A 56,937-nucleotide genomic window follows, 5' to 3' on the forward strand; every position below is an offset into this window, starting at 1 on the left:
CGCGGTGGGCGGCGGCGGAGGCGGCGGCGGCGGCGGAGGCGGCGGCGGCGGCGGAGGCGGCGGCGGAGGCGGCGGCCTACCGCCGCATCGCGGAGAAGCTGTTCGCTCTCATCGACGTCGAGCTTGGCTGAAGCCGCGCAGAGGATCGGCGGGCGATGCCCGCCGATCAAGCGTCCTCCTATCGCCGGAAACCGTATCCCATGCTGCACCGTCAGCCTGTCCGGATCGTCCGGACCCGCAAGGCCCATAACTTCACCCCGGAAGGCGCGCGCTATGTCGGGCGGCCTACGCTCTGGGCGAATGCGTTCGAGCGGCGTGGCATCGGCCATGCGCGCAGCGTCATCCTCTATGACAACTGGCTTCAGGGCCATCTCAGCCCCTACATCCTGCGCTGCGCCGGTTTCAACGAAGACGAGATCCTCGCGCTGGAACGCTGGCGGCGCCGGCTCATGCCGCAACTCATCCGGCTGCGCGGCTTCGATCTGCAGCACTGGTGCCCGCTGTCGTCGCCATGGTGCCATGCCGACACGCAGCTGCGCCTGGTCAACGGACCGATCTCGGTCCTTGAAAGGCTGGCGGCATGAAGCGCAGATACACCGGTCTGAATGGTCGCATAGTCGCGCTCGACTTGTCCAAAGTCGAAGCCGTGCTGGACGAGGGCGACGGCGAAGTTCACCTTTTCACCTCGGGCGACTGGTACAAAATCCGCGAGCCGATCGACGACGTGTTGCGCGATTGGGAAGCGTCATGACAGCCGCCATCCCCCGCATCGTGCGCCAGCACGACTATCCCTATTGCGCCGCGGCGACCCGCCATCTGCTGCGCGAGCGTGAGGACAAATATCCTGCGCTCGTCACGGCCGGCAAGCTGACCGCCTCCGCTGCGGCCGAAGGCCTAGAACGCCTGCGCTGCATCGTCGCGCAGTGGAAATGGGTCATCGATCCGGCATGCCCGCCAGCGCCGCCGTTCGATCCCGACACGGGCGATTTCGGCGCGCACAATTATCTGCTCGCGGCCGAGATGCGGCGCATCGCTACCGCCACGCGCCGCCGCGCCGATCACTATCCCGACAGTTTCGAGGTCTGCGAACTGGCTGACCTGTGCGAGGCGCTGGCCTGGTATCAGGCCGATCTTGTCCCAGGCCTCGCGCGCATCGTCGCGCACGTCGCCAGCTGCCGCGCCCGCACCGAACGCCCACAGGAAAGGCTCGCGGCATGAACGCGATGACGAAGCTCCGCTATCCCTCGACACCGGAGATCAAACGCATCGTCAACGCCGCCAAGGCGTGCGGTCTTGACGTGGGCGGGATCGAGGTGTGTCCTGACGGCATGATCAGGATCCTTGAAGCACGGGCGACTCAGCAGGGGCAGACCCTGTTCGACCGGTTGCGCGACCAGCTGTGAGCGTCCAGTTCATCAAATCCGCCCGGCCGGGCAAGCCCGTCACCTGGTATGTGTACGCCTGGCGGGGCGGCCCGCTGATCCTGAAGCATGTCGGCAAGCGCAAGCCTAGCCTTGGTGCCGCCGAACACGCCGCCATAGCCGGCGCCGTCGCATCCGATCGCAGGATCAATCCGATATTGCTGCTCGCCACCATCCGCGATTGGTGCCCGGCCGATCCACGCGAACCGGGAAGCCCGGAATGGTCGGCCCTCGCCGACAGCACGAAGAAGGTGTGGCGCGGCCATGTCGACCGGATCGAAGCGCGCTGGGGGCATCAGCCGATCGTGCTCTGGGACGATCCGCGCATGGTCGAGATGGTGGTCAAGTGGCGCGACGAGCGCGGCGCCACCACGCCGCGCGGCGCCGACATCGGAATCACCGTGTTGCAGGCGTTGCTTGAATTTGCACGCCTGCGCGGCCGGGTGACGATCAATGTCGCCCGCGACATCCCGACCCTCTACAAGGGCGGAGATCGTGCCGACATCGTCTGGACGGCTGAAGACGTCGCCCGATTCGAGGCCACGGCGATGACGCAGGATCCTCCCCGTCCGCAGATCGTCGATGTCCTGCGCCTGGCCGCCGCTACCGGGCTGCGCCGGCAGGATCTGGTGACGCTCACATGGGGCCAGATCGGCGAGTTCGCGATCGTCAAGAAGGCGCTCAAACGCAGCCGAGGCAAGCGCCAGCGCGCGGTCATCCCGCACACGCCCCAGCTGGAGGCGGTACTGGCCGACCTGCGCACCCGCCACCGGCAGGACGGCGTCGATACAGTGCTGGTCAACAGCTTCGGGCGAAGCTGGAGCGGGGACGGTCTGGGCGGCGCTTTCAACGAAGTGCGGGACCTCGCGAACGTCGTGCACGTCGACGATGAGGGACGCTCCAGGCGCAAGCATCTGCACGACGTGCGCGGCACCTTCTGCACCATGCTGCTCACCGAATGGGACCTTACCGACGACGAAGCGGGCGACATCATGGGCTGGGCGCCGGGCCGCGTGGCACAAATCCGCAAGGTATATGTTGACCACAAAAGGGTCATCGTGGCACTGGGCGAACGCATCGCTGCAAAACAGTTTGCAAAACAAGCTGGCAGCGAATGATAAAAGCGTAAGATTATCAGACCCTTGCGGGTGTAGCTCAATGGCAGAGCAGAAGCTTCCCAAGCTTACGACGAGGGTTCGATTCCCTTCACCCGCTCCAATCCGGATCGCCTCCTGACTCAGGCCGGGATGGCCGACGCGACCGAGCCAGGAGAGTCGCTTGCCATGACGACCGCCCCCAGGATCGTGATCATCGGCGGCGGCCATGCCGGCGGCAATGCCGTGGCGGCGCTGCGCCAGGCGGGGCATGACGGCGCGATCGTGATGATCTCCGAAGAAGCGGTGCTGCCCTATCATCGGCCGCCGCTGTCCAAGGCCTATCTCAAGGGCGATTCCGGGCTAGAGGCGCTGTATTTGCGCCCGGCGAAATTCTACGACAGCAACGGCGTCGAGATGCTGCTGGGCACGCGGGTGACGGCAATCGACCCGACGCGCAAGGTCGTCACGCTCGGCGACGGGCGGGAGATCGCGTGGGACGTGCTGATCCTCGCGACCGGATCGATCGCGCGCCGGCTGGATTGCCCGGGCGCCGATCTGGGCGGCGTGCATGTGCTGCGCGACATCCGGGACGCCGAGGCGCTGCGCGACGCGATCGGGGCGGGCAAGCGGCTGGCGATCATCGGCGCCGGCTATGTCGGGCTGGAAGTCGCCGCCTCGGCGCGCGAGCAGGGCACAGAAGTGACCATCATCGAGCGCGAGCCGCGCATCCTGGCGCGCGTCGCGTGCGAGGAACTGTCCGGCTTCTTCCGCCGCTTCCACGCAGAGCAAGGCGTCGCGTTCCGCACCGGTGCGTCGGTTGCGGCGCTGCACGGCGAGCAGGGCATGGTGCGATCGATCGAGCTGTCCGACGGCGAGACCATCGCCTGTGACGCCGTACTGGTCGGGATCGGCGGATCGCCGTGCGACAGCCTGGCGATCGCAGCCGGGGTGCTTTGCGACGCTGGGGTGATCGTCGACCTCGGCGGTCGCACCTCGATCGACGGCATCTATGCGATCGGCGACATGACGCGCCGGCCGATGCCGCATTATGGCGGGCGCCTGTTCCGGCTGGAGAGCGTGCCCAACGCCGTCGACCAGGCCAAGGCGGCTGCGGCCGACATCATGGGCAAGCCCCTGCCCGCGCCCGACCTGCCCTGGTTCTGGTCCGACCAATATGAGCTGAAGCTGCAGATCGCCGGCGTGCCGTTCGACGCCGACCGCCAGATCGTGCGGCACACGCCGGACAAGGCGAACAGCTTCTCTATCTTCCACCTGAGCGGCGATCATGTCGTCGCGGTCGAGGCAGTGAACGCGATCGGCGACTTCGTCAGCGGCAAGAAGCTGATCATGAGTGCGCAGCCAGTGGATATCGAGCGGCTGGCCGACTCCGCGATACCGGTGAAGACGCTGCTGGCGACGGCGGGCGACTAGAACGGGATGACTTTAGCTAGACCCGTTCGTTTCGAGCGAAGTCGAGAAACATTGGTGGAGGGCTGCTTGGCGGTTTCTCGACTTCGCTCGAAACGAACGGAGAGGGAAGCCGATTCCACGTGACGTCATCTCGCTCTCTAGAATGGAAGCCAGGCGCCTCGCGAACGCGCCGTTACGCTCAGGCCACCCGCTCGAAGCTGATGGTGCGCTTGTCGGAATCGGCGCCCGTCAGGCGCACCTGAAGCGCGTCGCCCGGCGCGACATGGTCCGTCGCCACGCGCGCGACCACCGGCAGGTCGCATAGCTGAATCCGTGCGCCGCGTTCGTCGAGGTCAGTGACGACCGCGGAGAATAGTTCGCCCACGCGGCCGTGGAGCATCGCTGCCTCGGCCAGGTCGATCACCGCGCGGTCGATCTGGCCGCTCAGCGCGTCGGCACGCGCCATGACCGTGGGCAATTGCGCAAAGGCGGCCGTCACGACCTCCGGAACGGGCTGCCCATTGGCGATCGCCAGCGTGGCGCGCACGACATAGCGATCGGCGAGGCGGCGCAGCGGGGCGGTGGCATGGGCATAGGTCGCGGCCATCGCGGCATGCCAGGGGATCACGCCCTCCCGATATGGCACATAGGAAGCGCCCTGCCCGGCCCGGCGGATCGCGAGCATGAAGGCAGCCTGTTTCGGATCGGCCGGCGACAGGGTGCGGCTGAACTGGTCGAGCGTCGCGCCATCGGGCCAGGCAAGACCGAAAGCGCGGGCAGTGAGGCGCAGGCGCCCGACCGCGCGCTCGTCCGGCTCGGCCATGACGCGGAACAGCCCGGTGTGATGGGCGCGCAGCGCATCGGCGATGGCGAGGTTGGTCGCGAGCGACATGGCGGCGTTGCGCACCTCGGACAGGAGCACCGGGCGGAACAGCAGCTCGAACCGGCCGTCGCCGCGTGCCTCCACTTCCTGCGCCGGCGGATCGACGCGGCCAGCACCGCGCCGGTCCTCGGCCGCCTGGATTCGCTGCGCCAGCGTGACGAAATCGGCGGGCAGATCGCTGTCGCGCACGCTGTCATAAGCGAGCTTGGCGGTGCTGCGGATGATCGCGCGTTCGGCGCCGTCGAGCCGCACCGCGCCGTCCGGCGCCACGCGCACCGTGAAGATCACCGCCGGGCGCGGCCCGCCCGGCAACAGGCTCGCCGCGCCTTCGGCCAGCACGGGCGGATAAAGGCCGGCCTTGCCGTCAGGCAGATATTGAGTCGCGCCGCGCCGCCACGCCTCGGCATCGAGCGCGCCGCCATCGTCGACGAACCAGGCGACATCGGCGATGGCATAATGAAGCAGCAGATCGGCGCCGCTGCGATCGATCGCAAAGGCCTGGTCGAGATCGGTCGAGCTGGCCGGATCGAGCGTGACGAAGGGGGTGGCGGTGCGATCGGCATGCGCCGTCAGTGGGCGCTGCGCGGCTGCGTCGGCGGCGGCGAGCACTTCGGGGGAAAAGCGCGCCGGCACCTGATATTGGGTGCGGATCGCGGCGAGCCCGGCGGCAAGCGCATGGGCGGGATCGGCAAGCGCCTTCATCCCTCCACGCCGTACACGAGGCACGGCGCGGCGGGAAGGCGGGCGCGGCTCACTTCGTGATCCCGATGACCAGATCGAAGCGGATGCGCACCCAGGCACCGATCACCGGCTTGCCGCCGATGCGCGGCGGCAGGACACGGAACTGCCAGGCAGCCAGCCGCAGCCCCCGCGCCAGGCCCGAGCCTTTCGGCGATTCGTCCAGCGCGCGGCAATTCTCGACTCGGTTGCCCGGCACCGTCTGGCAGGCGATCAGCGCCCAGCCGGTCTGCATATTGGCGGGGAGATAGGTGGCGAGCTCCGCACGGGTCGGCTCGCGCTGCCATTCGGCATTGTACAGCGATTCGCCGCCGGGGCCCTCGCCCGGGCCATAGGCCGTGCCGCTGTCCTTGCCGGAACCGGCCCCGTCGCCCGAAGCAACGGCGCCGCGGGACGGGATCTTCGAGATATCCGACGCGGCAAATTCATCCTTGCTGACCAGCCAGGAAGGCGGCGTTTCCGGTCCGGCGGGCGGCTTCGGCGTGGGTGGCGCCGGCCGGGGCGCGCCGCCACTGGGGCGCTTGCGCTCGACCACCACGCGGTCGCGCTCGGCCGGCGTCGGCTTCGGCTCGGGCAATGTCTGGAAGATGGTCGGCCGCTCATCGGCCTTTTTCCGCTCCGGCAGGGCCGGTGCCAGCCACACCAGCGCGATGACGATCAGGATATCGATCGCCAGCGCGAGCAGGAACGCAGTCGCGCGGCGACCCAGCAGGGCGCGCGGACGATCCGACGAAGATTGGTAGGACGCCGGATTCATCGGCTGCGCGCCTAGACCCGGGTGCTCCGGCGGGCAAGCTACGGGTCCATGCATAATGTCTTGCGGCGACCCCGGGCTGGCAGCGATTCGCTCGTCGCTTATCGCCTCCGACATGAACCGGATATAACGGGAAGCTGAAATCGCGCGGCGTTCAGCCGCGGACTCACCGCCTCATCGCTGCCGCCGACAGGTCAGAACAGGCCCGGCACTTCACGCTGCGGGGTATCCGGGCGTGCGGGGGCGAGCAGTTCGCGCGGGCTGCTGGGTGCCGCCCGGGCCGATTGCGCGCTCTGCCCACCGGCGGTGATCCGCGAACAGCTGCGTCCCGCAAGGAAATCCAACGCGGCGCGAGTCGAGGATTCGAGCGGATCGCCGAGCTGGTGCCCGATGTCGTCGGACGCCTGGCAGCTCGCCTCCATGGTGGCGGCGAGGCCGTCGAAATAGGCGCCCTGGCGCGCCGAATTCTCCGTGGCGAAGGCGATCACGCGCAGGCGATCGTCGCACGAGGCGCGATCGAGCGCGATCTGGCCGACCGGCTTGCCATAGGTGTTGGTGCCCACCAGCCCCGCCGAGGCGTGGAGATAGGGCACGAAGGCGTTGATCACGAGCTCGCTGGCGGAAGCCGTGCCGCCGGTGCCGATGAAGGCGATACGGGTCGGCGAGACCGATTCCGGCTTCGGCGCGAACTGGCGGATGGAATTCTCGCTCGACTTCTCCGGGCGGAAGGTGATCCGATCGAACACGTCGGCCGTGGAGCGGTTGCCGCCAAGCAGATCGCCCATCAGCTCCGCGATCGAAACGAGGCCGCCGCCATTGTAGCGCAGATCGACGATCACCTGCGTGATGCCCTGCGCGCGGAACTGAGCGAAGGCCGTCCGCAGCGCCGGATCGGCGGTGCTGATGAAGGTGCGCAGATTGAGGTAACCGACCCTGCGCCCGCCATCGTCGATGACCTTGGCGCCGTAGCGCGACGAAACCGGGGTGAGCGTGAAATCCGTCTTGGCGAGGGTCACGTCGCGCGTGCCGGCAGAATCGGCGACGCGCAGCAGCCGGGTGGTACCGGCCGTGTTGGGGCCGAGCGCGTCCGTGACGCCGGCGGTACCCTCAGCCGCGATGATCGCGCTGACCGTGCGCAGATTGGCCGCGCTGGTGCCGATCGCGAGAATCTCCGTGCCGCGATCGATCCCGGCGGCGAGCGCCGGCGCGCCTTCGAAGGATTCGATCACCGCGATGCGCCGCCCGGTCGTATCCGCGCCGAGGCGGAAGCCGAAGCCGGCGCTGTCGCCCGAGGCGTAATAGGCGTTCTCCTCGGCGATCGAGGTGAGATAGGTGAAATAGCGATCGCGCCGCTGGCTGCGCGCCGTCGCCGTCATCGCGTCGATATAATCGTCGACAGTAGTATAGGCCGCCGGGTTGAGGCTGGTCGGCAGCGTTTCCGGGAAGAGATACCATTCGCGTAGCTGAGCCGCGGCCCAATCCTGCCGATCGCGCAACGAGCAGCCGCTGGTGGTAGGCGACGGAGTCGGGGTTCCGCCCCCACCGCCACCGCCACCGCCGCCCGAGGCAAGCGAGCTGCCGTCACCGCCGCCACATGCCGACAGCATCGCGACCAGACCCAGAATTGCACCGAATTGGCGGCATTTCATTGCACTTCCCCCTACGCCTCAACTGTTTAGCGCGAAGAAATAGTCTTGCCAGTGTTAAGTTCAGATTGACGATCCGATGACCAATACTCGGCCAATGCGGACCGCTGTACGACCGCAGCGGGTCGAGGCCCGAAAGATCAGTCGGTCGGGGCCTAGATCCCGTCGGCCACCACTGGCCAGCCCCCGGCCTCGAGCCGCTCGGTGAGATCGGCGATGCACGCATCGACCAGCGCTGGGCCCGTGGCGCGCACCACGAAATTGGCGCCGGTGCGGCCTTCGCGGAAGAAGGGATAGCTGCCGATCGCGACGCCGGCATAGGCCCGCTCGACCTCGCCCAGCAGGATTGCGACCTCGCTTTCGGCCACCCAGCAGCCGATCGTGCGCGAGACGACCGGCAGGCCGCCCTCGAGCGTGCCGGTCAGTGCATCGAGCATGCCGGCGGTGATGTGCGGCACCCCGGCCATCACATAGATGTTGGCGATATGGATGCCGGGGGCGCCCGACATGCGGTTCTCGATCAGCTCGGCGCCTTCCGGCACGCGCGCCATGCGCTTGCGTGCTTCGGTCAGCCCGCCGCGTGTCGCATAATAATGTTCGAGCACGGCCACCGCCTTGGGATGGTGCACGACGCGCAGATCGAGCGCCGCGGCGATGGCGTCGACCGTGATATCGTCATGCGTGGGCCCGATCCCCCCGGTGGTGAAGAGATAGTCGTTGCGGGCGCGCAGCACGTTCACGGCCTCGACGATCGCGTCCGTCACGTCCGGCACGACGCGCACCTCGGCCAGGCGGATGCCCTGCACGTTGAGCCAGGTCGCCAGTTGCGCGACATTCTTGTCCTGGGTGCGGCCCGACAGGATCTCGTCGCCGATCACCACCAAAGCTGCGGTCCAGATGCGTTCGCTCATGCCCTGCGCATAGACCGGTAACGCTCCCCTCGCAAAGCCCGGCCTTCCGCGCTATATCGCAAAGCATGACAGACTATGTAACCGTCACCCCGGATGCGCCCGCCGGCCGCACCGGCGCGATCAAGCTCCATGGGCGCGCGGCGTTCGATGGCATGCACAAGGCCGGCCGGCTGGCCGCCGAGACGCTCGACATGATCGTGCCGCACATGGTGCCAGGCGTCGCCACCGGCGACCTTGACGACATGATCCGCACCTTCATCGCCGATCGCGGCGGCGTGCCGGCGACGCTGGGCTATCGCGGCTATACCCATTCGAGCTGCATCTCGATCAACCATGTCGTATGCCATGGCATCCCAAGCGAGAAGACGCTGAAATCAGGCGACATCGTCAATGTCGACGTCACCCCGATCCTCGACGGCTGGCATGGCGATTCGAGCCGCATGTATCTGATCGGCGACGTGCCGATCAAAGCGCGGCGGCTGGTCGACGTGACCTATGAATGCCTGATGCTCGGTATCGAGCAGGCCAAGCCCGGCAACCACATGGGCGACGTGGCCAACGCCATCCAGGTCCATGCCGAGAAGCATCGTTACGGCGTGGTGCGCGATTTCTGCGGGCACGGCCTCGGCCAGCTGTTCCACGACGCGCCCGAAGTGGTGCATGTCGGCAAGCCCGGCACCGGCCCGGAGCTGCGGCCGGGCATGATCTTCACGATCGAGCCGATGATCAATATCGGCCGGCCCGACGTGAAGCTGCTCGACGATGGCTGGACCGCCGTGACCCGCGACCGCTCGCTCTCGGCACAGTTCGAGCATTCGATCGGTATCACCGAAGACGGCTGCGAGATCTTCACGACCAGCCCCAAGGGACTGCACCAGCCGCCTTACGCGTGAAGTCGGCGGCCGGCCGCCGGTGGTTCTCAGCCCCCGGTGCGGCCGGTGAACTGCCCCATCAGGTGCCAGTAGACATCGATGTCAGACAGCTCGAGATTGTCCAGGTCGTCGCCACCACCGAGGAACAGCGGCTTGCGATAGCCGACGCACTGGTCATGACGCGGCGCAGAGCCGCCGTTCGATAGCCAGGCCTCGTGGAAGTCGCCCGCAAGGGCGGCATCGGCATAGTCGATCAACTCCTCGTCATGGAACGTCGCGATGCTGCAGGGAATTTCCAGCGCCTCGCCGGTGCCCGGCTCGAACAAGACGACGCCGGGTTCGCCGCCTTCCAGCCGCGCGGCATCCACGGCAAGAGCCCGCCCCAGCCAGTCGAAGCCGAAACAGGTAATCAGGCCCGCAAAGGCGGGAAAGGCATTGGCGACCCGCTCGCTCCACGCGTCGAGATCGGAACCGCGAATCACGCGGTAGAGCCCCTGCCCGAACGAGCCGCCGCCGAACTGATCGATCAGTTCGTTCCAGCCCGCGACCGTGGAACGCGGCGCCACGCCGTCATTATCGGCCGAAAGCGCGTCGTCGCGCGAAAAGGAATTCTGGAAAGCTTCGAACATCATCCCTCCTGTCTGCGTTTTCGAGAGGGCCCTGGGACGGGCCTAAAAAATCGCTCTGACCCCAATTTCTTACATCGTCGCGAAATGCCGACGGATCGTCCACGCCAACAACAGCCATGCCGCAACCAGCAATCCGCTCGCCAGCACGAACGGCGCGCCGGGGAAATAGACGCCCTTCGCGTCGGCGAAATGGCCGAAGACCGAAGTCATCACCAGCGGGCCGATGATCGCGGTCAGCCCGACCGTGCTGGCCACCGCGCCCTGCAATTCGCCTTGAGCATCTTCCTCGATCCGGGTGCTCATCATGCCCTGCATCGCAGGAAAGGCGACGCCGGCCAGCGCGCCGATGACGATGGCGAGATAGATCATCCAGCCCGACCCGGCGATTGCGAGCAGGAGGTAACTGGGCAGGCCGAAGGCGAGGCTGATCAGCGCGCTACGCCGTTCACCGAAGCGCGCGATGGCGTGGCCGGTGACCAGCCCCTGCGCGATCGCGATGGTGACGCCGAAGGTCGCGATCGACAGGCCGATGTCGAGCGGCGACCAGTTCAGCCGGGCGATCAGGAAATAGCCCCAGGTCGAGAGCTGCGATTGCGCCGCGAGTTGCATCAGGAAGATCGTCGCCAGGATGCCGAGCACGAAAGGATAGCGCGTCATACGGATCAGCGTGCCGAACGGATTGGCGCGCGCCATGGTGAAGGGGCGTCGGCGATCGGACGGGAGCGTCTCCGTGAAGATGAAATAACCGATCGCTGCCCCCGTTAGCGCCAGCACGCTCGCCGCGACAAAGGGCAGGCGCAGACCGATCGTGCCGAGGAGCCCGCCGATCGCCGGGCCGAGCACGAAGCCCGAGGCCCCTGCCCCGCCCAGCAGCCCGAACAGCCGCCCGCGTTGCTCGGGTGGATAGATGTCCGCGATGCAGCTGTTCGCCGCGGCCCAGGTCGCGCCCATCACGCCCGAGATCAGCCGCCCGGCGAACAGCCAGGCAAGCGTCGGCGCCCAGGCCATCATCGCATAGTCGACGCCAAGCGCGACAAGCGTACCGAGCAGCACCGGTCGGCGCCCGAACCGGTCGCTAAGGCCGCCAATCACCGGCGCGAACAGGAATTGCATCGCGGCATAAGCGAACAGCAGTTCGCCGCCGATCAAAGCGGCGTGCGCGACGTCGGCATGGCCGAGACTCTCAACCAGGGAGGGCAGGATCGGGATGATCAGCCCGATGCCCGCCATGTCGATGAAGACGATGAACGCGATCAGCGGCAGCCGATTGTCGGTTGTGGCCATCATTACCCCCCGACGCTCGCAAGTAAGCGATGGCCGCGCGCCGCACCAGTCGTTGCGGTGACTCGAAGGCGACGCCTGCCCCTGTCACGGCGCCTACGGGTCTTTCCCAAGGTACAGCCCGATCCCGCGATGCTAGGCCCGCCCGGCGCCGCTATCCCGGGCGCAATGGTACAAGGATGGTCCGCATGTCGAAGCCCGATCGATCCCATATCAAGGCGCATCTCGTCGGCGGCGGCATCGCCTCGCTCGCGGCGGCGGCAATCCTGATCCGGGACGGCGACGTGCCGGGCCACAACATCACCGTCTATGAGGAGCTGGAGCGGATCGGTGGCAGCCTGGACGGTTCGGGCGATCCGGAAAACGGCTATATGGTGCGCGGCGGGCGGATGCTCGAAAGCAAATATCTGTGCACCTACGATCTCTTCTCCTCAGTGCCGACGCTCGACGGCAAGCAGACCGTCACGCAGGAGATATTCGCCTGGAACGAGATCATCAAGACCGGATCCAAATCGCGTCTTGTGCGCGCCGGGCAGCGCATCGATGCGCCCGAATTCGGCCTGTCCGAACGCCATATCCTGACCATCGAAAAGCTGATGATCGAGCCCGAGGCAATGCTCGGCACCAGCCGGATCGACGAACATTTCGACGCGGCGTTCTTCCGGACCAATTTCTGGTTCATGTGGTGCACGACCTTCGCCTTCCAGCCCTGGCACAGCGCGATCGAGCTCAAGCGTTATTTCGTGCGCTTCACGCATATGGTCGACGGCTTCAACGAGCTGCGCGGGATCATGCGCACTTATTACAACCAATATGATTCGCTCGTCCTGCCGCTGCGCAAATGGCTCGACGAGCGCGGCGTGCGGTTCGAGACGAGCACGACCGTGACCGACATCGCCTTTACCGAGCGCGACGGCACGACACTGGTCGAGGCGATCGACTGCCGGCGCGCCGCCGGGCCCGGCCGGATCGCGGTGGCGCCAGACGATCTCGTCATCGCCACGCTTGGATCGATGACCGAGGGCGCATCGATCGGCACGATGGAGCGCGCGCCGCTGCTCAACGACAAGCGCACCGGCGGTGCCTGGGCCCTGTGGGAAAAGATCGCGGCCGGCCGGCCGGCGCTCGGCAATCCGGCGGCCTTCGCCGACCATGTCGACCAGTCGAAATGGGTATCGTTCACCGCGACGATGAAGAACCCGGCGCTGTTCACGCTGGTGCGCGATTTCACCGGCAACGTCCCGGGCGAGGGCGGGCTGATCACCTTCACCGATTCGAGCTGGCTGATGTCGATCGTCCTGCCGCACCAGCCGCATTTCATCGGCCAGCCCGAGGATGTGCAGGTGTTCTGGGGCTATGCGCTGTCCGTCGATCAGCCCGGCGACTTTGTGAAGAAGCCCATGGCGGATTGTACCGGGCGCGAATTGATGACCGAGTTGCTCGGGCATCTCGGCGCGCTCGACCGGGCGGACGAGATACTGGCCGGTGCGATCTGCCTGCCGTGCATGATGCCGTTCATCACCAGCCAGTTCCTGGCCCGCGCCAGCGGCGACCGACCGGCGGTACACCCGAAGGGATTCGCCAATTTCGCGGTGACAGGCCAGTTCTGCGAGCAGCCGGAGGATGTGGTGTTCACCGTGGAATATTCCGTCCGCGCGGCGATGACCGCGGTCTATGAACTGCTCGGCCTGGATCGCAAGCCGCCCGCCGTGTTCAAGGGCCAGCACGATCCGCGCAACCTCTACAAGGCATTCCGCGCGCTGCATGATCTTTAGGCCCGGCTGCCGGAACGCAGGCTGACACCGTGGGACACTGCCGCAAAATAGGGCAGCAGCGGCCCGTGTGCACGGGCGTTAGGCAATAGTTAACCCGCGACTCGGGGCCAGCCCCACGGTGTTCCGCGCTCGCGCAGCTGGCACGCTTGTTGTAAGGGTTGCCGACAGGCAGAGACGTTCCGCTCAGACTGCCAACCACCATATCGGGGGCGTACCGAAGTGAAGAAGATCGAGGCGATCATCAAACCGTTCAAGCTGGACGAGGTGAAGGAGGCGCTCCACGAAGTGGGCGTATCCGGCATCACCGTCACCGAAGCCAAGGGCTTCGGGCGCCAGAAGGGGCATACCGAACTGTATCGCGGCGCCGAATATGTCGTGGATTTCCTCCCCAAGGTGAAGCTCGAGGTCGTCGTCGAGGACGCGCTGGCGGATCGCGTGGTCGAGGCGATCGCAGCGGCCGCGCAGACCGGCCGCATCGGCGACGGCAAGATCTTCGTCATTCCGGTCGAAACCGCGCTCCGCATCCGTACGGGCGAGCGCAACGAAGACGCGATTTGACGCGGCGCAGCATATTGTGACAGCAGGCCCCGGTGGGGCGACAACATGATTCCCGATTCTATCGGGCACACGATATTTCCAGAAAGGGCTAGGGGCATATGGCGAACTCGGCGAACGACGTACTGAAGTTGATCAAGGATCAGGAGATCGAGTGGGTCGACCTGCGATTCACCGACCCCAAGGGCAAGTGGCAGCATCTGACGATGGTTTCCTCCGTCGTCGGCGAGGACGAATTGACGGACGGCTTCATGTTCGACGGTTCGTCGATCGCGGGCTGGAAGGCGATCAACGAATCCGACATGATCCTGAAGCCGGATCTGGATGCGGTATGGACCGATCCCTTCTCGGCGACGCCGATGCTGATCCTGGTGTGCGACATCGTCGAGCCTTCGACCGGCGAGCTCTATTCGCGCGATCCGCGCTCGACCGCCAAGCGGTCCGAGGCCTATCTCAAGACGACCGGCATCGGCGACACGATCTATATCGGCCCGGAAGCCGAATTCTTCATGTTCGACAATGTGCAGTTCGAGAACAGCTACGCGACGAGCTATTACAAGATCGACGATATCGAGCTGCCGACCAACACCGGCACGACCTATGAAGGCGGCAATCTCGGCCATCGTCCGCGTGCCAAGGGCGGTTATTTCCCCGTCGGCCCGGTCGACAGCGCCGTCGACATCCGCGGCGAGATGGTTTCGACCATGCTCGAAATGGGCCTGCCGTGCGACAAGCATCACCACGAAGTCGCAGCAGCGCAGCACGAGCTCGGCCTGACCTTCGGCACGCTGACGCTGACCGCCGACCGCATGCAGATCTATAAGTACGTCTGCCACCAGGTCGCCCAGGCGTACGGCAAGACCGTCACCTTCATGCCGAAGCCGATCAAGGAAGATAACGGTTCGGGCATGCACACCCACCTTTCCATCTGGGAAGGCGGCAAGCCGCTGTTCGCGGGCAATGGCTATGCGGGCCTGAGCGATACCTGCCTGTATTTCATCGGCGGTATCATCAAGCATGCCAAGTCGCTGAACGCCTTCACCAACCCGTCGACCAACAGCTACAAGCGGCTGGTCCCGGGTTACGAGGCACCGGTGCTGCTCGCTTATTCGGCGCGCAACCGTTCGGCATCGTGCCGCATTCCGTACGGCACGGGCGCCAAGGCGAAGCGCGTCGAAGTGCGCTTCCCCGACGCGATGGCCAATCCGTATCTCTGCTATGCAGCGTTGCTGATGGCCGGCCTGGACGGCATCCAGAACCGCATCCACCCGGGCGAGGCAATGGACAAGAACCTGTACGACCTGCCGCCGGCAGAGCTCGCCGAGGTTCCGACCGTCTGCGCATCGCTGCGCGAGGCGCTGGAGAATCTGGCCGCCGATAACGACTATCTGCTCAAGGGCGGCGTGTTCACCCCGGACCAGATCGAATCCTATATCGAGCTGAAGATGGAAGACGTGGCGCGCTGGGAAATGACCCCGAGCCCGGTCGAGTACGACATGTACTATTCCTACTGATCGAACCCGTTTCGAAAGGGAGGGCGTCCGGAGCGATCCGGGCGCCCTTTTTCTTTGCCGGTTTGCTGCGTTTCGCCAACCTGGCGGGCGCCGGATCGCAGACATTGGCATTTGCGAGCGCGGGATTTACGATCCGCGCATGGAAGCACGCCCTGTCCAAAATGTCGGCCTTGGTGGCGATGGCGATGAGATTTCCGCGATCCGCGAAGTGGAAGAGGCGTTCGGCGTCAGGCTCGACTACGCCGACGCCGGTAATTGGTATTGCGCTGGAGATGTTTATGCCGCCCTGCTCAGGGCGCTTCCCGCCGAGGAAGCAGACAAGCCGGACGTCTGGGACCGCTTTGCGGAAGCATTATGCAGGGAAGCGGGCATATCCCCGTCCAGCATCTGTCCAGAAAGTGAGTTGCTGGCCGAATCCGGCATCTGGGTGCACGTAGTGAACGGCTCGGCACTGTTCTGGAAAGCCATGGCGCTTGCCGCCGTCGTCGCCGTCGGGTGGATGTTGCTGTAAAGCCGGCCCCGGTTTCGAGTTGTTGGGCGTATGGCGTTTTTGACGTCTGATTGATCAGCTCAAGACGTTGAGCACGCGATAACCATCTCTCTCGCCGTAACACTGCCGGTTGAGGCCCGCATCGGGCGGAACGATCCGCCCGCAAATTCGTCGTTGCCGCAATGACTATCCGCACCGTCCTCGCCGACCGGCGACTCCATTACGTGGCCGGCGGTGCGGTTGCGCTGATTGCGGTGCTGTTGATCGTGCTGGCGGCGATGCCCTGGGGCCTGTTCCGATCGACCATCGAGTCTCGGCTGAGCGACCGGTTCGGCCGGCCGGTGACGATCGGCGCGGTGGAGCGGCTCGACAGTTTCTCGCTTTCCCCGACGATCGCGATCCGCAACCTGCGCGTGCCGCAGGCGGCCTGGGCCGGGAAAGGCGACCTGATCCGGGTCGACACCGCGCGCCTGTCCTTTCCCGTGCTCCCGCTGCTGCTCGGCAAGTTCCGGCCGGGCACGATCGACGTGACCGGCGCGCATGTCGTGCTGGTCCGCGATGCGCAGCGGCGCGAGAGCTGGAGCAAGCCTGACGCTGGACCGCGCCAGGGCGATAGCGGTGGCCTCTCGCTGAGCAGCCTGCGCATTGCCGACAGCAGCATCTCCTATCGCGATGCCTTGCGGCAACGCAGCTTCGCCGCAAAGATCGCGGCCGATCCGGCGACCGGCGTGACGCTGCGCGGCACCGGCACGGTCCGCGGCGAGCCGGTCACGCTGGCAGCGCATGGCCCGGCGATCGACCGCGCGGCGGGCAGGCCTTGGCCCTTCACCGCGACGATCGCCGGCGCGGCTCTCGACATGGCGGTGACCGGGACGATGGACGCCCCGCTCGACACGCGCCGCATGACACTCGACGTTACCGCGCGCGCCATCGACCTGCGGTTCATCGACTCGATCATCGAGGCCGGGCTTTTCGGCACCCGGCCGGTGCGCCTGACCGCCCATGCCCGGCGCGACGGACCGGTGTGGATGGTCACGGGGCTGAAGGGCACGGTCGGCCGTTCCGACATCGCCGGCCATGTCACCGCGCGCAAGATCGACGGCCGCACCAAGATTGACGGCGCGATCGTCTCCAACGCATTCGATTTCGGCGATCTCACCACGCCGGAGGGGCGCGCGCGCGGACTTGCCAAGCAGCGGGCGCTGGGGCCGCGGCTGGTGCCCGACACGCGGATCAACCTGCGCAAGATCGGGCGAACCGACGGCACCCTGACCTTCACCGCGAAACGCCTGATCAGCGACCCCCCCTCCGCGCTGGCGGCGATGCGCGGCACGGTAACGATCGACCATCAGCTGATGACGGTCGCGCCATTCAGGCTCGACCTGCGACGTGGCAGGATCGAGGGATCCGTGATCGTCGACCAGCGCGGCGGCCCGCCGGTGCCGCTGGTGACGATCGACCTGGCACTGCGCGATTCGAGCATCACCGCGCTCGCCGGGGGCGCCGAGGTGGACGGATATGTCGAGGCCCGCGCGCGGCTGAAGGGCACGGGCAGCACGATCCGCGAAGCTGTCGGCCGCTCCGACGGGACGATCGGCCTCGTCGCGCGGGACGGCACATTGCCCGCCAAGATCGCCTCGCTGCTCGGCTTCGATGCGGTGCGTGGAATCCTGACCGACGAAGCCGAGCGGGCGGGACTGCGCTGCGCGGTGCTGCGCCTCGACGTCCGCCGGGGCGTGGGCCGGGTCGATCCCTTCACGATCGATACGACGCGCAGCCAGACCAACGGCCAGGGCACGATCAGCTTCCCGTCCGAGGCGATCGCCATGCAGCTCACCGGCGCGCCCAAGGCGAAGACGATCCTGCGCTTCCCCGGATCGCTGACCGTCGGCGGATCGATCAAGGAGCCCGATGTGCGCCTGCCGGCCAATGCGAAATCCGCGGGGAATTTCCTCAAGGCGATCGGCCGGTCGATCACCGGCAAGCAGGGCCCGCGCGCGACCAACGCCGATTGCGCCGGGCTGGCGGCGCGGGCGTTACGCTGAAGCAAGCCTGCGCGATGCATGGATAGCTTTCGCGCGTCCCTCGTTTGCTCGTGACAGCCCCCTCGAGGAACCGGATCATGAAGCTCACTGCCATCGCCCTGAACTGCACGCTCAAGGCGGACGCCACACAGAAATCGTCGACCGACGCGATGATCGCGGTGCTGGAAAAGGCGTTCGCCAAGCTGGATGTCGAGATCACCGAAACCGTCCGGGTGGCGGCGCTGGATATCAAGCCGGGCGTGACATCGGACGAGGGCGACGGGGACGCCTGGCCGGCGCTACGCGAGAAGATCCTGGCGCAAGATATCCTGATCTTCGGCGGGCCGATCTGGATGGGTCAGGTCGGCAGCGTCGGAAAGCGCGTGCTCGAGCGGATGGATGCGTTCCTGAGCGAGGCCGACGATAAGGGCCGGATGCCGAGCTATTCGAAGGTCGCGGTCGCGGCGATCGTCGGCAACGAGGACGGGGCGCATTTTTCCTCGGCGCAGATCTTCCAGTCGCTGAACGACACCGGCTGGACGATCCCGGCCGTCGCAGCCTGCTACTGGGTCGGCGAGGCGATGGGCGATGTCGACTTCAAGGATCTGAAGAAGACGCCGGCCAAGGTGACCGAAACGGCCGCGATGGTGGCCGCGAACGCGGCGCATCTGGCGGGGCTGCTTAAGGGCAAGCCCTATCCAGGCTAGGGTTTAGGGTTCGGCCGCGCGTTACGGAATCAGCACCGTCGCGCCGCGAGTCTCGCCCGCCTCGAGCGCGCGGTGGGCATCGGCGGCATCCTCGAGCGCGAAGGTCTGGCCGATCTCCGGCACGATCGCGCCCTTCGCGACCATGTCGAACAGGCGGTCGGCGCCGGCCTGGCGGGCTTGCTGATCGGCATAATAATCGAACAGGGTCGGCCGGGTGACGAACAGTGATCCCTTTGCCGCCAAGACGCCGAGCGCCACGCCCTCGACCGGCCCGCTGGCATTGCCATAGCTGACGATCAGCCCACGCTTCGCGGTCGCGGCGAGCGAGACCAGCCAGGTCGCCCTGCCGACGCCGTCCAGCACCACCGGCACGCCCTGGCCACGCGTGATCGTGAGCACCTCCTGCGCGACATCCACCTGCTTGTGGATCAAGACATAATCGGCGCCGGCGGCGCGGGCCTGCTCGGCCTTTTCCGCGGTGCCGACCGTGCCTATTACGGTCGCGCCGATATGCTTGAGCCAGCCTACCAGCAAATGGCCGACGCCGCCCGCCGCGGCATGGACCAGCACGGTCTGCCCCGGCTCCACCCTGGCACAGCGCTCGACCAGGAATTCGGCGGTGCAGCCCTTCAGCAGCAGCGCGGCGGCAATCTTGTCCTCGATCGAATCGGGCAGCGTGACGAGCTCGACGGCCGGCACGTTGCACTCAGTCGCATAAGCGCCGCGCGACGGGCCGAACATGCCGACCCGGTCGCCAACCGCGAAGCCCGTGACGCCCGGGCCAACCGCCTCGATCACGCCCGTCGCCTCGCTGCCAATCCCGGCGGGCAATTGCGATGGATAGAGGCCGCTGCGGAAATAGGTGTCGATATAGTTCAGGCCCACCGCGGTGGTGCGCAGACGGACTTCGCCGGGGCCGGGATCGGGCAAGTCGATATCCATCCAGCGGATTACTTCGGGGCCACCGGTCTGCTCGATCCGTGCAACGCGCGCCATAACTCGGTCTCCTGTGTGGCTGCCTGAAATAAGCGCCGTGTTTCAGGTTGCAACGCTTCGTTGCGCCCGGCATCCACGCGGCCGCACGATTGCGGATACGAAATAATTCGAAAGGGCAGCATGCAGGACATCGACGTGCTGATGCCGGCCACGGGCAGCGAATATGGCACGATGGCGGAGACCATTCTCGAAGCGTATCGCGCCGCCTTCTTCGCGCGCGGGATGACGCTCGTACCGCGCTCATGGGACAAGGGGCCGGGCGACGGCGACGCGACGCTGGCACTGTTCGCCTGGGGCTATCATCTCGACGTGATCCGCTGGCAGGCGATGCTCGCGGCGTGGCCGGCCGGGCAGCCGCTGTTCAACGCGGCGGCCCTGCTCGCCTGGAATACCCGCAAGACCTATCTGGTCGGGCTGGCGGCGGAGGGCATCCCGATCGTGCCAAGCCGGTTCGGCCGGGCCAATGCGACAAGCGTCGCGGCGGCGTTCAACGATTTCGCGACCGACGAGCTGGTGATCAAGCCGCAGGTTTCGGGCGGCAGCTATCGCACCGTCCGGATTCGACCGGGCGATCCGGTCGAGCCGCTCGACGACGCAATCATCCAGCCGTTCGTGGCGGCGGTTGCGGGCGAGGGCGAGCTGTCCTTGCTGTTCGTCGACGGCCGCTTCAGCCACGCAGTGCGCAAAGTCGCGAAACCGGGCGATTTCCGTATCCAGCCCCAATTTGGCGGCCAGTTCAGCCGGTTCGATCCGGAGCCTTCCCAACTGGCGCTGGCCGAGACCGTGATCGCGGCACTGCCCGAGCCGGCGCTGTACACGCGCGTCGATCTGCTGCGGCTGGCCGATGGCAGCCTTGCGCTGATGGAGCTCGAGGCGATCGAGCCCGATCTCTATCCGCAGATGGCACCTGAATTGTCCGGCCGGCTCGCCGACGCGGTCAGGGCGCGGCTCTAAGCGACGCGCGTCGCGCGCATCAATGCAGCGGCCAGGTCCACATCACCAGCGGCGTCCCGACCAGCACGACAAGCAGCGATAGCGGCGCGCCGAGCCGGGCATAGTCGCCGAACTTGTACCCGCCCGGGCCGAACACGAGCGTGTTGCACTGGTGCCCGATCGGGGTGAGGAAATCGCACCCGGCGCCGATCGCGGTGGCGATCAGGAACGCCTCCGGCCGGTAGCCGAGATCGTGCGCGAAGACCGCGGCGATCGGCGCCATCACCAGCACGGTTGCGGCATTGTTGAGGAACGGCGTCACTGCCATCGCCGCGACCAGGATCAATGCCACCGCACCCCAGGCCGGCAAGGTCGCCGCAACATGGGCAAGCCCCGTCGCAATGACGTCCGACGCGCCCGTGGTGCGAAGCGATTCGCTGACCGGGATCAGTGCGCCGAGCATGATCAGGATCGGCCATTCGACATGGTCATAGGCCTCACGCACCGGCAGCGCACCAGTGATCATGACGAGGCCGGCCGCCGCGAAAAAGGCCACCGCCACGGGCACATATCCCGTCGCCGTGGCGGTCATTGCAACCGCGAGGATCAGGATCGGCAACCAGCCGCGTTTGGAATTGCCGAGCCGCAGCGCGCGCTCGGCCAGGGGCAGCGCGCCGAGATCGCGCAACCGTTCGGGCAACAGGCTCAACGGCCCCTGCAGCACGATCACGTCGCCCGCGCCCAGAACCGCCTGGCCCAGGCTCTTGGTTAACCGCTCGCCGCCGCGCGACACCGCGATCAGGTTCACGCCATAGCGGCGCTGGAGCAGGAGGCGCTCGGCCGTCTGGCCGACCAGCACTGAATCCGCGTTCACCACCGCCTCGATAACGCCGATATCTTCGTTCTCGGAGCCTTCGGGCACGTCGCGATCATGGCCGGCCAGGGCGAGCCGGTCGCCCGCGATGACTCGCTCGAGCGCGTCGGGGTCGCCCCCCATGATCAGCACGTCCGCTTCCTGCAGCACGGAATCGGGCAGCAGCGGGCTGCGCACGCCGGCGCGGATCAGCGTGGTGATCGTCACTTCATGCTCATGGCGATCGATGAAGGCGGCAACGGTCTCGCCGATCGCCGGCGATCCCTCCGCGAGCGACACCTCGGTGGTATAACCCTTGATATCGAGCGCCTCGCCCATGGTCGGCGCGGCGCGCCGGTCGCGCGGCTGCAGGCGATAGGCAAAGCGCAGGAAGATCAGCCCGACGACGAGCAGGCCGAGGCCGGTCGGCAGATAATCGAACATCTTGAACGGCTCGCCGGTCATCTCCTCGCGTACGCGGCTGACGATGATGTTGGGCGAAGTACCGACCAGCGTCATCAGCCCGCCAAGGAGCGACGCGAACGACATCGGCATCAGGAAGACGGACGGGCTGGTGTTGTTCTTCTTGGCCATCTGGAACGCGGCGGGCATCAGCATCGCCAATGCACCGACATTCTTGACCAGCGCCGAGGCGATGCCGACCGAGGCGGTGAGCACCAGCAGTTGCGAGCGCACCCGCTTTACCCGTTTCGAGACGAAGGCCAGCGCAACCTCGATCACCCCGGAGCGCTGCACCGCGGCCGACATGACCAGCGCCGATCCGACGATGATGACGATGTCGTCGGAAAAGCCGCTGAACGCTTCCTTGGGCTTGACGATACCGAGCGCGAGCGCCGCCAGCAGCGCGATGATCGCGGTGACATCGTACCGGAACCGGCCCCAGATGAAGAGCGCCATCATCCCGGCGAGCGTGGCGATCGAAAGCAGCTGGGGAAGTGTCATGCAGGCCCTTGGCAGGTGATATCAGGCTCAACCGTCGAGAGCGCGACTGTGTCCGTCCCGCCGCGGCGCGATCCTCAATAGTCCTTCGATGCCCTGAGGTTCACGCTCTGCCGCCCAAGCGTCGAGATGCTCGACAGCACCGAAAGCCAGCGCGTCACCTGGAACTCGACCCGGGTCGCCGAATACCCCTGACCGTCCGTGATGATCTCGGCGAACAGGCGCCGCGTGATGTATTTGCCGGCGGCGACCGACGTTCCGGCGCCAGTCTGCGGATCGGCCGCGAGGATGCGCAGCCGGTCGAGCCCCGCCGCGCGGCGAACCGCATTGATCGGGTTGAGGCCACCGCTCCCGTCGCGCAACGCCGCGACCGCCGCCGCAAGCTGCAATGCTTCCGGCGCGGACAGATTGGTGATCGAGGTGCCGAACAACAGCCGCGACAGCAGTTCGTCCTCGGGCAGCGCCGGCACGCTCGAGAAACTGATATCGGGTCGCTGCGCCGATCCGGTCACGCGGATCGTCGCGCTGAGCCCGGTCGAATCGGCGTTGGCGGCGATGTCCAGCGACGGATTGGCCGGCACCTCGCCCGCGAACAGGATGCGCCCGCGCTCTATCTCGAACTGGCGCCCGGCAAATTCATAATCGCCCTTGATAAGGTCGGCGCGGCCGACGATCGACGGATTGTCGGGGGCGCCGCCGATCTCGAGATTGGCCGACCATTCGCTGGTGAGGCCGAGCCCGCTGACGATCAGCTGGCCTGGCGCGCGCGCTTTGAGTGCCAGCCGCCATGGTTTGCGCGGCACGTCCTCCTCGTCGCCGATGCCGAAGGGCAGGTTGATCTCACGAATGTTGAGTCGGGGCACGGCGGTGGCGGCGCCGGCCTGGCCAAGCCGGTAGCGACTCTTGTTGAGCAGCAGGTCCCCTGCGATCACCCCGCCCTGCCCGTCCGACTTGAACGTCAGCGGCCCGGTGACCGTGGCGCCGATATCGTCGCGGTTGATCATCACCGCATTATCGGCGCTGACCGCGAGATCGATGCCGAAGCCGTTGGCTGCGGCAAGATCGAAGGTGCCGGTGCCGGTGACACGCCCGCCCTTGCCGGCATCGGCCGCGAAGCGATCGATCACCAGCCGCGATCCGCCGAAGCGCCCGGTGGCCTGGACATTGGTGAGCACGGTGCCGGTGACGCCGCTTTCGATCCGCGCATTCTTCGCCTCGACCACGCCGCGGATCTGCGGATCGCTGACCCGCCCCCCGAGATCGGCGCCGATCGCCACCGGACCGGTCAGGTCGAACAGCTCCATCCCCGTAAGCCGCCACAGCGTATCGGCCGGTCCGTCATAGCGAAGTTGCGCGAACAGGCCCGCATTGGCGAGCTGCGTGGTCAGCGGACCATCGCCCGACAAGGTGAATTGCGCCTGGGCGCGACCGACCGTCTTGCCGCCGCTCTTCGCGACCGCACGCGCGGCGGCCTTGCCCGGCTGGAGGATCGCCGCGATGCCGACATCGACCGGCTGCGACGACAGGATCAGGCCGGACCGAGTCAGGCCCCGGACCGTCGCATCGATTCGTCCGGTCGGCGCTGCGCCCCGCGCCTGGGCAAAGGAGAGCTTGCCCGAGGCAGTGCCGCCGAGCCCGAGCCCGGGATAGCCGATATCCAGGATCGACAAAGGCATCCGCGCCATCGTCGCGTCGATGGCGCTCGATGTGCCGGTGAACCGCCCCGCCACCTGGGCGTCACCGCCCGCGAAGCTGAGCCGGGTCGGCGCGAGCCGCCAGCCATCGCCGTCACGCGTGAATACGGCCGGCGTCACCAACCGCAGCGGACGGCGGTCGAGCGTACCTTCGGCGGACACGGTATAACTGTCGGGCGTCACCTGGGTGACCGTCTCGATATCGAAGGCGCGGCCGCGCGCGCCGGAAATCGAGGCGCGAACTTCGCCGCGCCCGCCCCGCAACGACGCCGCCACGGCGAAGCGCCCGAGCGACATCGCGCCGCGCCGCAGCCCGGTGCCGGACGCCGTCGCCTCGATCGAGGTGCCGGCCGGATCGAGCAGGACCACTGCATCGAGACGTCCGCGGCGGAGCGTGAGATTATCGGCCAGGCGCGCCGCTTCGGCCGCGAGATGCGCCTCGATTCGCTGGACGGTGCCGACCGGTCGGAACAGCAGTTCGCCCGAGATCCCGCCACCGGCAACGGCAAGCCGCCCGTCGAACCCGCCCGTCACGATCTGCAGCGCGCCACTCGCCGTGGTACCGCTGACGTCGAGCCGATTTACGGCGATCGTCCCGCCCCCGCCGCGCGGCAACAATATATCGCCGTTGCCGGTGAAGGGCCCCAGCAACGATCCGCCATTGGCGGTGAAGGCAAAGCCCTGCGGCGTCGGATCGAGGTGGGCAACGACGTTGCTGAGCCCCATCGTGTCGTTGGGTCGCTCGAACACCAGGTCTAGCGTCGGGCGTTCGATCCGGCCGTCGAGCTTCAGGGTAAGCGGGCCATAGGTCGCCTGCTCGCCCCTTCCCTCGAAATGGAACGTGCCGTCGCGGCGCCGGATGCCGTTGCCGGTCAGCCGCAGCGACGGGGACGTCAGCACCAGATTGTTGAGGTGGAGGATACCGTCCGGCGTCCGCTCCAGCCCGGTCGTGATCTTGGGCAAACCGCCGGTCAGCGAGCGGAAGAACGCATTGTCGAGCCGCACCATCTGCGCGGTGCCGGTGCCGATCACCCTGCTCCCGCGCCCGCCCGGCCCCGGCACCACGCGCAGGACGGACTTCACATCGACCACGCCGAGGCCCGGGATGAGATAGCGGCCGAGCGCACCGTTGATCCCGACCTCATATTGGCCGGTCTTCAGATCAAGCGTCAGGTTGATCCGGCCGGTCAGCTTGTCCGAGGTCAGGCGCAGATCGTCGCCGGTGACGAGCCGGCTCGTTACACGCAGCACGCCCTCGACGCGAAGGTTGCGCAGAATGCCGCCGGCAACATCGCCCACGCCGGTCACCCGCGCCGCGGTGAGGCGGATCGGCAGGCGGATCGGCTGTTTCGAGAAATTGCCGGCACCGCCCGCGCGCACGACCTCGAACCCGGTCCGGTCGAACGCGGCTCGGTCGGCTGTCAGCCGGTAATCGAAATGCGCGGTCGCGAAGGCGCCATCGAGGATCGCGCGCAACTCGACGCCGCGACCGGTCATGTTGGGGAACAGCGCCTTGGGCTGGAGCAGCCGGGCATGGAGCCGCAGGTTGCGATAGGCCCCCTGCCCGAGATCAATCGTCCCGACGCCATCGATCGCCAGCGCGGCCGAGCGGAGCTTGAGCGTTCCGTCCAGCCGCCGGTCGGCCAGAGTCGCCACACCATCGACCGCCACACGCGGGCTGGTCAGCCGGGCCAGCTTGCCCTTGGCCAGCGGCGACGGATTAAGCGTGCCGTTCAGCGCATAGCGGCCAGCATTGTTGGTCAGCGCGAGATCGATGACGCGCACCGCACCGATGTCGGCGCGGGCCGCGCCCCGCCAGGCGCTCCATTTCCCGTCGCCGGCGAGATCGATCGCGATCGGCCGCGCAAAGCCGACAAGCTTCGCCAGCACGCCGGTCGCCGTGCCCCGCGCATGGAGATCCACATCGAAACGGTCGCGATCAGGCTCCGCATCGAGCTTCAGCGCCAGCCTGTCGCTGCCTTCGATCACAGCGTTCAGATCGATCAATGCGCGGCCGGCGCGAATCTCGGCACGACCGGCGAGCTTGCCCGTCCGCGCCACGCCGGTGATCTTCGGCGACACCGCCAGCCGGTCGATGCGCAGTTCCCCGATGCGGATGTCGAAACTTGGCAGCAGCGGCCCTGCCTTGCCGGTGCGGATCGTCTGCGGCAGCTTGGCCAGGCTCGCGCGCGGGATGATCAGGCTGCGGATGTTCAGCCGGTTGTCGAGCCACGACAACGGCACCCAGTTGAGTTCGGCACGCGGCGCGTAGAAGATCAGGCCCTTGGGATCGGCGATCCGCACGTCGATCAGCCGTGCCCTGGAATAGAGCGATCCCTCGATCCGCCCGACGCTGTAGCGCAGGCCGTTGGACGGCCTGAGCTGGGCGATCCGGTCAGCGACCCAGCGGTGCCCGATGCTGGTATCCAGCGCCGCCAGCGCCAGCACAACCACCGCGACGATCGCGAATAGCGCACCGGCCAGCCAGCGCCACCAGCGGCGGCGGCGCTGCACGACCGGCGCGGCCACTTCCTCGGTCAAAACGCCTGGCCCAGCGAGACATAGACCGCGACACGCGGATCGCCCTTTTGCGGATTGATCGGCGTGCCGACATCAAGGCGGATCGGCCCGAAGCTGGAATAATAGCGGACGCCGATGCCGGTGCCGAACCGGAATTCGGAGAATTTCGGCAACGGCGAGGTATAGATATTGCCGCCGTCGAAGAACGGCACGATCCCGAAATTGCCGAACGCCTTCACCCGCGCCTCGATCGAGAATTCCGTCAGGCTGCGCCCGCCGATCGGATCGTTATTGGGATCGCGCGGCCCGATATCCTGATAGCCATAGCCGCGCACCGAGGCGCCGCCGCCCGCATAGAAACGCCGCGACGGCGCGATCGCATCCCGCGGCGCGCCGGCGATCGTCCCCAGCCGTATCCGCCCGGCCGCCACCACCCGCGGCGTCACCGAGCGATAGGCGCTGGCGTCGACCTGCACCCGGGCATAGCCGAACGCCTTGCCCTCGAGCGAGATCTCTGGCGAGAACCGCCCGCCGAGCCGGAAGCCGCGCGTCGGATCGAGCAGATCGTCCGACCCGTCATAGATCAGCGTGGTCGGCAACGCGCCGATGAAGAAGGTGCGGCGGCGCGGCAAGCCGGTCGACAGGATCACGTCGCGCTCATCGGAAGCCGTGAGCTCGGCACCGAGCGACCAGGTCCATTGCTTCTGGAAGAAGATGTTGGTCTGCCGCTCCAGGCTGCTGGAGATCGAGAAGGTCTTGGCCTGATAGGCGTCGCGGGTCAGGTTCGAGGCGACGACCTGAGCGGTCAGCACGCGATCCCGCGCGCGGTAATTGTTGCGGCGGAAGACGACGCTGGCGAGCTGCTCCTTGGTGCCGAGCACGCCGCGCAGGGTCAGCCCACCTTCGGGCGGGAACATGTTGCGGTGAGTCCAGCTTACCTCGGCGCGCGCGCCTTCGCCCGTGCCGTAGCCGATCTCGCCGGCGATCGTGTGCGGCGGCGCGGGCGCGAGCGCGACATCGATGTCGACGATGTTCGGATCGACATTCTGCACGGGCTTGATCTCGACGGTAGAGACCAGGCTGGTCTGGATCAGCGCACGGCGCAGGTCGGCAAGCGCAGCGGCGTCATAGGGCTCGCCCGGCTTGAAGCGGGCAATATCCTGCACATGTTCCGCGCCGAACACCTTGTTATCAGGCGCGGTGATGATCTTCCCAAAACGTTTCGCACCGCCCGGCTGCACCGCCATGGCGAGCGTCGCCGTGTGGGTGGCGTGATCGACCACGATCTCTGGCTCGCCGACCTGCGCGAAGGGAAAGCCCTGCTCGCCGATCGCGACGCGCAGCTGCCCCTGCCCCGCCACGATCGTATCCGCGTTGACCGGATCGTCGGCCTTCACGCCGAACGCATCGCGCAGCGCCGGCGCCTTGTCGCCGGCGGCAGCCACACCGGCAAGCGCGACATCGCCGAATTTGTAGATCGTGCCCGGCTCGGCCTCCAGCACCACCACCGGACGCCCGCCATTGGGCTCGATCCGTGTGCCCACCCGCGCGTCGTAATAGCCCTCGGCGCGGAGCAGTTCGACCAGCAGCGCCGCATCCTCACGCGCGCGCCGATCGAGCTGCGCCGCATTGGCTACATCGCCGTCATGCGCGTTGAGGGTCGACAGCTCCTTGAAGCGCTGGTGGAACAGTGCACTCGACACTGAGTCGATCCCGTCGACGCGATAGCTGTAATGTTCTTCCCCCGTCATCTCGGCCTGGCTGGCCGGGTCGACCGCCTCGGGTGGCGCAGCGTCGAGATCGGGCCAGTCGACGCCCAGGCCGGGCATCGGCGCCAGCGGGGATTGAGGATCGAGACCGGTCGATTGTGGTGCGGCACCCGCCACCCCGCCATCCTGCGCCCAGGCGCAGGGGACGGAACAGATAAAAAGACCTCCCGTGGCCCATAACAACGCGCCACGTGGACCGACCGGAAACCACATGGCCCTGTCCTAGCGGCTCAAATCCGCAAGTGACAGAGGCTTGGCAGCCGGCGGTCGATCAGGCGCCCTGCACCGTTCCGGCTGCGAGCCGAACTGCGCAAGCGCAGCACCCAGCCCCATGCCGGGACGCTGGCGTCCTGCGGCGGGACATGGCAGAGGCGCTGCATGGCCAGCAGACCTCCTCCCCGCACCCCGCTAGCCGGCGGTGCCCTGATCGCGCTCGGTGCGCTCGGCGGCACGCTGATCGGTCAATTGCTGTACGCGCCAATTCAGGGCCTGCTGATCGGCACCGCCATCGGCGTGGTCATCTCGGTCGCGATGTGGCTGCTCGACGTGCGATCCAAACGCGGCTGAGCAGGCGCAGCTGTTACCGCAACGCGCGCGACAGCCAGACCACCCGGCCCAGCACGTCCACCGCATCCGGTGCCGGCAGCACGATCGCCGGAAAATCCGGATTGTCGCTGGTGACCACAATCCCGTCACCGGTCTTCGCGACCCGCTTCACCATCAACGCGCCGTCGAGCCGCAGGACGTAGATCCCGCCGCGCGCACCCGGCGCGCGATCGCGCTCGTCAATCAGCATCCGATCGCCGTCCTGGATCGTCGGCGTCATCGAATCCCCCTGGGCGCGCAGTACCGCGCTCTGCCCTTCGCGCACGCCCAGCGAAGCGAGCAGGCGCGGATCGAACAGCTCGCCGCCCAATAGCCGGTCCTCGTCGACCAGCCCACCGGGGCCGGCCGACGCGGCCACGTCAAGCCGGCGGACCTGCGCCACCATCGGAGTCGCAGGGGCTGGAGGCCCTCCCAGTTCCGCCTCGTCCACCCGGAAATAGCCGGCGAGCAGCTTGCGGTCGCGCTCCGCCAGCAGGCGCGGCGTACCCCGCTTCACATATTGCTGAAGATAGGCGGGATTGCGCCTGAGCATGCGCGACAACGCAGCATAGCTTTCCCCGCCTGCGGTCACCAGGCGGTCCAGAACAGCGCGCGGATCAATCGCCTCCATTCCTGTCCTATTACCATAGGAAAAATCCTAGACAAGTTGGAAATTACGGAACAGACCAAGAACATAATCAAGGGACTCGGGAAAGGCTGCGTACGATGTCGGTGTTGGGAAAGATCGATGGCTATCTGAAAAGGACGGGAATGCCGCCAACCCGGTTCGGCCGGCTGGCGGTCAACGATCCGCGGCTGGTGGGGGATCTGCGCAACGGGCGCGAGCCGGGCCAGCGGGTCAGGGCACGGATCGATGCCTTTCTGGCACAGGGGCAGGAGCGGTGAGCCGCGGTCCCGATGCCGGTACCCTGCTCGTCCGGGCGGTGGAAGCGGACGCCTTTGGCGCCGGTTGCCTGATTCGCATCGCCGACTCGAACTGGACGCGCTGGGCAAGCGCGACCTTCAACGGCGCCCGCCACGCCTTGCGCGTGGAGGCGGACGATTCGCCGGCGCTCGAGCGGTGGCTCACGGCCCTGCCCCAAGCGGGCCTGGCGATGCGTGGGCATCTGCTCGCCGAGTTGGTGGTGAGGGGCATCAGCCGCGCTGATCGGATGGCGACGATCGCGCTCGAGGCGCTGACCGTGGAGGAATGAGGCTCAGCCGCGCGTTGCGAGGTGGCGCAGCGTGCCGAGCGTTTCCTGCAGCGATTCTTCCTGTTGTGACTCTTCCTGTTGTGGCTCTTCCTGCGCCGGGGGCGGCGGCGCGACCGGCTCGCGGCGGCCCATCGTTCGCTCGAGCCGGTCCAGCAAGGCGTGGATGCCGGCCGGCAGATCCTTCTCGACGCGCGCCGAAGCTGGCGGCCGCGAGGGCGCGAAGGGCCGCTCGACCTCTTCGGCCAGTTCGGTGCGGAACGGATGGGGCCGCGCGCGGAAGATCTGGGCCGGTGGTCGCATCTGCGGCGGGGCGGGCATCGGCGCGATCGGCGCGAGCACAGCCGGTTCCACTGGTTCCGCCGGTTCGGGCGAACCGACCGGTGCGGACTCTGACGGCGCTTCCACTGCCTGGTCGCTGGGTGGTGCGAAGGCCGGCGTTGGTTCCGGCGTGGAGATCGGCGCCGAGTCGCTGAGTGGCTCCGATTCCTGGGCGATCGGTGCGGGAGCGTGGGTCTCCGATTCCGTCGCAGCTGGCGCGCCCATCGGCTTCGGCCCTTTCGGCTTCGGCGCTGGCGGAATCGGATCGGCCGTTTCATGCGCGCCGGAATCAAGTACCGATTCGTCGGTCGGCGCCGCGAGCTCGTCAGCAGGCGGGAACCATTCGATCGGCTTGGCCGGAATGGCATAAGGATCAAATGCCGCCAGGGGTGTGTCCAGATCGACCGGGAGATCACGTTCCGTGGCCGGCTGCTCCTGGGCGATAACAGGCTCGTCTGCCCTTATCCCGGAAAGGCGAGTCGCCCGCACCTCCAGGAACGGCGTGCCGAGCTCTCGCGTGGCGGACAGCGGACGGCGCGCCGGCGCATCGGGATGAGCATCTGCGCGGCGCAGCACGGGCGCCGCTTCGTCATCATCGACCGCGCCGTTTTTTTGCACGACGATCGCGCGCCCGCCGATCAGCAGGAACAGCCCGAACCAGGCCACCAGCGCGCTTCCCGCACCCGCCGAGAGGATCAGCACGGCACGGGCAGTGACGCCGAGCGGCGGCTGGGTAGCGGGGAAGATCGCGGCGATGCCGGTGTCGATCACCAGATTTTCGAGCGATCCCGCCGGAATGATTGCGAAGACCAGCGCGACGATCCCGCCGATCACCACCGCGACGACTGGCGCGACGGGCAGATTCAGGCGCTGATGACGGATGGAATCGACCATGACGGCAGTGATGGCACAGATTTGGTAATTTTTTGGTAAACAGAATCGTAACGCGCAACATTTTAGATGGGCGGTTCGCGCTATGCCTCCGGTCGCGTCGTGGTGCCGGGCTGAGGGACGGCGGGAACCACCAACGCGTGCCGCGCATTTCCGCCTCATGGCGACGATAACCTATTGCGACGACAGCGAACCCGGGATCACGCGCAAAAAGATGCGCCATGGCTGGGGTTATTTCGATCCGGACGGCAAGCGCATCACCGACCGCGACGAGATCGACCGGCTCAATGCAATCGGCCTGCCGCCCGCTTACCGCGACGCCTGGTTTTCCCCCAACGCCAATAGCCACATTCAGGCCGTCGGGTGGGACGACAAGAACCGTAAGCAATATCGCTATCACACCGAATTCCGAGAAACGCAGGAAGCCGCGAAATATGAGCGCTGCCTGCACTTCGGGCGTGCCCTGCCGAAGCTTCGCGCGCGGGTCGAGCAGGATCTGAGCAAGCGAGGGCTGAACAAGGCCAGCGCCGTCGCAGCGGTGGTCCGTCTGCTCGACGTGGGTCATGTCCGTGTCGGGAACGAGGCTTATGCCAGGGATAACAAGAGCTACGGCGCGACAACCCTGCGCAAGCCCCATGCCCGGGTGAAGGGCAAGACGCTGAAGCTCCAGTTCAAGGCGAAGTCGGGCAAGCTGTGCACCCTGACGATCACGGATGGATCGCTCAGCCGTTTCGTCAAGAAGATGCAGGACCTGCCCGGCCAGCATCTGTTCCGCTGGGTCGACGAGGCGGGCGAGAGCCACGCCGTGACGTCGTCGGACGTCAACGCGTACATCAAGGAAGCGATGGGCGACGAATTCACCGCCAAGCATTTCCGCACCTGGTCCGCCAGCGTGCTTGCCTTCGAGACGCTGGCCGAAGCGGATCAGGACATCAGCCTGAAGACGTTGCTCGGTCCAGTCACCGCGGCGCTGAACAACACCCCGGCGATCGCGCGCAAATCCTATGTCCACCCCGCCCTGATCCAGTTGATCAAGGACGGGCAGGCGACCTTCCGCCTCTCGTTGCGGCTGCCGCGCAGCACGCGCTGGATGTCGCGTGCGGAACGCGGCCTCATCGGCTATCTCGAAGCACTCGAGCCCGAAATACTGAAAGCCGCGTGACCCGATGACCGTCAACAACAGCGCCGCCGCCAAGGCGGATCCGATCACTGCGTCCGACGTGAACGAGCAGGTCCAGGATCTGTTCTCCGCGACCTATGCCTGGTTCATGACTCACTGGCTGCAGATCATCATCGCCGCCGCGGCCGCGGCGGTGATCGTCGTCGCGCTGCATTTCCTGCGCGGATTGGGCAACCGGCTCTGCAACCTGCGGCCGGGCGCCGCCGGCTGGGGCACGGTGTTCGGCCGCGCTATCGTGAAGACCGGCAATTTATTCATCGTCATGGTCGCGGCGAAGCTGGTCGCCGGCTACGCCAATGCGCCGCAGCAAGTGACGGCGACGATCAATTTCCTGTTCACCATCGCGGCGGTGTTCCAGGCAGCGATCTGGGCGCGCGAGATCATCCTCGGCGCGGTCGAGCATCGCACGCATTCGGAGAATTATTCGGGCGAGGCGATCGGCAGCGCGATGGGGATCATCCGCCTGCTCGTCACCTTCGCACTGTTCGCGATCGCGCTGATCGTGGTGCTCGACAATCTCGGCGTGAATGTCACGGGCCTGGTCGCCGGCCTCGGCGTCGGCGGCATCGCGATCGGCCTCGCGGCGCAGGGTATCTTCGCCGATCTGTTCGCTGCGCTCGCGATCATCTTCGACCGCCCGTTCCGCCGCGGCGATGCGATCACTTATGACACCTCGTCGGGCACGGTCGAAGCGATCGGGCTGAAATCGACCCGCATCCGCGCCGCCACCGGCGAAGAGCGGATCATCGCCAACAAGAATCTGCTCGACAAGGAAATCCTTAACAACACCCAGCGCGACTATCGCCGCGGACAGTTCAAGCTTGGCCTGGTCCAATGGACTCCGGTCGAGAAGATGGAGCGGCTGCCCGATATCCTGCAGGAAGTGATCGAGAAGTGCGGCCGGAAATTCGTCCGCGCCGGGTTCATCGGCTTCGGCGAGTCCAGCTATGATTTCGATGTCGAATTCGATTCGCCCAGTTCGTCATTCGAGGACTTCTTCCATGCCCGCCACGCCGTAGGCCTTGGCATTATCAAGCGACTGAATGCGGAGGGCATCGAACTGGCCTATCCCACCCAGACCGCCTTCACCGCAGCGCCGCGCGGCGGCATGATCGGCCCCTATGCCGAAGCGCCGCCTTATGGCGAGAATGCCGCGCCGGTCACCGATGATCCGTCCACGACCGCCGAACTCAAGCCTTCGGCCAACCGTTCGGCGGTCGACCAGGATTCGCACCCGTGATCGGGGAGGGGATAACCGACGACAAGGAAGCGATCGTCCGCGCCCAGTTCGAGGCATTCCGCGATCGGCGGTGGGAGGACAGTGAAGCGCTGCTGGCGGCGGATTTCACCTTCACCAGCCCCTATGACGACGCGATTTCCCGCGACGCCTTTTTCGAACGCTGCTGGCCCAATGGCGACCGGTTCGAGGATCTGCGGATCGAGCGCGTCGCCACCGATGCGAATGGCGCCTATGTCACTTACCTCGTCACCACCGACACCGGCGAGCAATTCCGCAACACCGAGTATCTGACCGTATCCGACGGCCAGATCCGGGCCGTCGAGGTCTATTTCGGCCCAAGCTATCGGGCCGGCGCATTCGTGGCGAAACAGCCCGAGCAGGGATAATCGGCGTTATGCAAGCGCCGGCGTTGGCTGGCCCATGCCGAGCGAGGCGAGGAAGCCGTTCCAGCTCTCCACCGTCATGCCGCCGAGATATTCGTGCTGCATCGCTGGCGTCAGTACCTCGATCATGCGCGCGCCTTCGAGCCACAGCTCGATCACCCCGAACGTCCCGCCGCGCTTGCGATATTTGGCCTCCCAGCCCTCGCGCGCGGCGATCATGAAGACAGATTCGACGTCGAGCGGCGTGGCGATCGCGATATGCGTCGCCGAGCGGCGGTCCGACGGGCCGATCACGCCATAGGCATCGGCATCGCCATCGGCCGGGACCAGCCGCGTGCCGCGCGGATAGACTTCGATGATCGTGTTGCGATCATCATTGGCCAGCGCGACCCAGCTGCCCTCCATCACCGGCGGAAACGGCGTTGCCTGTCCTTCCCATAGCTCGGCGATCACCTGGGCGACGTGCCGGGGATTGTCGGCATCGATCGAAACGTGAAAGATCATGTGCGCGCTCCATCAGGTTGCTCCCCGCAAGCGGGGCCTCATGAAGTAGAGCTATCGCGTCACTGGCCGTGCCTGGGAGGACATTCGACGGGATCGACGAAAGTGCGACGCGCGCGTCGCCTCATTGATCGCCCTCGTCGCCCTCCAGCGCATCGCGCTCGCGCCGGCCGAACAGGCCTCCGATCCAGCGCCGCATCGTCGCACCGGCAATGGCAAGGCCGGCCAGGATCCACTTGCCGAAGCCGAGCGCGATCGCGAGGAAACCGAGCTTCTTCGCCACCACGACACCGGCCCCTGCCGCGACCAGGCCCGCCAGCCCGTACTCGGCCGTTTTGTCGATCGACGAATCGAAATCGGCATAACGCGATCCGGCATCGAACGAGGCCGCGTTGCCGAAATTGGCCGCGGCGGTACGCACCTCGGGCAAATGATCCATGTCGGACAGCATGTTGAGACTCAGCACGCCCTTCCGGCCCAGCAGCCGCACATCATAGTTCAGCGTATCCACCGTAGACCCGGACACTTTGAGATCCCGCGCCCAGATCAGCGCATGCGACCGAGCGTCATAGGATGGCGGCTGCGCCCAGCCGGCGAGGGTCATCGTCGGATAGCCGTTCTTCTGCCGCTCGGCATTGTCCTGCGCCTCGCCCTCGCGCATCTGCTCGAGCACCTTGCCGTAATCCTCGGTCGCGGCGTCCTTGTCGGGAACATAGCCGGTGTCCTGATACGTCACGACCGCGCCCCAGACATTGTCGAAGATCGTCGTATTTTTCTCAAAGACGATGCCGAGCGTATGGGCGACCGCATCGGGCGGGTTGCCCCAGACCTTGGTCAGCACTGCCTTGGCCTCGTCGGCCGGCAGGAAATAATAGCCGTCGCCGAGATGCAGGGTCGCGTGCGCTGCCGGGATCGCGACATCGCCGGTCTGTTTGTGCAGGCTCTGTTCGAACCGGACCAGCTCCGCCGGAATTTTCTGCGGCGCGGCAGTGTCATTCTGGGCATGGATCGGTGCCACCAGCGATACCGCCAGAGCAAGCGTCGCCGCGCGCGCGAAGATCTTGATTGTCATGCCTTAACCCCCCGGTTCGACGCAGAATCGTCCGTGCCAACAGGCTCCCGAATCGCAGCACCGTCAAGCGCCCGTTCGTCGCATCTGGACAGACAGACATGCGGGCCCGACCAACCCGGCAGAGGTGAATCCGAGTCGCGGACGGACGTGACCCGGCTCTTTTAGAAGCATCGGTTCGGCAAGGATGGGAAGCGAGCGCTCGCTTTACGGGCAATGGACGCTACGTCCGCGGGGTTCTTCCTGTTTCCGGTCGGGCGAGGCTTGCGTGGATCGGGCCGCCGCGCCTAGAGGACGCATGCGCCCCGGCGCCCAACTGAATTCGAGGACATCATGGCGACGATCACCGTTCAGGAAATGGCGCAGCGCATCGGTACGGAAACCGTCTCCGACTGGGTCGAGGTGAGCCAGGAAATGATCGACAAGTTCGCCGATGCGACCGGTGATCACCAGTTCATCCATGTGAACCCGCAAATGGCGGCGATGACACCGTTCGGGGGCACCATCGCGCACGGCTTCCTAACCTTGTCGCTGATGCCGCTGCTCGCCTCGAAGGTGCCCGATGCGCCGCAGATCGAGGGCGTGAAGATGGGGGTCAATTACGGCGGCAACAAAGTCCGCTTCATCAAGCCGGTCCGCTCCGGCAAGCGCGTGCGCGGCCGCTTCAAGCTGATCGAGTTCGTCGAGAAGCGTCCTGGCCAGTGGCAGCAGACCAACGAATTCACGGTCGAGATCGAGGGCGAGAACAAGCCCGCGATGATCGCCGAATGGATCGCCCAGATTTTCGTGTAATTTTCTCCCCTGGAACTCCCCTTCCCGCTTGCGGGAGGGGGGCGGGGTGGGGCCTGACCTGCGAAATTGACGCAACGGCTGCCCCCACCCGACTTCCCACCCGCCCCCTCCCCTGAAGGCGAGGGGCTAAGAAAGAAGGACAGCCAAAATGCGTTCCGCCGTCATCGTCTCGACCGCCCGCACCCCGATCGGCCGCGCCTATCGCGGCGCGTTCAACAACACCCCCGCCCCGACGCTTGGGAGCCATTCGATCAGGGCCGCCGTCGAGCGCGCCGGGATCGATCCGGCCGAAGTCGACGATGTCGTGTTCGGCTGCGCGCTGCAGCAGGGGCACCAGGCCGGCAACATCGCCCGCACCGCGCTGCTCCGCGCCGGCCTGCCGGTCAGCGTCGCCGGCATGTCGGTCGATCGGCAATGCTCGTCGGGCCTGATGGCGATCTCGATCGCCGCGAAGCAGATCATCACCGACAATATGGACATCACCGTCGGCGGCGGCGTCGAGAGCATCAGCCTGGTGCAGACCCCGAAGATGAACATCGCGCCCGACCCCGAGCTCGTCGCGATGCACAAGGACATCTACATGCCGATGCTCGGCACGGCCGAGGTTGTCGCAAAGCGCTACAATATCAGCCGCGAAGAAATGGACGAATATGCGCTTCGCTCGCAGCAGCGCACCGCAGCGGCGCAGGCCGCCGGCTATTTCGACGCCGAGATCATCCCGGTCACCGCTACGATGGCGGTGGTCAACAAGGAGACCAAGGAAGTCACCTACAAGGAGGTGACGCTGGCGAAGGACGAGGGCAATCGCGCCGACACCACGATCGAAGGCCTGCGCGCGCTCCAGCCGGTGATGGGGCCGGGCATGACGATCACGGCCGGCAATGCCAGCCAGCTTTCCGACGGCTCATCCTCCTCGGTGCTGATGGAAGAGAAGGTCGCCGAGAAGCGCGGCCTCCAGCCGCTGGGCCGCTATATCGGCATGGCGGTGGGCGGCACCGAGCCGGACGAGATGGGCATCGGCCCCGTCGTTGCGATCCCCAAACTGCTCCAGCGCTATAACCTGAAGATGGACGATATCGGCCTGTGGGAGCTGAACGAGGCGTTCGCCGTGCAGGTGCTCTATTGCCGCGACAAGCTCGGCATTCCCGACGAGCTGCTCAACGTCTCGGGCGGCGCGATCTCGATCGGCCATCCCTATGGCATGACCGGCGCCCGCGCGACCGGCCACGCACTGATCGAGGGCAAACGCCGCGGTGCGAAATATGTCGTCGTCACGATGTGCATCGGCGGCGGCCAGGGCGCAGCCGGCCTGTTCGAGGTCCTGTGACGTGAGCGGGAGGGGATGTCACCATCCCCTCCCCTCGCCTTTTGGATAGGTCGTCAGCGGGGCGTCCGGTCGCCCTCTCCGGCTTCAGGCGTTCGTCGCCATCCACTCTTCCAGCACCGGCGCGATCTGGTTGCGCCATTTGCTGCCGTTGAAGATGCCATAATGGCCGGCATCGGCCACCAGATATTTCTTCTTCGCCGCTGGTAGCTTCGTCGCGAGCTTCAGCGCCGCCTTGGTCTGGCCCAAACCCGAGATATCGTCGCGCTTCCCCTCGATCGCCAGGATCGCGATGTCGGTGATCGCCGCCGGATCGACCGGGCGGCCGCGATGCGTCATCGTGCCCTTGGGCAGGGAATGATCCTGGAACACCACGTCGATCGTCTGGAGATAAAATTCAGCGGTCATGTCGCAGACCGAGCGATATTCGTCGTAGAAATCCTTGGTCTGATTGGCGCTGTCGTCATCGCCCTGCACCAGATGTTTGAACATCTCGTAATGCGACATCATGTGGTTGCCGAGGTTCATCGTCATGAAGCCGCTGAGCTGCAGGAAGCCGGGATAGACCCGCCGCCCGGCGCCTGGATAGGTCGCCGGGATCGTCGCGATGACGTTGTTTTCGAACCAGCTGTGCGGCCGCTCGGTCGCCAGCGTGTTGACTGCGGTCGGCGCTTCGCGCGTATCGATCGGGCCGCCCATCATGGTCAGCGTCTTAGGCCGGCACGGATGCTTGTCCGCGCTCATCAGGCACGCCATCGCATAACAGGGCACTGAGGGCTGGCAGACCGCGAGCATGTGCCCACCCGGCCCGATCAGTTCCATGAACTCGATCAGATAATCGATATAATCGTCCAGATCGAAGCTGCCGTCGCTCAGCGGCACGAGCTTCGCATCGCGCCAGTCCGTGATGTAGACGTCGGCCGCCGGCAGCATCCGCTCGACCGTGCCGCGCAACAGCGTGGCGTAATGGCCAGACATCGGCGCGACGATCAGCAGCTTAGGGCCCGTCGAGACACCTTCGCGCACGAAATGCTTGAGCTGGCCGAACGGCTTTCGCAGCACGATCTCCTCAGCGACGGCGACCGGCTTGCCGTCGATGATCGTATGATCGAGCCCGAAATCGGGCTTGCCGCGCGGCGCGGCCGCATGGGCGAACACGTCGAGCGCTGAGCTGAGGATCGCGCCGCCACCGAAATAGGCGAAGGGATTGTTCGGATTCTGGAGCATCCCGGCGCCGAAATTGGCCATTGCGCTGGCTCCGGCGAGCATCGATTTCTGCAGTTCGTAAGCGTTGTAGAGCATAGGATACCCAAAATCGGAAAATATGGATCGCACCCTATGGCATAGGTGTGCATTGCAGCATAAGCAATGGATACCGACGTCCGGTTCCGTCCCCTTCGGCCATCAGACGATGCCGCGGCCGGCCGCGAAGAACGTCACGAACCATGGCTCTATCTGGCGTCTCGGCCATTGCGGGAAGCCGGGACAAGTCCTAGGTCCGCGCGCATGGCCGAGCCCACCTTAGCTTCACCCGCGCCGTCAGCACCGAAACCCGCCGACTCGCGCCGCCAACTCGGCAATCTGAAGATGGTGTGGCAGCATGCGTCCCGCTATCCGCGCCAGATCGCCATCGCGCTCGGTGCTCTGGTGGTCACATCCGCAGCGACGATCGCCATCCCGTACGGCTTCAAGAAAGTGATCGACCGTGGCTTCGGCCCCGGCGCCGACGGGTCGGTGACCAATTCCTTCCACTATCTGCTGATGATCGTGGTCGTGCTCGCGCTCGCGACCGCGGTGCGCTTCTATTACGTCTCCTGGCTGGGCGAGCGGGTCGTCGCCGATATCCGCGCGGCCGTGCAGCGCCATCTGCTGACCCTCGCGCCGCGCTTTTTCGAGGAGAACCGCCCGTCGGAAATCTCCTCGCGCCTCACCTCGGATACCACGCTGATCGAGCAGGTCGTCGGCACGACCGTCTCCGTCGCCCTGCGCAACAGCTTCACCGGTGTCGGCGGGATGATCTATCTCTTCGCGCTCTCGCCCAAGCTCGCGGGCATGCTGATGCTGGGCATTCCCGTCATCATCCTGCCGATCATGCTGCTCGGCCGGCGCGTGCGCAATTTCTCGCGCACCTCGCAGGACCGGGTCGCCGATGTCGGCTCGATCGCGTCCGAGACGCTCGGCGCGATGAAGATCGTCCAGGCGTTCGGCCAGGAAGAGCGCGAGGCCGCCCGCTTCGCCGGCGCGGTCGACGCGACCTTCGCCGCCGCCAAGCGCCGCATCCGCCTGCGCGCGGTGATGACCGCGATCGTCATCGCGCTGATCTTCGGTTCGATCACCATGGTGATGTGGGAAGGCGCGGTCGACGTCGCCGCCGGCCGGATCAGCGGCGGATCGATCGCTGCTTTCGTGCTGACCGGTGGCCTTGTCGCCGGCGCGTTCGGCGCGCTGACCGAAGTCTATGGCGATCTGCTGCGCGGCGCCGGCGCCGCCGGCCGCCTCGCCGAGTTGCTCGACGAAGTGCCCGAGATTCGCGCGCCCGCAAGCCCCATTGCCCTGCCGGTTCCGGCACGCGGCGCGATCGAGTTCGAGCACGTCACCTTCCGCTACCCGACCCGACCCGAAATCGCGGCGCTGGAGGATTTCTCGCTTGCCATCGCGCCGGGTGACACGGTTGCCGTGGTCGGCCCGTCGGGCGCCGGCAAATCCACCCTGTTCCAGCTGATCCAGCGTTTCTACGATCCCGATGCCGGCCGCGTGCTGCTCGATGGCGTGCCGCTGCCCCAGGCCGACCCGGCCGAGATCCGCAGGCGCATCGCCATGGTGCCGCAGGAAACCGTGATCTTCGGCGCCTCGGCGCGCGACAATCTGCGCTACGGCAATTGGGCGGCAAGCGACGATGCGCTGTGGGCGGCGGCCGAGACCGCCAATGCCGCAGAATTCCTGCACAAGCTGCCCCAGGGCCTCGACACCTTCATGGGCGAAGGCGGCGCCCGCCTGTCGGGCGGCCAGCGCCAGCGCGTGGCGATTGCCCGCGCGCTGCTGCGCGACGCTCCGATCCTGCTGCTCGACGAAGCGACCAGTGCGCTCGATGCGGAGAGCGAACGGCTGGTGCAGGAAGCGCTCGAACGGCTGATGCAGGAACGCACGACCCTCGTGATCGCTCACCGCCTCGCCACCGTGCGTGCCGCCGCGAGGATCATCGTGATGAGCGACGGCCGCATCGTCGAAAGCGGCACCCATGGTTCGCTGATCGGCGAGAGCGGCCTATACGCCCGGCTCGCCAGCCTCCAGTTCAACGAGGCAGCGTGATTTGACCGCTCGGCCGTCAGTGTACAGCGTCGCGGTGATCGGCGGCGGCCTCAGCGGCGCGCTGTTCGGCCTGAAGCTCGCAGCCGCCCGGCCCGATTTCCGGGTGATCGTGATCGAAGCGACGCGCCGCATCGGCCGCGGCCTGGCCTATGGCGCCTGCACGCCGCAGCATCTGCTCAACGTGCCGATCAGCCGGATGGAAGTCGGCCTGACGCCCGGCTTCGCTGACTGGCTGCAGGCGAACCCCGACGCACGCGATGCCCTCTCCACAGGCTTGGCGGAAAGCGGCGGCGACTTGCCCGGCATATTCGTGCCGCGCGCGCTGTTCGGGGCCTACCTTGAAGAGCGACTCGAAGCGGCGCTGGTCACGGGTGACGGCCCTGGTCTGACGCTGGTGCGCGGCGAAGCGGTGCGCGTGCTCGCCCGTCCCGATCGCGCGGTACGGCTGAGCGACGGGCGCGAAATCCGGGCGGATACGGTAGTGCTCGCCACCGGAAACCTCGCCCCGCGCGCACCTGGCGGGCCCGACCAATGGTTCTACGACACGCCAGGCTTCGTGCCCGACCCCTGGGCGCCGGACGCGTTCGAGGGGCTCGGCCAGGACGATCCGCTGCTCCTGCTCGGCACCGGCCTGACCACGGTCGATATCGTCCTGAAGCTCACGGCCGCCGGCCATCGCGGCGCGATCCTCGCCACGTCGCGCCGGGGCCTGTTGCCGCAGGTGCATGCGGCCGGCGGCGCCTGGCCCGCCTTCCTCGAAGCGGCAACGCCCGCTTCGCCGCGACGGCTCATGCGCCTGATCCGCGAACAGGTCGCGGCCGCAACCGCGCAGGGCATCCCGTGGCAGCGAGTCTTCGATGCCGCCCGCCCTGCGGTCCCGGCGGTCTGGAGCAGCTGGTCGACCCGCGAGAAGCGCCAGTTCCTCCGCCACCTGCGCACGCGCTGGGACGTCCACCGCCACCGCATGGCACGGCGCATCCACGATGCGCTCCACGCCGAGACGGCGCGCGGCCGGCTGGAGATCCTGCCGGCACGTCTGCGCGCCTACCGCCCGGCGGAAGACAAAGTCGAGGCCATCCTCGCCACCCGCACCGGCGACGAGCGCCGTTTCACGGCCGCCCGCGTCGTCAACTGCACCGGCCCGCGGCGAGACGCGGGGGCGATCGCCATTCCGTTGCTCGCGGACCTGCGCGATCAGGGCCTCGCTCTGCCGGATGCACTTGGCCTCGGTCTCGAAACCGAGAATTGCGCGCTGCTCGACATAGACCGCCGCGAATCGACCTGGCTGTTCGCCCTTGGTGCGCTCACGTGCCCGCAATGGTGGGAGATCACAGCGGTTCCGGAGATCGCGGTGCAGGTCGACCGGCTGGTCGGGCAACTTGCCAATCCGGCGGCAGCGCATCTCAGCGCGGGCGACTTCCTCGACCTCGGGGCTGGCATCTAGCGGTCTGTACAGCCACTGAAATCTCCCGATCATGGACTGCGCGCTAATTCAAAGAAGCGCGGCCAGGCCAGTTCTCAGCGTTGCACCGTTCGCTGCGTGGGACGCAATGCTCCGATCAATCTCACCGTGCACCTTGGTCCATATCGGCATCGCCTCCGCCAACACCCGCTGCCCGGCCCCTGTGAGCGCCAGCCGCTTGATACGCCGGTCCGACGAGTCCGCTTCCACGGCCACCAGGCCATCGCGCTGCAACGGCTTGAGATTGGCGGTGAGGCTGGTGCGGTCCATCGCCAGCAACTCGGCGACCGAGCCGAGCGATGGCGGCTCAGGCCGGTTGAGCGCATTCAGCAGCGAGAACTGGCCACTGGTTATGCCGAAAGCGCGAAAGACGTCGTCGAAGCGTCGCGACAGGGCCCGCGCCGCCCGCTGGGCGGCAAGACACAGGCAATGATCGCGCACGAAAAGCGTCTGATCGCGAGGTACGAGATCGTGTTTTGACACCGGACATTTATGTTGATATCAACTTATAATGTCAAGCGATTGATGAAGGATGTGGCCATGCCAATCGATCCCAACGCCGATATCGAGATCACCAGTTTTGCCTGGGTGCCGGACTTCGCGCGCGGCTTCGTCCGCGACCTGCGGCCGCGTTGGGCGTGTGAAGAGGCTGGCCTCACCTATTCGGAGCGGCTGATCGGCTTCGAGACGGCCAAGGGCGCGGATTACCGCCGCGAGCAGCCCTTCGGTCAGGTGCCGGCCTATCGCGACGACGAAGTACAGATGTTCGAAAGCGGCGCGATGGTTCTGCGCATCGCCGAGCGTTCCGAAAAGCTGATGCCCGACGGCGCGGCAGGCCGGTCGCGCGTGCTCACCTGGGTAACCGCCGCACTCAACAGCGTCGAACCTTTCGTGTTCGATCTGGTCGATATCGACACGTTCAACAAGGATGCCGAATGGGCCCCGCTGCGCCGACCGCAGGTGATAGAAACGTTGCGCGGCCGGCTGGCGGGATTGTCGGGCTGGCTGGGCGAAAGAGAATATCTGGAGGGCGATTTCAGCGCCGCCGACATCATCATGGCGACGGTGCTGCGCGAGATCTCGGACGAGGCCTTGCTGAGCGAATTCCCCAACCTGATAGCCTATCGCGATCGTTGCCTGGCACGCCCCGCCTTTGAGCGCGCGCTGAACGCACAGCTGGCATCCTTCGCGCCCGATCCAATAGTCGCGTGAACCGCCAGGCGGCTCCGCCGTACCGGTCGAATTCCAGAATTTCGCGCGTTAGCTCGAAAGGGTGCCAAGGCAGCAGATGAAGCCGATGCCATGGCGGCCAGATACACCGCCCAGCTATTTCTGGCTGATACTCGCCAATATGCTTGGCCCTGTCTGAAAAACCCCTGGATTCGTCCGATAGACATTTTCCCGTCCCGCGAGACTCCGCTCGCGCTTAAGTCTTGCCCTCGTCAGGGCGACTTCCCATTGCCGCCCGGTTTTACACATCTGACCGTCTGCTTGCGCACCGGCCTTGTCGCGCAACGGAACACAGACAACACGATCCTGTTCAGCAGTCGTAAGAGCACTTTCCCTGGCCGATGCGGGCATCGGCAAAGACGCCACGGCCGCTGAGGCCGTTACGAATAAGATCGAACGAAGCATCGCATACCTCCCAACATCATGGGCCCCACCTATCGATAATAGCACCGGTGCTATCTCCACACAAACGGCGCCGGCGGACCATCTCTGTCCTGCAACATTGCTTCGGCGACCCCGGCGATCCGATGTTCCTGCAAAACACCGCTACCAACGCTGCGTTGCATCCCTTACGGCCTCGATTGATTGGCTGTGGCGATTGACAGCGTCATGGCGGGCTTGTTCCGCTCCTCGCCGTGCCGCACACTCCGTCATCGCCCGCTGAGAGGCGGCGCCCGGACCATTCCGGAACGAGGGGAATGACATGCGCGACTTCGACATCATCGTGTACGGCGCGACCGGCTTTACCGGGCGCCTGGTCGCGGAATATCTGCTTACTGCCTATCTCGGCCAGGACGCCCCGCGCTGGGCGATGGCGGGACGGTCGCTCACCAAGCTGCAGGAAGTGCGCGACGAGATCGGCGCGCCCGCCGAGATCCCGCTGCTCACCGCCAATTCGGACGATCCCGCCTCGCTCAAGGCGCTGTGCGCGCGCACGACCGTGATGCTCAGCACTGTGGGCCCCTATCAGCTCTACGGCAGCGATCTCGTCGCCGCCTGCGCCGAGACCGGCACCGCCTATGTCGATCTGTGCGGCGAGCCCGCCTGGATGCGCCACATGATCGACGCGCATCACGAAACCGCGAAGCGCACCGGCGCGCGCATCGTCTTTTCCTGCGGCTTCGATTCGATCCCGTTCGATCTCGGCGTGCTCACCCTGCAGGATGCCGCAAAGGCGAAGTTCGGCAAGCCGGCGCCGCGCGTGAAATGCCGTGTGCGGAAGATGCAGGGCGGTTTCTCCGGCGGCACCGCGGCCAGCCTCAAGGCGACGCTCGCCGCGGCGGCGCGCGATCCCTCGATTCTCGGCCTGCTGGTCAATCCCTTCGCGCTGACCCCTGGTTTCACCGGCCCGAGCCAGCCCCGCGGCCTGCTTCCCGAATATGACAAAACTATCGAGGCGTGGGTCGCCCCGTTCATCATGGCGCCGATCAACACGAAGAACGTCCACCGCACCAATTTCCTGCTCGGCGAGGCCTATGGGGCGGATTTCGTCTATGACGAGATGCTGGTCGCCGGGCTCGGTGATATCGGCAAGGCCGCGGCCGAGGCGATCGCCAAAATCAACCCGCTCGCGAGCGAAAAGGGCCCGAAGCCCGGCGAAGGCCCCTCCAGGGAGGAGCGCGAGAACGGCTATTACGACATCCGGTTCATCGGCGAGATGGCGGACGGCACCCGAGTCGACTCGGTCGTCACCGGGGATCGCGATCCCGGCTATGGCTCGACCAGCAAGATGATCACGGAGACCGCGCTTTGCCTGGTCGAGGACGTGGCCGGCGCCAAAGATAAAGGCGGCATCTGGACTCCGGGCGCGCTGCTCGGCGAAGCGCTGGTCAAGCGGCTTCAGGAAAAAGCGGGCCTGACGTTCCGGGCAGGCTGAGAGGTAGCGGATGCAGAAACTGCCGTGACACGGCACCGCGTCACGCTATCCAGGAGGAATGCCCTATCTATTTCTCGCCATCGCCATTGCCTCGGAAGTGGTGGCGACCTCTTTCATGAAGCTGTCCGACGGCTTCACCAGGCCGGTGCCGTCGCTCGTCACCGTGATCGGCTATGGCATCGCCTTCTATTTCCTCGCGCTGACGCTGCGCACCGTGCCGACGGGCGTCGCCTATGCCATATGGTCCGGCGCGGGGATCGTGCTGATCACCAGTATCGCGTGGATCTTCCAGGGCCAGAAGCTCGATGCCGCGGCGCTGATCGGCATGGGCTTCATCCTGGTCGGCGTGGTCATCATGAACGCCTTCTCGACCGCGACCGCGCACTGACCGCGCCAAGGCGTCATCCGCGATAGAACAACATCGCCACCGCTACGATCGCCAGCGACACGCTGATCGCGATCGGCACCCAGCGCTTGCTGAAGGCTTCAGCGTCGCGGTGATAGGCGAGGAGATCGAACCAGTAGCGCCCCGGCGAAACCGCGCGCAGCACGCCGCGCCGGCAAAAGCGATCGAACCACCAGCGCTCGACGCCATCCTTGGGCACGAAATCGATCGCATCCTCGGGCGCCAGCGCATGCAGCGCGAGGAAATGCGCCGCCACCGGCCCGCGCACGCGCCGGGCGGCCGCGGGCAGCTCGCTCACCTCTTGCGTCCCTGGTGCCGAATATTGGCCGGCCGCCCGCGCCGCTTGATCACGCGTGCCGGCTTGCTGTCACGTTCGGCCCGGTGCCCCTTCCCGTCGACCATCTCGAAGCGCAATGCGCCGGAGACCGGGTTTGCCTCGGCCAGCCGCAGCTGCAGCCGCTGGCCGCTGGCATATTCAGTGCCCGTCTCGTCGCCGACCAGCCGGCGCCCTGCCTCATCGAAGCGGAAATATTCGCCGCCGATGTCGCGCACCGGCATCAGCCCGTCGCCGCCGATCCCCTCGACAGTCGCGAAGAAGCCGAAATTGGTCACGCCCGTGATCCGCGCATCGATCACCTGTCCGACCCGCTCCGACAAAAAGGCAGCGACATAGCGGTCGATGGTGTCGCGCTCGGCCTCCATCGCGCGGCGTTCGAGCATCGAGATGCTTTCGCCGATCTTCTCCATCGTCGCCGCTTCGCCGTCGGTCAGCCCGCCCGGGCCGAGATGATAGGCGCTGACCAGCGAACGATGGACGATCAGATCGGCATAGCGCCGGATCGGCGAGGTGAAATGGCCGTAACTGCCCAGCGCCAGTCCGAAATGCCCGTGATTTTCGGGCGCGTAATAGGCCTGGGTCTGGGTGCGCAGCACTTGCTCCATGATCTGCTGGCGGAAATCCGCTTCGCCGATCTTCGCCAGGATATGGTTGAAGGTGCCCGGCCGCACGACCTGGCCCAGCGCGAACTCGACGCCGAAGGTCTTGAGATAATCCTTCAGCGCGACCAGCTTCTCGCGGCTCGGCGGCTCGTGCACCCGGTACATCACCGGCGCGCGTTTCGCCTCCAGCGCCTTGGCGGCCGCGACGTTGGCGGCGATCATGTAATCCTCGATCAGCTTGTGCGCATCGAGCCGCTCACGCGGCGCGACCGAGAGGATGCGCCCCTTCTCGTCGAGCACCACCCGCCGCTCGGGCAGGTCGAGATCGAGCGGGTCGCGCTTCTGCCGGGCTTTGTAGAGCGCCTTCCAGCACGCCCAGAGCGGCAGGAGCGCCGCCAGAATATCTCCACCACCTGCTCTTTCCTTCCCGCTTGCGGGAGGGGAGGCGAAATGCGCATCGATCGCCGCCTGCGCATCTTCATAGGCGATGTTGGCCGCGATACGCACCACCGCGCGCGTGAAGCGCCAGCTCTTCAACTCGCCGGATTTCGTGATCCGCAAATGGCAGGCCAGCGCCGCGCGATCCACATCCTGCTTCAGCGAGCACATGTCCGCCGACAATTCCTCGGGCAGCATCGGCACCACGCGATCGGGGAAATAGACGCTGTTGCCTCGCCGCCGCGCCTCCCGATCGAGCTCCGACCCCGGCCGGACATAGAAACTGACGTCCGCGATCGCGACGATCGCCTGCCACCCGCCCTCGTTTGCCGGATCATCGTCGGGCGCCGCCCATACCGCATCGTCATGGTCGCGCGCATCGGCCGGATCGATCGCCACGATCGGCAAATGGCGCAAGTCCTCGCGATCGTCGCCCAGCGGCACGGTGGCGACGCGCTTCGCTTCCTCGAGCGTCTCCGGCGAAAACACGTCGGGAATGCCCAGCTTGTGGATCGCGATCAGCGAGAAGCTGCGCGGCGCGAACGGATCGCCCAGGATCTGCGTGACGCGCGCGGTGATGCGCGGCGGGCGCCCGGCCTTCTCCGCCAGCACGAGATCGCCCGGCTTGGCGTCCCCGGCATCGGAGACCTGGAATTCGCGCCGCTCCTTCTTCTCCACGCCCTGCAGCCACAGCTTGCCGCCCTCGTCGTGCAGCACGCCCAGGATCAGTTCCTCGCCGCGCGCCAGCTGCTTCATCGGGTGCGCGATCCAGCCGTTGCCGGCCTCCTCGGTCCGCGCCAGCACCCGGTCGCCTACCCCCAGCGCGCCGCGCTTGCGCTCGCGCACCCTGAGGCGCGGCGCGGGCGTGTCGGCTTCCCAGCGCTCCGGCACGGCCCAGATCGTGCCGCTGTCATCGACATCGACGATGCGCAGCACCGTCACCTTTGGCAGGCCGCCCAGCTTGTGGAAGGCGCGGCCCGGCGCGCTGTCGATCAGCCCCTCGTCTGCCATGTCCTTCAGCAACGCCTTGAGCGCGATCTTGTCCTGCGCGGTCAGGCCGAAAGCGCGGGCGATCTCGCGCTTGCCGGCGGGCGTTTCCGACGTGACGATGAAATCGAGGATCTGCTCGCGGGTGGGAAGGCCGGGCGTTCGCTTTGGCTTGGGCATCGACGGGAGATAGGGGTTTACGCTGCCGCCGTCACCTGCCGGCTTCCGCCCGCCGCTTCAGGATCACGCCCGCGCGCCAGTAATGGAAGATCGCCCAGGGCGTCGCGACCGCGAACACCAGCATCGCCCAGCGCAGCGAATCCTCGCCGTAAGCCGGCCGCAGCAGATCGCTGATCCGGCCGACCAGGGTCGGCCCGAGCCCCAGCCCGATCAGGTTGATCACCAGCAGAGTGATCGCCGCCCACAATGCGCGCAGCCGCATCGGCGCCAGGCCCTGCAGCAGCGCAAAGGTCGGCCCGAGATAGCTCGACGCGAACAGCAGCGAGAGGAAATAGGCGGCGACCGCGATCTCCGGATCGTCGAGGAAATAGAAGACCAGGCTGAACGGCAGCGCGATCGTCTTGAGCAGTCCGACCATCCAGCTCTGCCAGTGCAGCCCACGTCGTCGCGCCAGCCGATCGGCCAGCATCCCCCCGGCCACGCCCGAAACGGTCGCGAACACAGCGCCGATCGGAGCGATCACCCAGGAAATGGTCAGCAACGGAACGCCCAGCGATCGCTGGATGAAGCTCGGACCCCATTGCGCATGGCCGTAACCGATCAGCGAGGTCAGCGTGACGGCGATGACGAGATGGCGCGCCGCCCGGTCTTGCCAGATCGAACTGAAGCCGGCACCGAGGCTCGGCATCGCCGCATGCTCCTGCTCGGCCACGCTGCGCCCGTCGGAGAGGCCGCGGCGCGGCTCGATCACCAGGAACCACACGATTACCGCCAGCAGCAGACCGGGCAGCCCGACCACGAACATCGCCATACGCCAGCCATGGAAATGGCCGATCGTCCCGCCAATGATTGTGCCGAACGCAGCGCCGAGCACGACGCCCAGCGCATAGATCGCCATCGCGCTCGCGCGCTCGTGCGGCGCATAGAGATCGGCGATCATCGCATGACTGGGCGGGCTCGATCCCGCTTCACCCACGCCGACACCGATGCGCGCGAGCAGCAGCGTAAGGAAATTGGTGGCGAGCCCGCAACAGGCCGTCATCGCGCTCCACAGCGCCAGCGACAGCACGATGATCTTCTTGCGGCTGGTCCTGTCCGCCAGCCGCGCGACCGGAATGCCGAGCCCGGCATAGAAGACCGCAAAGGCGAAGCCCGAAAGCACGCCGAGCTGGGTGTCGGTGAGCAGCAGGTCCTTGCGGATCAGCTCGAGCAGGATCGCAAGGATCTGGCGGTCCATATAGCTGAAGAAATAGACGAAGGTCAGCAGCCCCAGGGTCAGGCGCCGCCGCCGGATCGCCAGCGCATCGGCCGTTTCGGAAGAGGTCGATGCGGCAGCGATCATGGAAAAATACCCGAGCTACGCAAAAAAGGGCCCGCCGCCTGGGAGGGGGGCGGCGGGCCGGGGGCTGGTAGGGCCGTCAGAACTTGCCGCGCAACGTCACGCCGTAAGTCCGTGGCTCCGCCAGGAACGCCGAAAAGATCTGCGTGCCGCCGGGATAGCTGGCGGCCGGGAAACCGGCGGTGGCGCCCGGTGTCGTGGAGGCCGCCTGGAAGGGCGAGCTGAACGCGACCTGGGTATATTGGCTGTTGGTCAGGTTCTGCGCCCAGAGCTCGATCGCCCAGCGTTCGTCGGCACCGCGCACCCCGATGCGCGCGTTCATCACGAAATAGCCGTCCTGTTCCTTTTGCGGGAACAGGTCCGATCCCGAATTATAATCGTCGGTCAGGCGGCCATCGACATAGAACAGCCCGGAAAGGCCGCTGCCGCCAAGCTTCGGCGTCCACGCGACGGAGGAAGTCGCGGTGATTTGCGGCGCATTGGACAGATGATCGCCGGGCAGCAGCCGCAGCGCCGGATCGAGCGCCGCGCCGCGCTCGTTGCCGATCAGATCGTTACGATATTTGGTGTCGGCATAGGTCAGGCCGGCGCTGACGCGGAAATCGCGGATTGGCGACATCGACGCCTCGAGCTCGATGCCCTGCGAGATCACGCCCGCCTTCACATCGTCCGGGGAGCAGGTCCCGGTGGTCGCGCTGAGATCGCGATCGGCCCCGGCCAGGCCGGCTTTGCAGCTGTTGACGTTCTGGACCAGGAAGACGCTGCCGTTGAAAGTGTTCAGCTGGAAGTTCTTGAACGCCTGGTGGAACGCCGCAATGTTCAGGTTGAATCCGCGCGTGGAGAATTTCGCGCCGATCTCGAAGGCATTGTTGATCTCGGGATCGAATTCGAGCGCACTGACCAGCGCCTGCGCGCCGCCGACCGAGGCGAAGCTGGGGACCGGCCCCTTGAGCGCGGAGCGATCGAGATTGAAGCCGCCCGCCTTATAGCCACGCGAATAGCTGCCATAGACCAGCAGGTCCGGCGTGACCTTGTAGGAGATGATCCCGGTGCCGGTCAGCTGGCTCTCGCTGCGCTTGTCGTTGATCGACACGCCGTTCAGCTCTGATGTCGAATTGCCCTGGCAGGTCAGGTTGATCAGGCCGCCCGCCACCGCGGCCAGGCCGGCGTTTGCCAGGAACGGCGACAGCGCTGCCTGCTGCGCCGGGCAGGCCGTGTTGTTGTTGCCGAAGGTCGCATCGAGCTTCTTCGTCTCATGGGTATAACGCAGTCCGACGGTGATCTTCAGCCCGTCGGTCACCTCGAAGATATTGTGCGTGAAGAACGCGAAGTTCTTGCTGTTCTGGTCGTAGCGCGACACCGTGTCGCCGACGTTGCGGACTGAATCGAGCCGGTCGAACCCGGCGATGATCGCCGGCGCGGCGGCGCCGAACGCGCCGGGCAGCACGACCGCACGGCCCACCGCGCTGAGGCAGCCGGTCTGGTTCACGTCGTAAAAGGCCGCGAGCGCGCCGCTGGCGAGGATGCGGCAGGCAGCGAAGCGACCATATTGCGATCCGAACTTCAGATTGTCGCGCACTGCGAGATCCTCGTTCGCGAAATAGCCGCCGATCAGCCAGTCGAATCGCCCGTCGAACGCTTCGCCCTGCAGGCGCAGTTCCTGCGAGAAGGTCTTGAAGCCGCGACGGCCCGCGTCGCGGCTCGGCGCGCGGTAGAGGATATCGACGAAGCTGTAGTCGGTGTCGGACGCCTGATAGTTGTAATAGTCGCGATAGGCGGTGATCGAGGTGAGCTTCGCGCCGCCGAAATCATAATCGACCTGGGCCGATCCGCCCCAATCCTGGGTCTTGCCGCCATAAGTCCGGCCGGGCGTGATGTTGAGGTCGCGCGAATAGGGGTTGCTGAACGCGGCGACCGGTTGGCCCAGCTTGGTCAGCACGCCGATGATCGGGTTCGCGCTGGTCAGCAGGCCCGCATTGGCCGGGGCGACGGTCTGGTCGATATAGGCGGCCGCGCAGCATGCTTCGTCGCGCTTGGTGTAATCGGCGATCAGCCGGACCGAGAGGTCGCTGCTCGGCTGGAACATCAGCTGGCCGCGCAGGAAATAGCGGTTGCGGTCGTTGATCCGTCCGCCGTTCGTCACGTCCTTGTAGAAGCCGTTGCGCGAGACATAGACGCCGTCGACCCGGGCCGCGACCGTTTCACCCAGCGGCACGTTGATATTGGCCGAGCCGCGCCAGTAATCATAATTGCCATAAGTCAGCTCGGCGCCGCCGCTGAAGCGGAATTCCGGCTGCTTGCTGTAGATGCTGATCAGGCCGGCCGAAGCGTTACGACCGAACAACGTGCCCTGCGGGCCACGCAGTACCTCCACCCGGTCGATATCGCCGAGCTCGTTGAGGCCGACGCCAGACCGCGAGCGATAGACCCCGTCGATGAACACCGCGACCGAACTCTCCAGGCCGGGATTGTCGCCGACCGTGCCGATGCCGCGCAGCCGCGCCGATCCGTTCGCTTCATTGCCGGTCGAGGAGACCAGCAGCGAGGGCGCGACCTGGTTGAGCTGGCGGATGTCGTTGGCGCCGGAATTCTGCAGGGTATCGGCTGTCACCGCCGAGATCGCGAGCGGCACATCGGCCAGCACCTGCGCGCGTCCCTGCGCGGTGACGATGATGTCTTCGACGAGATCGCCGCTGTCGGCGACCTGGGCTGACGCCGGTACGGCCAGTCCCAGCGCGAGCGCCGAAAAGGCGCACGCGCACAAATACTGCTTCCTCAGCATATCTCTCTCCCATAGGTCGAGATCCTTGTCGAATCCCGTACCGTATCCTCGAATTGATAGGGAGATTGACCTTACGTCAAGCGAAACACGCGTTTCGAAACGGTACGTATCGCGCTGTGTTGCCGATTTGCACCGCTTCGAAGAACCCGATCCGGCCAGAACCTATATTCGAAATGGTGATATTTCGCGGTCCGGATCGGTCAGCAGGCGCTCATCAATAGCCGTTGAGCCGCGCGAAGCGCTCGCGGTGATAAGCCGCATTGCCCCACATCGTCTCGAGCACCCGCGCCCGCTTGATGTAGAAGCCGGCGTCATGCTCGTCGGTCATGCCGATCCCGCCGTGCAGCTGGATCATCTCCCGGCTGACCAGGTGCAACGTGTCGCCGGCGATGGCCTTAGCCAGGCTCACTGCCTGATCGACATCCGACCGGTTCGCGTCGATCGCCTCGAGCGCGCCCTCCACCGCCGAGCGCATCAGCTCAAGCTCAGTGAACAGCTTCGCCATGCGGTGCTGCAGCGCCTGGAAGGTCGACAGTTGCTGCCCGAACTGCACCCGCGTCTTCAGATAGTCGTTGGTCGTCGCAAAGGCCTGCTCGGCCATGCCGAGCATCTCGGCGCACGAAGCTGCGGTGGCGCGGTCGATCACCCGAGACGTCAGGTCGGCTCCCCCCAGCCTTTCCGCCGGCGCACGCTCGAAAGTAACCTCGGCATGGCTGCGCGAATCCGTCATGTGCCGGACCGCCCGCGTGACGCCCCCGTCGCCTGCGACGAGGTACAACCCATCGGCCGCCGCCACGACGAACAGGCCGGCGCTGTCGCCCTCCGCGACGAACTCCTTGGTGCCGCTAAGCAGGCCGTCCGTCACTTTGGTCGCGATCCGGACCGGGTCATGATGCGGCCCTTCATCGATCGCCAGGGTCGCCACCAGTTCGCCTGCGGCGATCCGCGGCAGCCATGCGGCCTTTGCCGCCTCCGATCCACCCAGCACGATCGCGCTCGCCGCCGCGGCGGTCGCGGCCAAAGGCGAGGCGGCCAGGTTGCGCCCAAGCTGTTCCAGCACGAGGCCGAGCGACAGATAGCCGAACTCGGAACCGCCATAGGCCTCCGGCACGACGATCCCGGCCCAGCCCATCTGTCCGATCTCGGCCCAGGCAGCGGCATCATAGCCCGCCGCCGGCGCCGCATCGCGCATCCGGCGAAAGGCGCCGACCGGCGATTCATTGTCAGCCCACTCGCGCGCCATGTCGCGCAGCATCGTCTGTTCGTCGTTGAGTACGGCCATGTTCCTGCCCCTTGAATCTCTTCTTTTCAGGATGCCGCCGGACCTCCAGCGCATCGCTCACCGCACGATTGCCCCCGATCACTCGGGATGGCGGCAGCTATTGGTGATCCAGCATCCCAAGGATGCGCTTGGCGATCACATTGTTCTGGATCTCGGTCGATCCGCCATAGATCGACACCGCCTTGCCCCAGAGCCAGGTGCGCGTCTGGGTCAGTTCGGCCTCGGTGAAGCCCTCACCCTCCCAGCCAAGCCCGTTCATTCCCATGATCTCGATCGACAGCTCGGCGCGATCCTGCGTGATGCGCGCGCCGACATTCTTCATGATCGATGTGGCCGCCGACGGCCCCTGGTTCGATTTGGCCTCGAGCGCCGCGCGGCGCAACGTCAGCGCAAAGGCCCGGCTGTCCATCTCGTGGCGCACGATCCGCATCCGCAGGTCGCTGTCGCCGACCCGCCCCTGCTCGTCGGCACCGCGATATTGCTTGGCGAGCGCGCCCATCGAGGTACCGCCGAACAGCCGGCTCAGCGATCCGCCGCCCGAGAGATTCTGCCGCTCGTGCTGGAGCAGCCTCTTGCCGATCGTCCAGCCTTCGCCCTCGCGGCCGACCAGATTCTCCTTGGGCACCTTCACGTCCGTGAAGAAGGTCTCGCAGAAGGGCGACTGGCCGGAGATCATCCGGATCGGCTTCACCTCGACCCCCGGCGAGGTCATGTCGATCAGCAGGAAGCTGATCCCTTCATGCTTTTTCGATTTGTCGGTCCGCACCAGAGCAAAGCATTTGTCGGCCCATTGCCCGCCCGAGGTCCAGGTCTTCTGGCCGTTGACCAGATAATGATCGCCCCGATCTTCGGCGAACATCTGCAGGCTCGCGAGATCCGATCCGGCGCCGGGCTCCGAATAGCCCTGGCACCACCGCACCTCGCCCCGGGCGATCGCGGGAATATGCTCGTGCTTCTGCGCTTCATTGCCGTATTCGAGCAGGGTCGGCCCGAACATCATCACGCCCATGCCGCCGATCGGGTTCCAGGCGCCGATCCGCGCCATTTCCTCGCTGAGCACGCGCGTTTCGGCGCGGTCGAGCCCGCCGCCGCCATAAGCCGCCGGCCAGGTCGGCACACCCCAACCCTTCTCGCCGAACACCCTTTTCCAGGCCGCTTCGTCGTCCGACTGGGCAGTAGGCCCCTCGATCGTCGCCATCGGGTTTTCCTTGCCCTTCAGCGATGGCGGGAAATGCGCCTCGAGCCACGCCCGCACGTCCTTGCGGAAGGCGTCGAGGGGATTGACGCTGGCGTCGACTTCGGCGGCACTTGCCATGATACTCTCCTGGAACGCCCGAATCTGAATGTCGGGTATGCTCAGGCATGTGGCACAGATCGGGCGCCAAGCAAAGGCGGCAAACCGTCGCTACAGCGCCCGCGCGCAATCTCCAGCGCACCCAGAAAAACTGCCGCTTTGGGGACAACTGCGCGCCGCCGCCATCTTGTCCTGGCGGCCGGGGCTGTGCCATGTTCGGCGAATGTTCCGCCTGTTCCGCAAACAGGCTTTGCATCTGACAATGGGGGACGATCATGCGTTTCGAACATCGCGCCGTGCCGATCGTCCTTGCCGCCGTACTGATCGACACGATCGGCTTCGGCATCGTCCTGCCGGTGTTCCCCGCGCTGATCACCACGATCGGGCATGTCGATCTCGAACAGGCGACGCGGATCGGCGGTTACATGCTGGTCGTGTTCGCGCTGACCCAGTTCTTCGCGGGGCCAGTGCTGGGCAACCTCAGCGATCGGTTCGGCCGCCGCCCCGTTCTGATCGCCTCGATGCTGGCGTTCGGCATGGATTACGCACTGATGGCCTGGGCGCCGACGCTTGCCTGGCTGTTCCTCGGCCGGGCGGTCGCGGGGATTGCGGGCGCCGTCTATGGGCCGGCCAGCTCCGTGCTGGCCGACGTCACCCCGCCCGAGAAGCGCAGCGGCGTGTTCGGGCTGATCGGGGCGGCATTCGGCATCGGCTTCGTCATCGGCCCGGCGATCGGTGGCCTGCTCGCCGATCTGGGGCCGCGCGCGCCCTTCATCGCTGCGGCGATCCTGGCGCTGGGCAACGCGGCTGTCATGATCTTCGCAATGCCCGAGACGCTGGCGCCGGAGCATCGCCGCCCGTTCCGGCTGCGCGACGCGCATGTCGTCGGCGCGTTCCGGCCGCTGTTCCACGCCGGCAATGCCGCGCCGCTGCTCGCTGCCTGGTTCGTGTGGCAGCTGGCCCATATGGTCTATCCGGCGACCTGGGCCTTCTGGGCGACGATCCGCTTCGATTGGGATGCCCGGGCGATCGGCTGGTCGCTCGCCTTTGTCGGGCTGGTGATGGCGTTGGTGCAGGGCGGCCTGACGGGCCGGATCATCGCGCGCGTCGGCGAGCAGCGCGCACTCGTCATCGGCCTTGCATGCGCTGCCCTGTCCTTCCTCGCTTTCGCCTTCGTCACGCAGAGCTGGCAGGCCTATGCGCTCCTCTTCGTCAGCGCGCTGTCGGGGCTGATCTTCCCGGCGATGAACGGGCTGCTCTCGCGGCTGGTCGATGCGTCGCACCAGGGCGCATTGCAGGGCGGCATCGGCAGCATGGGCAGCGTCTCGTCGATCCTTGGGCCGCTGCTGCTGACTCAGGCGCTGGCGACCGGTGTGGATCACGGATTCCCCGGCGCCGCATTCCTCCTCGCCAGCCTCCTCGCGCTGATGTCACTCGGCATCATCCTGTGGAAGGTGCTGGATCGCGTGCCCCGCGCGGTTTCG

The 56,937-nt window shown here is 66.4% G+C and carries 50 protein-coding genes and 1 tRNA gene (1 of these 51 only partly in view); 29 read left to right on the forward strand and 22 right to left on the reverse strand.

The features are described 5' to 3' along the window. Window positions 1-155 precede the first annotated feature (155 nt). The 7 genes from U1769_RS17965 to U1769_RS17995 all read left to right on the forward strand — a co-directional run bounded on the left by U1769_RS17965 (window position 156) and on the right by U1769_RS17995 (window position 3,949). On the forward strand, window positions 156-584 hold the full coding sequence (locus U1769_RS17965; RefSeq protein ID WP_332718781.1) for a DUF4326 domain-containing protein: 429 nt from the start codon (window positions 156-158) through the stop codon (window positions 582-584). Then, window positions 581-751: a hypothetical protein gene (locus U1769_RS17970; RefSeq protein WP_332718783.1), complete on the forward strand. Its 171-nt coding sequence runs from the start codon at window positions 581-583 to the stop codon at window positions 749-751. Before U1769_RS17965 ends, U1769_RS17970 begins: the two co-directional genes overlap by 4 nt. After that, on the forward strand, window positions 748-1,218 hold the full coding sequence (locus tag U1769_RS17975) for a hypothetical protein (protein ID WP_332718785.1): 471 nt from the start codon (window positions 748-750) through the stop codon (window positions 1,216-1,218). The genes U1769_RS17970 and U1769_RS17975 overlap by 4 nt, the downstream gene beginning before the upstream one ends. Then, complete coding sequence (locus U1769_RS17980; RefSeq protein ID WP_332718787.1) at window positions 1,215-1,403, forward strand: hypothetical protein; 189 nt, start codon at window positions 1,215-1,217, stop codon at window positions 1,401-1,403. Before U1769_RS17975 ends, U1769_RS17980 begins: the two co-directional genes overlap by 4 nt. Before the next feature lie 176 nt (window positions 1,404-1,579). Continuing rightward, a complete protein-coding gene (locus U1769_RS17985; RefSeq protein WP_332718789.1) occupies window positions 1,580-2,539 on the forward strand; it encodes a tyrosine-type recombinase/integrase in 960 nt (319 codons plus the stop codon). Window positions 2,540-2,565: 26 nt separating this feature from the next. Next, window positions 2,566-2,639, forward strand: a tRNA-Gly gene (locus U1769_RS17990). 65 nt (window positions 2,640-2,704) lie between these two features. Continuing rightward, window positions 2,705-3,949: an NAD(P)/FAD-dependent oxidoreductase gene (locus U1769_RS17995; RefSeq protein WP_332718791.1), complete on the forward strand. Its 1,245-nt coding sequence runs from the start codon at window positions 2,705-2,707 to the stop codon at window positions 3,947-3,949. 178 nt (window positions 3,950-4,127) lie between these two features. Here U1769_RS17995 and U1769_RS18000 read toward each other — a convergent pair whose 3' ends face one another. The 4 genes from U1769_RS18000 to U1769_RS18015 form a co-directional block, all read right to left on the reverse strand. Further along, window positions 4,128-5,513 (reverse strand): RNB domain-containing ribonuclease, encoded by a 1,386-nt coding sequence (locus U1769_RS18000; protein WP_332718794.1) that lies wholly within the window; start codon window positions 5,511-5,513, stop codon window positions 4,128-4,130. Window positions 5,514-5,562: 49 nt separating this feature from the next. Further along, window positions 5,563-6,306 carry a hypothetical protein gene (locus U1769_RS18005; protein WP_332718796.1) on the reverse strand — a complete coding sequence of 248 codons (744 nt, stop codon included), beginning with the start codon at window positions 6,304-6,306 and terminating at the stop codon, window positions 5,563-5,565. Between the two features lie 191 nt (window positions 6,307-6,497). Continuing rightward, window positions 6,498-7,952, reverse strand: a complete 1,455-nt coding sequence (locus U1769_RS18010; RefSeq protein ID WP_332718798.1) for a S41 family peptidase — start codon at window positions 7,950-7,952, stop codon at window positions 6,498-6,500. 152 nt (window positions 7,953-8,104) lie between these two features. After that, window positions 8,105-8,860 carry a competence/damage-inducible protein A gene (locus U1769_RS18015; protein ID WP_332718800.1) on the reverse strand — a complete coding sequence of 252 codons (756 nt, stop codon included), beginning with the start codon at window positions 8,858-8,860 and terminating at the stop codon, window positions 8,105-8,107. A 65-nt stretch (window positions 8,861-8,925) separates the two neighbouring features. Here U1769_RS18015 and map point away from each other — a divergent pair, with 65 nt between their 5' ends. After that, on the forward strand, window positions 8,926-9,753 hold the full coding sequence (gene map / locus U1769_RS18020; protein ID WP_332718802.1) for a type I methionyl aminopeptidase: 828 nt from the start codon (window positions 8,926-8,928) through the stop codon (window positions 9,751-9,753). A gap of 26 nt (window positions 9,754-9,779) precedes the next feature. Here the strand turns inward: map and U1769_RS18025 are convergent, their stop codons facing one another. Beyond that, window positions 9,780-10,361, reverse strand: coding sequence for a T6SS immunity protein Tdi1 domain-containing protein (locus U1769_RS18025; RefSeq protein WP_332718804.1), 582 nt, complete (start codon window positions 10,359-10,361; stop codon window positions 9,780-9,782). Window positions 10,362-10,430: 69 nt separating this feature from the next. Beyond that, complete coding sequence (locus U1769_RS18030; protein WP_332718806.1) at window positions 10,431-11,645, reverse strand: TCR/Tet family MFS transporter; 1,215 nt, start codon at window positions 11,643-11,645, stop codon at window positions 10,431-10,433. Between the two features lie 185 nt (window positions 11,646-11,830). Between U1769_RS18030 and U1769_RS18035 the strand changes: the two genes are divergently transcribed. The 6 genes from U1769_RS18035 (at window position 11,831) to U1769_RS18060 (ending at window position 18,707) form a co-directional block, all read left to right on the forward strand. Beyond that, window positions 11,831-13,417 (forward strand): oleate hydratase, encoded by a 1,587-nt coding sequence (locus tag U1769_RS18035; RefSeq protein WP_332718809.1) that lies wholly within the window; start codon window positions 11,831-11,833, stop codon window positions 13,415-13,417. A 219-nt stretch (window positions 13,418-13,636) separates the two neighbouring features. Continuing rightward, entirely contained in the window at window positions 13,637-13,975 is a 339-nt protein-coding gene (locus tag U1769_RS18040; RefSeq protein WP_332718811.1) for a P-II family nitrogen regulator, read from the forward strand. A gap of 98 nt (window positions 13,976-14,073) precedes the next feature. Then, window positions 14,074-15,486 carry a type I glutamate--ammonia ligase gene (glnA, locus tag U1769_RS18045; RefSeq protein ID WP_332718813.1) on the forward strand — a complete coding sequence of 471 codons (1,413 nt, stop codon included), beginning with the start codon at window positions 14,074-14,076 and terminating at the stop codon, window positions 15,484-15,486. A 139-nt stretch (window positions 15,487-15,625) separates the two neighbouring features. After that, a complete protein-coding gene (locus U1769_RS18050; protein WP_332718815.1) occupies window positions 15,626-15,997 on the forward strand; it encodes a hypothetical protein in 372 nt (123 codons plus the stop codon). A gap of 161 nt (window positions 15,998-16,158) precedes the next feature. Then, entirely contained in the window at window positions 16,159-18,021 is a 1,863-nt protein-coding gene (locus U1769_RS18055; RefSeq protein ID WP_332718817.1) for an AsmA family protein, read from the forward strand. A gap of 77 nt (window positions 18,022-18,098) precedes the next feature. Continuing rightward, entirely contained in the window at window positions 18,099-18,707 is a 609-nt protein-coding gene (locus tag U1769_RS18060) for a flavodoxin family protein (RefSeq protein ID WP_332718820.1), read from the forward strand. 21 nt (window positions 18,708-18,728) lie between these two features. On the opposite strand, the gene U1769_RS18065 is transcribed toward U1769_RS18060, so the two are convergent. Then, window positions 18,729-19,703, reverse strand: a complete 975-nt coding sequence (locus U1769_RS18065) for a quinone oxidoreductase family protein (protein ID WP_332718822.1) — start codon at window positions 19,701-19,703, stop codon at window positions 18,729-18,731. Between the two features lie 120 nt (window positions 19,704-19,823). On the opposite strand from U1769_RS18065, the gene U1769_RS18070 reads away from it, so the two are divergent. Then, window positions 19,824-20,657: an ATP-grasp domain-containing protein gene (locus tag U1769_RS18070; protein ID WP_332718824.1), complete on the forward strand. Its 834-nt coding sequence runs from the start codon at window positions 19,824-19,826 to the stop codon at window positions 20,655-20,657. 19 nt (window positions 20,658-20,676) lie between these two features. Here the strand turns inward: U1769_RS18070 and U1769_RS18075 are convergent, their stop codons facing one another. From U1769_RS18075 to U1769_RS18085, 3 genes are all read right to left on the reverse strand, one after another. Continuing rightward, window positions 20,677-22,452, reverse strand: a complete 1,776-nt coding sequence (locus U1769_RS18075) for an SLC13 family permease (RefSeq protein ID WP_332718826.1) — start codon at window positions 22,450-22,452, stop codon at window positions 20,677-20,679. 74 nt (window positions 22,453-22,526) lie between these two features. Beyond that, on the reverse strand, window positions 22,527-26,684 hold the full coding sequence (locus tag U1769_RS18080) for a translocation/assembly module TamB domain-containing protein (protein WP_332718828.1): 4,158 nt from the start codon (window positions 26,682-26,684) through the stop codon (window positions 22,527-22,529). Beyond that, window positions 26,681-28,645, reverse strand: coding sequence for an autotransporter assembly complex protein TamA (locus U1769_RS18085; protein WP_443030402.1), 1,965 nt, complete (start codon window positions 28,643-28,645; stop codon window positions 26,681-26,683). Before U1769_RS18085 ends, U1769_RS18080 begins: the two co-directional genes overlap by 4 nt. A gap of 165 nt (window positions 28,646-28,810) precedes the next feature. Between U1769_RS18085 and U1769_RS18090 the strand changes: the two genes are divergently transcribed. Next, the gene (locus U1769_RS18090; RefSeq protein ID WP_332718830.1) at window positions 28,811-28,999 is read left to right on the forward strand and encodes a hypothetical protein; all 189 of its coding nucleotides are present in this window, start codon (window positions 28,811-28,813) and stop codon (window positions 28,997-28,999) included. Window positions 29,000-29,012: 13 nt separating this feature from the next. On the opposite strand, the gene U1769_RS18095 is transcribed toward U1769_RS18090, so the two are convergent. Beyond that, a complete protein-coding gene (locus tag U1769_RS18095) occupies window positions 29,013-29,648 on the reverse strand; it encodes a S24 family peptidase (RefSeq protein ID WP_443030403.1) in 636 nt (211 codons plus the stop codon). A 95-nt stretch (window positions 29,649-29,743) separates the two neighbouring features. Here U1769_RS18095 and U1769_RS18100 point away from each other — a divergent pair, with 95 nt between their 5' ends. Both U1769_RS18100 and U1769_RS18105 read left to right on the forward strand, forming a co-directional pair. Beyond that, window positions 29,744-29,923 (forward strand): hypothetical protein, encoded by a 180-nt coding sequence (locus tag U1769_RS18100; RefSeq protein ID WP_332718835.1) that lies wholly within the window; start codon window positions 29,744-29,746, stop codon window positions 29,921-29,923. Further along, window positions 29,920-30,231 (forward strand): hypothetical protein, encoded by a 312-nt coding sequence (locus tag U1769_RS18105; RefSeq protein ID WP_332718837.1) that lies wholly within the window; start codon window positions 29,920-29,922, stop codon window positions 30,229-30,231. Before U1769_RS18100 ends, U1769_RS18105 begins: the two co-directional genes overlap by 4 nt. Window positions 30,232-30,234: 3 nt before the next feature. On the opposite strand, the gene U1769_RS18110 is transcribed toward U1769_RS18105, so the two are convergent. Next, complete coding sequence (locus U1769_RS18110) at window positions 30,235-31,443, reverse strand: hypothetical protein (RefSeq protein ID WP_332718839.1); 1,209 nt, start codon at window positions 31,441-31,443, stop codon at window positions 30,235-30,237. A gap of 157 nt (window positions 31,444-31,600) precedes the next feature. On the opposite strand from U1769_RS18110, the gene U1769_RS18115 reads away from it, so the two are divergent. The 3 genes from U1769_RS18115 to U1769_RS18125 are packed head-to-tail and all read left to right on the forward strand — an operon-like array spanning window position 31,601 to window position 34,246. After that, window positions 31,601-32,602, forward strand: coding sequence for a DNA topoisomerase IB (locus U1769_RS18115; RefSeq protein ID WP_332718841.1), 1,002 nt, complete (start codon window positions 31,601-31,603; stop codon window positions 32,600-32,602). 4 nt (window positions 32,603-32,606) lie between these two features. Then, window positions 32,607-33,860: a mechanosensitive ion channel family protein gene (locus tag U1769_RS18120; RefSeq protein WP_332718843.1), complete on the forward strand. Its 1,254-nt coding sequence runs from the start codon at window positions 32,607-32,609 to the stop codon at window positions 33,858-33,860. Continuing rightward, on the forward strand, window positions 33,857-34,246 hold the full coding sequence (locus tag U1769_RS18125; RefSeq protein ID WP_332718846.1) for a nuclear transport factor 2 family protein: 390 nt from the start codon (window positions 33,857-33,859) through the stop codon (window positions 34,244-34,246). The genes U1769_RS18120 and U1769_RS18125 overlap by 4 nt, the downstream gene beginning before the upstream one ends. A 6-nt stretch (window positions 34,247-34,252) precedes the next feature. On the opposite strand, the gene U1769_RS18130 is transcribed toward U1769_RS18125, so the two are convergent. Further along, window positions 34,253-34,747 (reverse strand): hypothetical protein, encoded by a 495-nt coding sequence (locus tag U1769_RS18130; protein WP_332718849.1) that lies wholly within the window; start codon window positions 34,745-34,747, stop codon window positions 34,253-34,255. Between the two features lie 121 nt (window positions 34,748-34,868). Further along, entirely contained in the window at window positions 34,869-35,816 is a 948-nt protein-coding gene (locus tag U1769_RS18135; RefSeq protein WP_332718851.1) for a DUF2167 domain-containing protein, read from the reverse strand. A gap of 330 nt (window positions 35,817-36,146) precedes the next feature. Here U1769_RS18135 and U1769_RS18140 point away from each other — a divergent pair, with 330 nt between their 5' ends. Both U1769_RS18140 and U1769_RS18145 read left to right on the forward strand, forming a co-directional pair. After that, on the forward strand, window positions 36,147-36,605 hold the full coding sequence (locus tag U1769_RS18140) for a MaoC family dehydratase (RefSeq protein WP_332718853.1): 459 nt from the start codon (window positions 36,147-36,149) through the stop codon (window positions 36,603-36,605). A gap of 148 nt (window positions 36,606-36,753) precedes the next feature. Continuing rightward, window positions 36,754-37,932, forward strand: a complete 1,179-nt coding sequence (locus tag U1769_RS18145) for an acetyl-CoA C-acyltransferase (RefSeq protein WP_332718856.1) — start codon at window positions 36,754-36,756, stop codon at window positions 37,930-37,932. An 84-nt stretch (window positions 37,933-38,016) separates the two neighbouring features. Here U1769_RS18145 and U1769_RS18150 read toward each other — a convergent pair whose 3' ends face one another. Beyond that, window positions 38,017-39,231, reverse strand: a complete 1,215-nt coding sequence (locus U1769_RS18150) for a polyhydroxyalkanoate depolymerase (RefSeq protein ID WP_332718858.1) — start codon at window positions 39,229-39,231, stop codon at window positions 38,017-38,019. A gap of 204 nt (window positions 39,232-39,435) precedes the next feature. On the opposite strand from U1769_RS18150, the gene U1769_RS18155 reads away from it, so the two are divergent. Both U1769_RS18155 and U1769_RS18160 read left to right on the forward strand, forming a co-directional pair. Next, window positions 39,436-41,238, forward strand: a complete 1,803-nt coding sequence (locus U1769_RS18155) for an ABC transporter transmembrane domain-containing protein (RefSeq protein ID WP_332718860.1) — start codon at window positions 39,436-39,438, stop codon at window positions 41,236-41,238. A 1-nt stretch (window position 41,239) separates the two neighbouring features. After that, the gene (locus tag U1769_RS18160) at window positions 41,240-42,682 is read left to right on the forward strand and encodes an FAD/NAD(P)-binding protein (protein WP_332718862.1); all 1,443 of its coding nucleotides are present in this window, start codon (window positions 41,240-41,242) and stop codon (window positions 42,680-42,682) included. Between the two features lie 48 nt (window positions 42,683-42,730). Here U1769_RS18160 and U1769_RS18165 read toward each other — a convergent pair whose 3' ends face one another. Next, on the reverse strand, window positions 42,731-43,141 hold the full coding sequence (locus U1769_RS18165) for a MarR family winged helix-turn-helix transcriptional regulator (protein WP_332718864.1): 411 nt from the start codon (window positions 43,139-43,141) through the stop codon (window positions 42,731-42,733). 99 nt (window positions 43,142-43,240) lie between these two features. Between U1769_RS18165 and U1769_RS18170 the strand changes: the two genes are divergently transcribed. The 3 genes from U1769_RS18170 (at window position 43,241) to U1769_RS18180 (ending at window position 46,194) form a co-directional block, all read left to right on the forward strand. Continuing rightward, a complete protein-coding gene (locus tag U1769_RS18170; RefSeq protein WP_332718866.1) occupies window positions 43,241-43,912 on the forward strand; it encodes a glutathione S-transferase family protein in 672 nt (223 codons plus the stop codon). Window positions 43,913-44,633: 721 nt separating this feature from the next. After that, on the forward strand, window positions 44,634-45,806 hold the full coding sequence (locus U1769_RS18175) for a saccharopine dehydrogenase family protein (protein ID WP_332718868.1): 1,173 nt from the start codon (window positions 44,634-44,636) through the stop codon (window positions 45,804-45,806). A gap of 58 nt (window positions 45,807-45,864) precedes the next feature. Then, on the forward strand, window positions 45,865-46,194 hold the full coding sequence (locus tag U1769_RS18180) for a DMT family transporter (RefSeq protein ID WP_332718871.1): 330 nt from the start codon (window positions 45,865-45,867) through the stop codon (window positions 46,192-46,194). Window positions 46,195-46,207: 13 nt separating this feature from the next. On the opposite strand, the gene U1769_RS18185 is transcribed toward U1769_RS18180, so the two are convergent. The 6 genes from U1769_RS18185 to U1769_RS18210 all read right to left on the reverse strand — a co-directional run bounded on the left by U1769_RS18185 (window position 46,208) and on the right by U1769_RS18210 (window position 55,474). Next, a complete protein-coding gene (locus U1769_RS18185) occupies window positions 46,208-46,510 on the reverse strand; it encodes a hypothetical protein (RefSeq protein ID WP_332718873.1) in 303 nt (100 codons plus the stop codon). After that, a complete protein-coding gene (rnr, locus tag U1769_RS18190) occupies window positions 46,507-48,756 on the reverse strand; it encodes a ribonuclease R (RefSeq protein ID WP_332718875.1) in 2,250 nt (749 codons plus the stop codon). Before rnr ends, U1769_RS18185 begins: the two co-directional genes overlap by 4 nt. A gap of 31 nt (window positions 48,757-48,787) precedes the next feature. After that, window positions 48,788-50,098 carry a spinster family MFS transporter gene (locus tag U1769_RS18195; RefSeq protein WP_332718878.1) on the reverse strand — a complete coding sequence of 437 codons (1,311 nt, stop codon included), beginning with the start codon at window positions 50,096-50,098 and terminating at the stop codon, window positions 48,788-48,790. Between the two features lie 76 nt (window positions 50,099-50,174). Then, window positions 50,175-52,877 (reverse strand): TonB-dependent receptor, encoded by a 2,703-nt coding sequence (locus tag U1769_RS18200; RefSeq protein ID WP_332718881.1) that lies wholly within the window; start codon window positions 52,875-52,877, stop codon window positions 50,175-50,177. Between the two features lie 214 nt (window positions 52,878-53,091). Beyond that, complete coding sequence (locus U1769_RS18205; RefSeq protein WP_332718883.1) at window positions 53,092-54,159, reverse strand: acyl-CoA dehydrogenase family protein; 1,068 nt, start codon at window positions 54,157-54,159, stop codon at window positions 53,092-53,094. Window positions 54,160-54,256: 97 nt separating this feature from the next. After that, on the reverse strand, window positions 54,257-55,474 hold the full coding sequence (locus U1769_RS18210) for an acyl-CoA dehydrogenase family protein (RefSeq protein ID WP_332718886.1): 1,218 nt from the start codon (window positions 55,472-55,474) through the stop codon (window positions 54,257-54,259). A 254-nt stretch (window positions 55,475-55,728) separates the two neighbouring features. Between U1769_RS18210 and U1769_RS18215 the strand changes: the two genes are divergently transcribed. Beyond that, window positions 55,729-56,937, forward strand: partial view of a TCR/Tet family MFS transporter gene (locus U1769_RS18215; RefSeq protein ID WP_332718888.1) — the 5' portion only. The gene runs 9 nt beyond the window's last position; 1,209 of the gene's 1,218 nt are visible here — the first part of the coding sequence; it begins with the start codon at window positions 55,729-55,731; its stop codon lies beyond the right edge, outside the window.

Origin of the sequence: Parasphingomonas zepuensis, assembly GCF_036663735.1 — a bacterium.
In the GTDB taxonomy this organism is placed as follows: Bacteria; Pseudomonadota; Alphaproteobacteria; order Sphingomonadales; family Sphingomonadaceae; genus Sphingomonas.

What these genes read in the sequence shown, in the direction of transcription:
- U1769_RS18030 (WP_332718806.1), bottom strand. Translation starts at nt 11,645, where the DNA reads ATGGCCACAACCGACAATCGGCTGCCGCTGATCGCGTTCATCGTCTTC.
- U1769_RS18010 (WP_332718798.1), bottom strand. Translation starts at nt 7,952, where the DNA reads ATGAAATGCCGCCAATTCGGTGCAATTCTGGGTCTGGTCGCGATGCTG.
- U1769_RS18180 (WP_332718871.1), top strand. Translation starts at nt 45,865, where the DNA reads ATGCCCTATCTATTTCTCGCCATCGCCATTGCCTCGGAAGTGGTGGCG.
- U1769_RS18150 (WP_332718858.1), bottom strand. Translation starts at nt 39,231, where the DNA reads ATGCTCTACAACGCTTACGAACTGCAGAAATCGATGCTCGCCGGAGCC.
- U1769_RS17970 (WP_332718783.1), top strand. Translation starts at nt 581, where the DNA reads ATGAAGCGCAGATACACCGGTCTGAATGGTCGCATAGTCGCGCTCGAC.
- U1769_RS18075 (WP_332718826.1), bottom strand. Translation starts at nt 22,452, where the DNA reads ATGACACTTCCCCAGCTGCTTTCGATCGCCACGCTCGCCGGGATGATG.
- U1769_RS18120 (WP_332718843.1), top strand. Translation starts at nt 32,607, where the DNA reads ATGACCGTCAACAACAGCGCCGCCGCCAAGGCGGATCCGATCACTGCG.
- U1769_RS18115 (WP_332718841.1), top strand. Translation starts at nt 31,601, where the DNA reads ATGGCGACGATAACCTATTGCGACGACAGCGAACCCGGGATCACGCGC.
- U1769_RS18095 (WP_443030403.1), bottom strand. Translation starts at nt 29,648, where the DNA reads ATGGAGGCGATTGATCCGCGCGCTGTTCTGGACCGCCTGGTGACCGCA.
- map (WP_332718802.1), top strand. Translation starts at nt 8,926, where the DNA reads ATGACAGACTATGTAACCGTCACCCCGGATGCGCCCGCCGGCCGCACC.
- U1769_RS18000 (WP_332718794.1), bottom strand. Translation starts at nt 5,513, where the DNA reads ATGAAGGCGCTTGCCGATCCCGCCCATGCGCTTGCCGCCGGGCTCGCC.
- U1769_RS18170 (WP_332718866.1), top strand. Translation starts at nt 43,241, where the DNA reads ATGCCAATCGATCCCAACGCCGATATCGAGATCACCAGTTTTGCCTGG.
- U1769_RS18205 (WP_332718883.1), bottom strand. Translation starts at nt 54,159, where the DNA reads ATGGCCGTACTCAACGACGAACAGACGATGCTGCGCGACATGGCGCGC.
- U1769_RS18200 (WP_332718881.1), bottom strand. Translation starts at nt 52,877, where the DNA reads ATGCTGAGGAAGCAGTATTTGTGCGCGTGCGCCTTTTCGGCGCTCGCG.
- U1769_RS17975 (WP_332718785.1), top strand. Translation starts at nt 748, where the DNA reads ATGACAGCCGCCATCCCCCGCATCGTGCGCCAGCACGACTATCCCTAT.
- rnr (WP_332718875.1), bottom strand. Translation starts at nt 48,756, where the DNA reads ATGCCCAAGCCAAAGCGAACGCCCGGCCTTCCCACCCGCGAGCAGATC.
- glnA (WP_332718813.1), top strand. Translation starts at nt 14,074, where the DNA reads ATGGCGAACTCGGCGAACGACGTACTGAAGTTGATCAAGGATCAGGAG.
- U1769_RS17965 (WP_332718781.1), top strand. Translation starts at nt 156, where the DNA reads ATGCCCGCCGATCAAGCGTCCTCCTATCGCCGGAAACCGTATCCCATG.
- U1769_RS18155 (WP_332718860.1), top strand. Translation starts at nt 39,436, where the DNA reads ATGGCCGAGCCCACCTTAGCTTCACCCGCGCCGTCAGCACCGAAACCC.
- U1769_RS18090 (WP_332718830.1), top strand. Translation starts at nt 28,811, where the DNA reads ATGGCCAGCAGACCTCCTCCCCGCACCCCGCTAGCCGGCGGTGCCCTG.
- U1769_RS18085 (WP_443030402.1), bottom strand. Translation starts at nt 28,645, where the DNA reads ATGTGGTTTCCGGTCGGTCCACGTGGCGCGTTGTTATGGGCCACGGGA.
- U1769_RS18210 (WP_332718886.1), bottom strand. Translation starts at nt 55,474, where the DNA reads ATGGCAAGTGCCGCCGAAGTCGACGCCAGCGTCAATCCCCTCGACGCC.
- U1769_RS17995 (WP_332718791.1), top strand. Translation starts at nt 2,705, where the DNA reads ATGACGACCGCCCCCAGGATCGTGATCATCGGCGGCGGCCATGCCGGC.
- U1769_RS18070 (WP_332718824.1), top strand. Translation starts at nt 19,824, where the DNA reads ATGCAGGACATCGACGTGCTGATGCCGGCCACGGGCAGCGAATATGGC.
- U1769_RS18195 (WP_332718878.1), bottom strand. Translation starts at nt 50,098, where the DNA reads ATGATCGCTGCCGCATCGACCTCTTCCGAAACGGCCGATGCGCTGGCG.
- U1769_RS18005 (WP_332718796.1), bottom strand. Translation starts at nt 6,306, where the DNA reads ATGAATCCGGCGTCCTACCAATCTTCGTCGGATCGTCCGCGCGCCCTG.
- U1769_RS18055 (WP_332718817.1), top strand. Translation starts at nt 16,159, where the DNA reads ATGACTATCCGCACCGTCCTCGCCGACCGGCGACTCCATTACGTGGCC.
- U1769_RS18100 (WP_332718835.1), top strand. Translation starts at nt 29,744, where the DNA reads ATGTCGGTGTTGGGAAAGATCGATGGCTATCTGAAAAGGACGGGAATG.
- U1769_RS18050 (WP_332718815.1), top strand. Translation starts at nt 15,626, where the DNA reads ATGGAAGCACGCCCTGTCCAAAATGTCGGCCTTGGTGGCGATGGCGAT.
- U1769_RS18175 (WP_332718868.1), top strand. Translation starts at nt 44,634, where the DNA reads ATGCGCGACTTCGACATCATCGTGTACGGCGCGACCGGCTTTACCGGG.
- U1769_RS18035 (WP_332718809.1), top strand. Translation starts at nt 11,831, where the DNA reads ATGTCGAAGCCCGATCGATCCCATATCAAGGCGCATCTCGTCGGCGGC.
- U1769_RS18140 (WP_332718853.1), top strand. Translation starts at nt 36,147, where the DNA reads ATGGCGACGATCACCGTTCAGGAAATGGCGCAGCGCATCGGTACGGAA.
- U1769_RS18060 (WP_332718820.1), top strand. Translation starts at nt 18,099, where the DNA reads ATGAAGCTCACTGCCATCGCCCTGAACTGCACGCTCAAGGCGGACGCC.
- U1769_RS18135 (WP_332718851.1), bottom strand. Translation starts at nt 35,816, where the DNA reads ATGACAATCAAGATCTTCGCGCGCGCGGCGACGCTTGCTCTGGCGGTA.
- U1769_RS18065 (WP_332718822.1), bottom strand. Translation starts at nt 19,703, where the DNA reads ATGGCGCGCGTTGCACGGATCGAGCAGACCGGTGGCCCCGAAGTAATC.
- U1769_RS18110 (WP_332718839.1), bottom strand. Translation starts at nt 31,443, where the DNA reads ATGGTCGATTCCATCCGTCATCAGCGCCTGAATCTGCCCGTCGCGCCA.
- U1769_RS17980 (WP_332718787.1), top strand. Translation starts at nt 1,215, where the DNA reads ATGAACGCGATGACGAAGCTCCGCTATCCCTCGACACCGGAGATCAAA.
- U1769_RS18025 (WP_332718804.1), bottom strand. Translation starts at nt 10,361, where the DNA reads ATGTTCGAAGCTTTCCAGAATTCCTTTTCGCGCGACGACGCGCTTTCG.
- U1769_RS18015 (WP_332718800.1), bottom strand. Translation starts at nt 8,860, where the DNA reads ATGAGCGAACGCATCTGGACCGCAGCTTTGGTGGTGATCGGCGACGAG.
- U1769_RS18130 (WP_332718849.1), bottom strand. Translation starts at nt 34,747, where the DNA reads ATGATCTTTCACGTTTCGATCGATGCCGACAATCCCCGGCACGTCGCC.
- U1769_RS18145 (WP_332718856.1), top strand. Translation starts at nt 36,754, where the DNA reads ATGCGTTCCGCCGTCATCGTCTCGACCGCCCGCACCCCGATCGGCCGC.